The organism is Enterobacter cloacae complex sp. ECL414, from assembly GCF_021869685.1.
In the GTDB taxonomy this organism is placed as follows: domain Bacteria; phylum Pseudomonadota; class Gammaproteobacteria; order Enterobacterales; family Enterobacteriaceae; genus Enterobacter; species Enterobacter kobei.
The window spans coordinates 1,956,205-2,013,875 of the sequence record NZ_CP091481.1 but is presented as its reverse complement, the minus strand read 5'-3'; the positions used below and the strand labels follow the sequence as shown (position 1 = coordinate 2,013,875).

Here is a 57,671-nt window from a genome sequence, read left to right as displayed (position 1 = left end):
TTGGTCTGCTGGCGACCAGCAGCGAAGCGGCCTATTTTGCTGAGATCATTGAAGCGGTAGAGAAAAACTGCTTCCAGAAAGGCTATACCCTGATTCTGGGCAACGCGTGGAATAGCATTGAAAAACAGCGAGCCTATCTCTCCATGATGGCGCAGAAGCGCGTGGATGGCCTGCTGGTGATGTGTTCCGAGTACCCGGAATCCGTACTGTCGATGCTTGAAGAGTATCGGCATATCCCGATGGTGGTGATGGACTGGGGTGAAGCCCGTGCGGATTTCACGGATTCCGTTATCGACAACGCTTTTGAAGGCGGCTATATGGCGGGCCGTTATTTGATCGAACGCGGTCATCGTGAGATTGGCGTGATCCCGGGTCCGCTTGAGCGTAACACCGGCGCAGGTCGTCTGGCTGGCTTTATGAAAGCGATGGAAGAAGCGCTGATCACCGTGCCAGAAAACTGGATCGTACAGGGTGACTTTGAGCCGGAATCAGGCTACCGCGCGATGCAGCAGATTGTCTCCCAGCAACATCGTCCTACCGCCGTTTTCTGCGGGGGCGACATCATGGCGATGGGCGCGCTCTGTGCGGCCGATGAGCTGGGTCTGCGCGTCCCGCAGGACATTTCCGTGATCGGCTATGACAACGTGCGCAACGCGCGCTTCTTTACCCCTGCGCTGACCACCATCCACCAGCCGAAAGATTCGCTGGGTGAAACGGCCTTCAACATGCTGCTCGACAGGATCGTCAACAAACGTGAAGAGTCGCAGTCCATTGAAGTCCACCCGCGCCTCATCGAACGCCGTTCCGTTGCGGATGGTCCGTTCCGCGACTACCGTCGTTAATCGCTTCACGGAGCCAGTCACACTGGCTCCCGTAACCATTCCCGGTTAAGCGTTTCGCTGTCCCCCAGATAATCCAGCAGCCAGGCCATAGCAGGTGAAACATCATTTTGTTGCCAGGTCAGGCAGCAAGCCGCATCCGGGAACGGATTCTCCAGCGTCAGTTCAACCCACTCGCCGGTGTCGATTCGCGGGCGCGCAAAATGAACGGGCACCATCGCGACGCACAGCCCTGCACTGAGGCAGGTCGCCGACGAGTCCCAGTCCGGGGCGACCACGCGACGCTGGTTATCCAGCAGCCAGGTGATACGCTTGGGCAGCGAGCGGGAGGTGTCCTCCAGCACCAGCGACGGCCAGTTACGCAGGGTATCGTCGCTTAACGGCCCCTCCATGGCCGCCAGGGGATGATCGCGTGCCACTACGCATTTCCAGCTCAGCATCCCCATATCGCGAAAGGCGTAGCGTCCCCCAACCGGAATCGCCTGCGTCGCCCCAATCGCCATTTCTACCCTGCCGTCCGACAGCGCGTCCCACACGCCGTTGAACACTTCCTGCGAAACACGCAACTCAACGTCAGAAAAATGACGATAGAAATCGACGATCATTTGCCGGGTGCGCTCCGGCTTCACGATATTATCGACCGCGATGGAAAGATGCCCCCGCCAGCCGTTAGCGATCTGCTGACACTGTTCGCGGGTGATCTGCATTTTTTTGATAACAGAACGCCCTTCTTTCAAAAACCACGCCCCGGCAGGCGTTAATTCCACATCACGATGTCGCCGTTCAAACAGCTGAACGGCCAGCCACTCTTCTAGCTGACGCACCGTATAGCTGATTGCCGACGGGACGCGGTGCAGCTCCTGCGCTGCACCGCTAAAGCTGCCGTTACGCGCGACAGCATCGACCACTTCAAGAGAATAATCTGACCACATTTTCTGCCTGCAAAAAATTTGAATGCACCCGCCAAATATTAGCGTTTCACAAGCCGCTTTGCACTCCCTACACTCTGCGCCAATGTACACCTGCCTCCTCAGGAGAAGAAAATAATGCAACCCAGGAAAGGTTTTTTAGTCTGGCTCGGCGGCTTAAGCGTGCTGGGCTTTTTAGCCACCGATATGTACCTGCCGGCTTTCGCCGCCATGCAGGAAGATCTGCAAACCCCTGCCGCCGCGATCAGCGCCAGCCTGAGTTTGTTCCTCGCCGGTTTTGCCTTCGCGCAGCTGCTGTGGGGACCGCTCTCGGATCGCTTTGGCCGCAAGCCGGTATTGTTGCTCGGTCTGGCCATTTTTGCCGTGGGCTGTCTGGGGATGCTATGGGTTCGCGACGCCACCTGGCTGCTGGTATTGCGGTTTATTCAGGCAGTCGGCGTCTGCGCCGCAGCCGTCACCTGGCAGGCGCTGGTCACCGACTACTATCCGGCGAACCGTACAAACCGAATTTTCGCGACCATTATGCCGCTGGTGGGGCTTTCCCCTGCCCTCGCCCCGCTGCTGGGTAGCTGGATCCTCGCGCATTTCGACTGGCAGGCCATCTTTGCCACGCTGTTTGCCATCACGCTGATCCTGATGCTGCCGGCGTTCGCCCTCAAGCCCGCGCATAAAAAAGAGGCGCATGCCGACGCCAGCCCAATTACCTTTGCCTCCCTGCTGAGCGCCAAAGCGTATCGCGGTAATGTGCTGATTTATGCTGCCTGCTCGGCGAGCTTCTTCGCATGGCTGACCGGTTCACCCTTTATTCTGCACGATATGGGCTATAGCCCGGCGGCCATCGGTCTGAGCTATGTTCCGCAGACCATCGCGTTCCTGGTTGGCGGGTACGGCTGTCGCGCGGCGCTGCAAAAATGGGAAGGCCAGCAGATGCTGCCGTGGTTGCTGGTGCTGTATGCGTTGAGCGTTATCGGGACCTGGGCCGTCGGCTTTATTCCCGGCGTCGGTCTGGCTGAAATTTTGATTCCATTCTGCGTAATGGCCATCGCGAACGGCGCGATATACCCTATCGTTGTGGCGCAGGCGCTTCGTCCCTTCCCGCAGGCGACAGGCCGTGCGGCCGCACTTCAGAATACGCTGCAACTAGGGCTGTGCTTCCTGGCCAGTCTGGTGGTCTCGGCGCTGATTGCCACGCCGCTCCTGACCACCACCAGCGTGATGCTGGTTACCGTTGCGCTGGCCGGCATGGGCTATCGTATGCAGGCAACCGCGCAGCGTGCGCAGGATAACCGCGCGCAGGCAGAAACGTCACATGCGTAATTACTGCAAAAATTATGTAACTTTTCGGTGATTAGGTTGCTAACAATTTTCTATTGAATCACCAAATTTTGCGGCCTATACTAAATTTGGTTCGATTAAATACGATAAATATTAAGTGTTAACGGGAGCCGGAGTGCTCCCGTTTTACCATGGAAGGCATTTCGGCAAGGGTTATCTCCCTTCCTCTGTTCTACGTCGGATACTAGCCTCGCGGTATATACCGTGAGATTTCTCACAAACCAAAAAAAGCGTCTACGCTGTTTGAAGGTTCTGATCACAGTAGGGTGATGGAGAAGCTATGAGTTCATCGTGTATAGAAGAAGTCAGCGTTCCGGACGATAACTGGTCCCGGATCGTCAGTGAACTGTTAGGTCGAGCAGGCATCACGATTAATGGATCATCGCCATCCGATCCTCAGGTTAAACATCCCGACTTTTTTAAACGCGTGTTACGAGAGGGATCGTTAGGCCTGGGAGAAAGTTATATGGATGGCTGGTGGGAATGCGAACGGCTGGATATATTTTTCACCCGCGTTTTGCGTGCTGGTCTGGAAAATCAACTCCCTCGCCATCTGAAAGACACCCTGCGCGTCGCCTCAGCCCGCCTGTTTAACCTGCAAAGTAAAAAACGCGCCTGGATCGTCGGCAAAGAGCACTACGACCTTGGCAACGACCTGTTCAGCCGTATGCTGGACCCCTTCATGCAATATTCCTGCGCCTACTGGAAAGAGGCATCGACGCTTGAAGAGGCGCAACAGGCCAAGCTGCGTCTGATTAGCGAGAAACTGCAGCTTGAGCCCGGAATGCGTGTGCTGGATATCGGCTGCGGCTGGGGTGGGCTGGCGTATTTTATGGCGAAGCACTACGGCGTCAGCGTCGTCGGCGTCACGATTTCAGCAGAACAGCAAAAGCTGGCGCGAGAACGCTGCCAGGGTCTTGATGTTGACATCCGGCTGCAGGATTACCGTGACCTGAACGAACAGTTTGATCGTATTGTCTCCGTGGGTATGTTCGAACATGTTGGCCCGAAAAACTACGACACCTATTTTGAGGTTGTGGATCGCAATTTGAAACCAGACGGCATTTTCCTGCTGCACACCATCGGGTCTAAGCGCACCGACAACAACGTCGACCCGTGGATCAACAAATACATCTTCCCGAATGGCTGTTTACCGTCCGTGCGCCAGATTGCCAACGCCAGCGAGTCCCATTTCGTGATGGAAGACTGGCATAACTTTGGCGCGGATTACGACACCACATTGATGGCATGGCATGCACGTTTTCAGGAAGCCTGGCCGGAGATTGCGGACAACTACTCTGAACGATTCAAGCGGATGTTTAGCTATTATCTGAATGCCTGCGCGGGGGCGTTTCGCGCGCGGGATATTCAGCTCTGGCAGGTTGTTTTCAGCCGAGGGATTGAGCACGGCTTGCGGGTCGCCCGCTAAAAAAAATAACCCCGGTTACCCGGGGTTATTTTTTATTCGTCTTCTGTGCTCGTTATTATTGCCGCTTCTTTTGCCGCCAGCACGCGCTCAACCGTATCCACTACCGCCTGGGTTTGCGGATCGATTTCGATATTCACGCGATGCCCGAGTTTTTTCGAACCCAGCGTGGTGCGTTGCAGCGTTTCAGGAATTAAATGCACGCAAAAACGCGTTGCCGTCACTTCTCCAACCGTCAGGCTAATCCCATCAATGCCAATAAATCCTTTATAGAGGATGTATTTCATTAATGACGGATCCTGCATTTTGAACCAGATTTGACGGTTATTTTCCGATGTCACGATTTTCGCCACTTCAGCCGTGGTCATGATGTGCCCCGACATCAGATGGCCGCCAATCTCATCACTGAACTTCGCCGCACGCTCAACGTTGACGGTATCACCTACAGCCAGCTCGCCCAGATTAGTAATACGCAGGGTCTCTTTCATTAAATCAAAGCTGATCTTGTTGCCATTAATTTCGGTGACGGTCAGACAGCAGCCGTTATGGGCAATCGAGGCGCCGGTTTCGATGCCATCAAGCATATATTCCGGCAGCTCTACAACATGCGTACGAAAATTAGGTTTTTCATCAATGGACACCACTTTGGCAGTGCCCTGCACAATACCAGTAAACATGCTTACAACTCCTGTTTTCTCCGGACGGTGGTTACACCGTTTAATCCCACCACAATAACAGTTGGAAAAAGAGGTTGCCAGCGGAGCGCATTTTCTGGCGATTTTTTCACTAGATAAATAGCTAAAGCCCGCTACAATAGCTGGCACCCCCCGCATTTTCTTCTTGCTGCCCGTTACGGCGGCTTTTTTAGTCTCTCTTATAACTACAAAATAAAGGTGTTCACGTGCAGAAGTACATGAATGAAGCGCGGCAGTTATTGGCACTGGCGATACCAGTGATCATCGCGCAAGTGGCCCAGACCGCAATGGGATTTGTGGATACCGTCATGGCAGGTGGCTATAGCGCCACTGATATGGCGGCCGTCGCCATCGGTACATCAATCTGGCTTCCGGCCATCCTGTTCGGCCATGGTCTGCTGCTCGCGCTGACGCCGGTTATTGCTCAACTTAATGGTTCGGGACGTCGCGAACGCATTGCCCATCAGGTCCGCCAGGGGTTCTGGCTGGCCGGATTTGTCTCCGTGCTGATTATGGTCGTGCTCTGGAACGCCGGTCATATCATTCGCGCGATGGATAACATTGACCCGGCACTGGCTGACAAAGCCGTGGGCTATCTGCGTGCCCTGCTCTGGGGGGCACCGGGCTACCTCTTCTTCCAGGTGGCGCGTAACCAGTGCGAAGGCCTGGCGAAAACCAAGCCCGGGATGGTGATGGGCTTTATCGGCCTGCTGGTGAATATTCCGGTGAACTATATCTTTATTTACGGTCATTTCGGGATGCCAGAGCTGGGCGGCGTCGGCTGCGGCGTGGCAACCGCCGCGGTTTATTGGGTGATGTTCTTCTGTATGCTTACCTTTGTGAAACACGCCCGCTCTATGCGCGATATTCGTAATGAGATAAGATTCAGTACGCCGGACTGGAGCATCATGACGCGCCTGATGCAGTTAGGCTTGCCGATTGCGCTGGCCCTGTTTTTTGAAGTGACGCTCTTTGCCGTCGTCGCCCTGCTGGTCTCCCCCCTGGGGATCGTTAACGTGGCCGGGCACCAGATTGCGCTCAACTTCAGCTCCCTGATGTTCGTTCTGCCGATGTCGCTGGCGGCGGCGGTGACGATTCGCGTCGGCTTCCGTCTGGGCCAGGGCTCGACGCTGGATGCGCAAACGGCCGCACGGACCGGGCTAGGCGTCGGTGTCTGCATGGCGGTCTGTACGGCGCTCTTTACCGTTGCATTACGCGAGCAAATTGCCCTGCTCTATAACGACAACCCGGAAGTGGTGGCACTTGCCTCGCATCTGATGCTGCTCGCCGCGGTGTACCAGATTTCAGACTCTATCCAGGTGATTGGCAGCGGCGTGCTTCGCGGATACAAAGATACGCGCTCCATCTTCTTTATCACCTTCATCGCCTACTGGGTACTGGGACTGCCGTGCGGCTACATCCTGGCCCTGACCGATCTGGTGGTTGACCGCATGGGACCCGCCGGGTTCTGGATGGGCTTTATCATTGGTCTGACGTCAGCCGCGATCATGATGATGATGCGCATGCGCTTCCTGCAGCGCCAGCCATCAACCGTAATTTTGCAACGCGCTGCGCGTTAAATACGCAGTAGCCGCCTGCTGGCGGCTACTTTCTCTTCACTTTGCGCGGTAATGAAGCAATCGCGTGAAATCAGAGAGAAAAATGCATTTTCCCTCTTGCCACCTTGGTGCTGTGCCGCTAATATTCGTCCCCGTTGTCACCGACAACACGTTGCGTTCATAGCTCAGTTGGTTAGAGCACCACCTTGACATGGTGGGGGTCGTTGGTTCGAGTCCAATTGAACGCACCATTCTGCGTCCGTAGCTCAGTTGGTTAGAGCACCACCTTGACATGGTGGGGGTCGGTGGTTCGAGTCCACTCGGACGCACCATTTCAGTCCTGAAATGGTGCAAATTCTCTTCAGATACCCTGATTTTTCTTAATCCCTTATTTTCATCATTATTCTCCTGCTACGCTTTTCTTATGGAAAAAATACAGGAAGCGCGTTGATGAAGAGTATCGCCATTATCGGCTCCGGCCCCACAGGGATTTACACCTTTTATCATCTGCTTAAAAACAGCACCCCGCTCTCAGTTTCTGTCTTTGAACAGGCCGATGACGCTGGCGTGGGCATGCCTTATAACGACGACGATAATTCTCGCCTGATGCTGGCGAACATTGCGAGCATTGAAATCCCGCCCATTTTTATGACCTACCTCGACTGGCTGAAGGGACAGAGCGAAGCGCACCTGGCGCGTTTTAAGGTAGATAAAACCACGCTCCACGATCGGCAGTTCCTGCCCCGGATCCTGCTGGGTGAATATTTTCGCGACAGCTTTCGAACCATCGTCAAAGAAGCTAAAAAGCAGGGGTTCGAGGTTAACATCCATGAATCCGCCGCCGTTACCGACGTCATTCCCTCCTCAACCGGCGTCACGCTTTCCGTCAATGGCAACATCTTTCCTGAACGCTTTGACCTTGCGGTTATCGCCACCGGTCACGTCTGGCCAGACGAGGACGAAGCCACGCGCACATTCTTCCCAAGCCCGTGGTCCGGTCTGATGGACGCCCGCATTCCCCCTTGCCGCGTTGGCATTATGGGAACATCGTTAAGCGGTCTGGATGCGGCGATGGCGGTGGTGATGCAGCACGGTGAGTTTCGTGACGGTAAATTCATCCTGGATAAAGGCAGTGAAGCGTTAAACATTACGCTGATGTCGCGGACAGGCATTCTGCCGGAAGCCGATTTTTACTGCCCTATCCCTTACGAACCGCTGTCCGTTTTAACCGCATCCGTGGTTGAAGGCGAGATAGCCAAAGGATCGGATGGCCTGCTTGACCGCATTTTTGCCCTGATGGTGAAAGAGCTTCAACGTGCCGACCCGGCATGGTGCGAGAAAATTTCTCTGCAACGCCACAACGCCGACAGCCTGCGTGACGCCTGGTTTGAGGATCGTCAACAGCACGGTCCGTTTAGCTGGGCGGAAGAGAACCTCAATGAAGTTGAACGGAACAAACGCGAACGGCGCACCGTCGCCTGGCGCTATACCGTCCTTCGGCTGCATGAGGTCGTTCAGGAGATTGTTCCCCATCTTAGCGATCAGGACAGAGAGCGCTTCAAAAACGGGCTGGCCCGCGTGTTTATCGACAACTATGCGGCGATCCCTCCGCAGTCTATCCGCAGACTGCTTGCGCTTCGCGAGGCTGGCATCATCAGCGTGGCGGCCCTGGGCGACGACTATACGCTGGATGTTGGCAGCGACCGCACGGTGGTGTCCACAAAAGAGACCGTTTACCGCTTTGACGTTTTCATCGATGCACGCGGGCAAAAGCCGCTCAAAACCAAAGATCTGCCTTTCCCCTCACTGCGCAGAGCGCTGGAAACGACCGGCGATGAGATACCCGATGTCGGTGAAGATTACACGCTAAATGCACCTGAAACGGTTCGCGGGCGCATCGCGTTTGGCGCGATACCGTGGCTGATGCACGATCATCCCTTTGTTCAGGGGCTGGCGGAGTGCGCAGAGATTGCAGAGGCGATGGCCAGGGCGGCTGAAAAACCGGCCACAGGTTTACGGCGTCGATTACCGTACGTAGAGAACTGACAGGGCTTCCATGCCCTGCAACGCGATATTACTCGAAGAAGACGTCCGGGTTTTCAGACAGCGAGACAAAGGTTTTCGTCGCTTTATCCAGGGCACGAATTTCGCCGCTTTCAATGTCATAGACCCAGCCGTGCAGGCGAAGGGAGTTGTTACGCAGCCCCACCGCGACGGACGGGTGAGTCTTAATGTTGCTCAGTTGCGCAAACACGTTCTCCTGCACCATCGCATTCACTTTATCGAGCGGCTTATCCCAGGTTTTCTTCTCAACCACGGCTTTGGCCGCATCGGAATAGCGCAGCCAATGTGAAACAGCAGGCATCGGCTCCAGGTTCGCGTTATCGGCAATCGCCTTCATCGCGCCACAGTTAGAGTGGCCGCAGATGACGATATCCGTCACGCCCAGCGCCACAACCGCGTATTCGATAGTGGCGGAGACACCGCCAGGCTCAGGCCCGAACGGCGGCACAATATTACCAGCATTACGAATGACAAAGAGTTGTCCCGGCTCTTGCTGAGTAACCAGTTCCGGGACCAGACGGCTGTCGGAGCATGAGATGAACAGCGCTTTGGGATTCTGGCTGGACGCTAAACTGCGAAAGAGCTCTTTACGTTGCGGGAAAATCTCTTTTTGAAAGCTGAGAAAACCTTCAATGATATGTTGCATAGCAATTTCTCTTTTATCTGTTTTAGTTTAGGTATGATCGCGATCACACTCGTAAAGTTTACCCATCGCGCTTCACTTCAGACAAGCAATATATTTCTGGCCCGACCGCTGTACGATAGCGTCGGCATTCGCCGGAATGTTCTGCCCTTCGAACGCGCCGTAAAGACGGGCGAAAGATTTGCCCACCAGGCGCCGGGTGACCTCCTCAACCTTGCGGGCAGGCAACGGAAGCATATTCGGGTAGCTCCACATAAACGACACCGCATCCTTCCCGGGGGTGACCTGCAGAATATCCCCCGCCAGCAAAACGCCCTCGCCTTCCTGCCAGTGCAGCACAGTGCCGCCTGCGAAATGGCCGCCGAGACGCAGCAAAGTAACCGATGGCACGATCTCCAGCGCATCGCCCTCCCAGTAAACAATCGCCGGACTGGCGCGCATCACCCACTCGCGATCGCTGGCGTGCAGATAGACCGGCGCATCAAACGCCGCGGCCCACTCCTGCATGGTGGTGTAATAGTGCGGATGGGAAATCGCAATGGCGCGGAGGCCGCCGAGCGCGGTGATGATAGCGTGGGTGGCCGGGTCAAGGTTGGCGATGCAGTCCCACAAAATATTGCCGTGTGGGGTACGCAGCAGCAACGCGCGCTGGTTAATCGCAAAAGACGGTACCGTTTTGATGCTGTACAACTGCGGCTCCAGCTGCTGCCATTTATTCGCGTGCGTGGCCGTTACCGTCTCATACTCGATCCACGCCTGGCCGCTGGCCGGGACATACTGACGTTCATCCTCGCAAATCGGGCATCTTTCCGGCTGTGCATCGTAGGAGGTACCGCAGGTTTTACAGAGTGTAATCATGAGCGCTCCTCAGTGATAAAGCACTGAGTATGGCAGGGATTATCCTTATGTGCTGCGTGGTACATTGCTGGCTTTTTTTGCCCTATACTGTGCCCGTATCAATAACTGAACATAGCAGGTGCAACATGGAAATTGATCTCGATAACCTGGTTTTTAACGGACTGGATGAAGCGGAAGAACGCAACGCGGAACGTCTGGATGACGCGGACAAAAAAGCCCAGGCGATTGTCGCCGACGACGACTGCGGTGATGCCTGCAAGATCTGATAAAAAGCACCGGTCAGCCGGTGCTTTTTTTGGCACTCAACGGAGAGCTACAGTTCAGGCGTCTTTTTAAACCCCGTCAGCATCAGTACAAGGCTTTGCGCCGACGAAGCCGGTTCAAACTGGTAATGGTTTCCCTGGCGGTCGCCGCCGATATACCACGAGATTTCGGTTTTCCCTTCCGCCAGCGCCTTGCGCACGGCTTTGTCGACATCCACCATTCTGTACTCGCGCGAGTGGTTGAGATACAGCACAGCATCGGATCGATAGCTGCAGGCCGGGCGGTCAGCCCAGCTCACCGTCGCAGGATCCCAGTCGTTGCTGGCCGGATAGAAGAAGATCTGATCGGCGCCGTCAGTTTCTACCTTACCGCCGTATATGCGAACGCGATATTTAAACAGAGAAGGATCCTGTCCCGCTGGCAGCGTCGGGATCGTAAACTTCACCAGTGAGAGGGTTTCACTGTTTTGCGTTCGGCCTCCGTTCTGCCAGTTATCCTGCACCAGCAAAGCCTGCGGCTGAGGCTGGGAGAGCCCCGGCTCAAGGCTGCTTAGCCAGACGTTTGCCTGCGCTTTTGAATAGGCATATGGCACGGTCGTGCCACAGTCCAGCCCGCGATTCATACACAGTTCGGTCATAAAGCGCGCCCCCTCTTCCGTCCAGCCATTCATGAAATCAGCATGCGCAGTGTAGAGACTTCCCCAGCGTTCTTCGCGTTCGTTACCATGCATAATGGGGTCAAGAGAAAGCTGTGCTTTGCTGGTATCAAGGGATGAAATTGTCGGAAGCACATACGCGATGTTCATGTTCACGGTGGGAATTTTCACCGGAAACGCGGTAGGGCATTGCCCTTTCGTATCGTATGTCGCATTAGCAACGCCGTGAGCGGGCTTGAGGTTCACGCCATCCCAGCAGTTGGGAAACTGAATACCGATATTAAACTGCACGGCGTCTCCCGCCTTGCGTAGCCCGCACACTTCGCCTGTTTTTGTCGTGTAACCTTTGCCGTTAGCACATAAGAACGTGATATGCGGATTAGGCTCTGAACCATGGTGATCCCCCGCCAGCAGTGACAGCCCCGCCGGGAAAGGCTGCAGCGGCCAGGTCTCCACATTCGAGGCCTGATAATAGGTTTTTTGATACGCGGGTTTTACGATAGTGCCATCAGGCAGCCGCAGCGAAGGTGCCCAGTATGCCGAGCTATCCGCTTTGTTATCGCAGGTTGTTTCTTCCAGCGTGCGCAGGGTTTCCCTGGTCGAGCTGGCATCGGTGTGCGTGTTGCCGAAGAAGTCATGCAGCATGGCCTCGTTGGGCCTGCCAAACATCATAATGGCATCATCGCCAAGGGTATGGGAGTAGCCGCAGACAACATGAGCCTGTGGCGCAGCGTGTGCCGCATGCATGGCGAGAAGTAGCGCAGGGGCTGAAAGAGCCGTGGTTAACGTGGTCCGTTTCATCATTATCTCCATTAATGAAAGGACCTATAGGTAACAAACAACGGGTTAATTAACCGAATGATTCACCGCGTACTTTTCTCCTCATTGTGGCTTTACACCCGTAACGCACAGCTCATTCCAGTACATTTCGCGCGTGCGGCGCAGTTCAGCGTGACGTTTTATCATGGAACCACTCCGGGTCTATGTTAGCAACGTCCACGCCGTACAGGCTGGCGGCAGGCAGTATTGACTCAAGAACACGTTGCGCGCTGTTCTCCGCATTCACAGGTCGGGTGGCAAAAAACCGCCGTAACGTGCTGATCCATTTTTTCATCGTCTTGCCCCTCTTGCTTCACCTGCGTTCAGTAAAACACCCATTAACAATGGAGGGGAAATAACAATAACGACTGTTGATATGCGGGATCTGAGAAACGCGCGAAACGCGGGCGCATCACCCGGCCAGCGCTTTAACCACCGTCTCCATCGCTTCGGTTGTCAATTCGCTGCGCTTGATGCGCTGGTTCGCCAGCGCCGTGCGCAGCACACCCGCAATGACAATATGCTTCGGCTCCTGCCCTAAATCACGCATCTCAAGCACCACCTTACCGACCACCCGGCACATCTCCTGGTACAGCGCTTCATCTTTGGTCACGTTACCCATCGTCATCACTCCGTTGCCTTTTAAACGTTGAGCTTAAATGATTCTCCTGCCGGATACAAAAAAGAAGCCCGGCGAGGATCTCGCCGGGCTTCATCTGTAAAATCAGCTAATTAGTTATTAACCGGAATCACAGCCCCTTTGTATTTGGTGCGGATCCAGTCCTGAATCTCTTTGGAGTGCAGCACGTTCACCAGTGCGACGATGTCCTTCTTCTTCTCGTCACCGCGATGCACGGTAATGATGTTGGCGTACGGGTTATTTTCACCGCTCTCTACCGCAATCGGGTCGTGCACTGGGTCCAGACCAGCGTCAATCGCATAGTTGGCGTTAATCACTACCGCAGCGCCTTCATCGTTGTTGTACATCTGCGGCAGCAGAGAGGCTTCGACGTTAGGCGTGAACTGCAGCTTCTTCGGGTTCTCAACGATGTCGCTGATACGCGCCGTCACTTTATCGATGCCGGGCTTCAGCTTGATCACGCCCTCTTTTTCAAAGATGGAGAGAATACGGCCTTCTTCGGAAACGGCATCACGCATAATGATCTTACCGCCTTCCGGCAGGTCCTTCAGCGACTTGTACTTTTTGGAGTAGATACCGATTGGCTCAATGTGGATAGCACCCGCACTGACAAAATCGTAATCCTTATCGCCCGCGTGATCTTTCAGCACGCTGTTCAGGTAAGGAATATGCTGGAAATAGTTGGCGTCAATGTCATGACCCGCCAGCGCGGTGTTGGGCAGAATGTAGTCCTGGAACGGTTTAATCTCCAGGTCAATCCCCTGCTTAGCCAGAATCGGCTTTGCCTGCTCCAGAATTTCGGCGTGCGGGGTGTTGGATGCGCCCACAGTCAGCGTATCCGCCCAGGAGGCGAAGCTCAGGGCGCTCAGGGTGGCTGCGGCGATCAGTGTCAGTGTTTTTTTCATGATGTGGTTCCTGTGTGTATTTATTAGCGTTTATCTAACAGAGAAGTCATAGCGTCGCCGCAGAACTGGATAATGAAAACGATGATTAGAATGGTCACCGTTGCCACCAGCGTGACGTCACCATGGTTGCGCTGGAATCCTTCCAGATAAGCCAGATTTCCCAAACCGCCGGCGCCAATCACCCCCGCCATGGCGCTGTAACTCACCAGCGCAATCATCGTTACCGTTATCCCTGATACCAGTGCAGGTGATGATTCCGGCAGTAAAACCCGAAACACGAGCGTGCTCAGTCGTGCGCCCATTGAGCGCGTTGCTTCGATTACCCCTTTGTCCACTTCGCGCAGGGCAATCTCCACCAGGCGTGCGTAGAACGGCGCGGCCCCCACAATCAGGGCCGGCAGCGCCGCGTTGGCACCAAGAATGGTACCGACGATGGTCTTGGTGAACGGGATCAACAGGACGATCAGAATGATGAACGGTATTGAGCGAAACACGTTCACCACAATCGAAATCACGCTGTAGACCGTGCGGTTTTGAAACAGCCCGCCGCGCGCGGTTAAGAACAGCGCCAGGCCCAGCACGATCCCCAGCACAAAGGTCGCCACCCCGGAAAGCGCGGTCATGTACAGCGTCTCCTGCGTCGCCGCCCAGAGCTGATCCCATTTGAGGTGCGGGAAGAGATTCTCAGCCATGTTTAATGACCTCGCCTTCAATATCGCTTTGCTTCAGGTCGGCGAGGATATTGTTCAGTTGTTCATCAGATGCCACGACGTGGACCCAAAGCTGGCCGAAAACGCCGTGGGCGGTTTGCGTCATTTTCCCGTGCAGGATATTAAACGGCAGACCGTAGCGTAGGGTCAGCTCACCCACGACCGGCTTGTGCGTGCTGTGGCCGGTAAAGGTCAGACGGATGACCGTGCCCTCCAGATCGTTTGCCAGTTCGGTATTGAAGGTTTCTTCCTCGGCGTACTGACTTACCTGGCGGACAAACTGCTGCGTAATCGGCTGCTGCGGATGGGTGAATACACTCAGCACATCCCCCTCTTCCACCACCTTACCGTTTTCCATCACCGCCACGCGGTCGCAGATCTTGCGCACCACATGCATTTCGTGGGTGATCAGCACGATGGTCAGCTTGAAACGACGGTTGATATCCAGCAGCAGATCGAGGATCTGATCGGTGGTCTGCGGGTCGAGTGCGGACGTGGCTTCATCACACAGCAAAACGTCCGGGTTATTGGCCAGCGCGCGCGCAATCCCCACGCGCTGTTTTTGTCCGCCGCTTAGCTGTGACGGGTAGGCATTCTCACGCCCTTTCAGCCCCACCAGCGCCACCAGTTCCTCCACGCGAGCCTTGATTCTGGCTTTTGGCACACCGGCGATCTGCATGGAGAACGCGATATTCTCACTTACCGTGCGCGACCACAGCAGGTTGAAGTGCTGGAACACCATACTGATTTTCAGGCGGGCCTGACGCAGGGCTTCACCTTTTGCGGCGGAGATGTCCTGCCCGTTAATCGTGACGCTGCCAGCGCTGGGTTTCTCCAGACCGTTCAGCAGACGAATCAGCGTGCTTTTCCCGGCGCCGCTGTAGCCGATAATGCCGTAAACCTGTCCCTGCTCAATCGTCAAATTGACGTTATCAACGGCTGTGAGCGCCGCCTTACCGTTGTCAAAAACCTTCGAAATATTTCTGAGTACAATCATTCTAATTCATTATCCGATCCGCCAATGGCGGTTTAGAAGTATGGATGTCCAAACGATAGTAAACAGGCGTTATCAGTTTTTGAATGAACAAAAAAGCATGTGTTATAACTTTCAGTAATAAATAACGACGCTACACGGCGGGAAGTATTTAGATTGATTTCAGCAATGATTATCTGCCAGACGCATAACGCTTGACTGATATGCTAAAAAAACGGTCATTATTGCAGCATTTTATGCCGAGATAGCCATCCTCACTTCCAGACAACTTTACGTCTTGCTGTCCTGACATCCAAAAACAGCACTGATATTCCCGTCTGTTATAAAAAGCAGTGAAGTGTTCTTTATTGCGAAAATTTCACCGCCCTATCATCCCGTCATGACACCCAGAAAGGAAAACATCATGACGATTTACCACTCCGTCACCGAACTGATTGGCCGGACACCGCTGATCCAGCTGCATAAGCTTGATACCGGTCCCTGCTCGCTGTTTCTGAAGCTGGAGAACCAAAACCCCGGCGGCTCCATTAAAGATCGCGTGGCGTTGTCGATGATTAACGACGCGGAGCGTACCGGCCAGCTACGGCCGGGTGGCACGATTATTGAAGCAACGGCGGGGAATACCGGCCTCGGGCTGGCGCTGATCGCCGCCCAGAAAGGCTATACGCTTATCCTGGTGGTGCCGGACAAAATGAGCCGCGAGAAGATTTTCCACCTGCGCGCGCTGGGTGCCCAGGTGATACTGACCCGTTCCGACGTCAACAAGGGGCATCCGGCCTATTACCAGGATTACGCCCAGCGCCTGGCCGATGAGCTGCCCGGCGCGTTTTATATCGACCAGTTCAATAACGACGCTAACCCGCTGGCACATCGCACTACCACGGCACCGGAACTGTATGAGCAGCTTGACGGCAGAATTGACGCCATCGTGGTCGGCGTCGGCTCAGGCGGGACGCTGGGCGGCCTGCAGGCGTGGTTTGCCGAGCATTCTCCACATACGGAGTTTGTGCTGGCCGACCCGGCCGGGTCTGTGCTCGCCGATCAGGTCGAGACCGGTCGCTACCACGATGCAGGCGCCTGGCTGGTTGAGGGCATTGGCGAAGACTTTATTCCGCCGCTGGCCCACATTGAAGGCGTAAACCGCGCCTGGCGCATTACCGACCGCGAAGCGTTTGCCACCGCGCGTGAACTGCTGAAAACGGAAGGCATTCTGGCGGGCTCCTCCAGCGGCACTCTGCTGGCGGCGGCGCTGAAATATTGCCAGGCGCAAACCACGCCGAAACGCGTGGTGACCTTCGCCTGCGACAGCGGCAATAAATATCTCTCGAAGATGTTCAACGACGACTGGATGCGCCAGCAGGGGCTCATCACGCGCCCTCAGGCAGGCGATCTCTCTGACTACATTGCCCTGCGCCACGATGAAGGCGCTACCGTCACCGCCGCCCCGGATGACACGCTCTCCACCGTTCTGGCACGCATGCGCCTGTACGACATCTCCCAACTGCCGGTACTGGAAAACGGTCAGGTCGTCGGCATTATCGACGAGTGGGATCTGTTGCGGCATATCGGCGGTGAAGCTGACCGCTTCGCCCTTCCCGTGACAGAGGCCATGACGCGTCAGGTGGAATTTCTCGATAAACGCGCCCCGGAAAGCGCCCTGCACGCCATCTTCGACCGCGGTCTGGTGGCCGTCATTAATGACAACGACCGTTTTCTCGGTTTGATTACGCGCAGCGACGTGCTGACCGCGTGGCGCAACCGTCTTCAGCCATAAGGAACAGATGATGAAAAACCTGGCAACCCTGAGCGTCCACAGCGGCGCGTTCAATGATCAGCATGGCGCCGTTATGCCGCCGATTTACGCCACCTCGACGTTTGCGCAACCCTCTCCCGGGGAGCATACCGGCTATGAGTATTCCCGCAGCGGCAACCCGACGCGCCATGCGCTCGAAACCGCCATCGCCGAACTGGAAGGCGGAACGCGCGGCTACGCCTTTGCATCCGGCCTCGCCGCCATCTCCACCGTGCTTGAACTGCTGGATAAAGACAGCCATATTGTCGCCATTGATGACGTCTACGGCGGCACATATCGCCTGATTGAAAATGTCCGCAAACGCAGCACCGGTCTGCAGGTCAGCTGGGTTAAGCCGGACGATTTAGCCGGGCTTGAGGCGGCTATTCGCCCGGACACCCGCATGATCTGGGTTGAAACACCCACCAACCCGCTGCTGAAGCTGGCGGATTTAGCGGCTATCGCTGACATCGCCCGTCGTCATAACGTTATCAGCGTGGCGGATAACACCTTCGCATCGCCGGTCATTCACCGTCCGCTGGCGTCGGGTTTCGACATCGTGGTGCACTCAGCAACCAAATACCTTAACGGCCACTCTGACGTGGTGGCCGGGCTGGCGGTGGTGGGTGATAATCCGGCGCTGGCGGACGGGCTTGGCTACCTGCAGAACGCGGTTGGCGGCGTACTGGACCCGTTTAGCAGCTTCCTGACCCTGCGCGGTATTCGTACCCTTTCGCTGCGCATAGAGAAACACAGCAGCAACGCGCTGGCGATTGCGCAATGGCTGGAACAGCATCCGCTGGTTGAACGGGTCTTTTATCCCGGACTGGAGTCGCACCCGCAATATCAGCTTGCACGCACGCAGATGGCGCTGCCCGGCGGGATGATTTCTGTCGTGGTGAAAGGTGATGCGCAACGCGCCACAGAGGTGATTCGCAACCTGACGTTGTTCACCCTTGCGGAAAGCCTGGGCGGCGTGGAGAGTCTGGTGAGCCAGCCTTACAGCATGACGCACGCCTCGATTCCGCTGGCGCAACGGCTGGCAAACGGTATTGTGCCACAGCTGATTCGCCTGTCGGTGGGGATTGAAGATCCTAAAGACCTCATCGCCGACCTCAGTGAGGCGCTGCAAAAATAAGCAAAATGCGGCAGGTCAATCACCTGCCGCGATAAGTTGTCATCATGGCTTAACGCGTTGATAACAATATTATGTAAAACGGCATTGATTATTTCTGAAACACCGTTTCCATTTTCCTTTTATCTTAAAATCAGCGTATAATGCGCGCCAAATCCCTGGTGAATGGTTTCAGCGCTTGGAATACAAAAAACAACGTACAACTTCTCCTCTCCTTCGTTGGGCTGTCACTCAGGCACACTTTCTTCTGCACGCTCATTTGATGTCTCCTATCCTTAGTGCGTGTCATATACTCTTTTGCAACACAGGTTTGACTCTGCGGCGGTGCGCCCCCGGAGCGAGATTTCCATATCCTTCCCAACTTAAAGACTAAGACTGTCATGAAAAAGACGAAAATTGTTTGTACTATCGGCCCGAAAACCGAATCCGAAGAGATGCTGAGCAAAATGCTGGACGCCGGCATGAACGTGATGCGTCTGAACTTCTCTCACGGTGACTATGCAGAACACGGTCAGCGTATCCAGAACTTGCGCAACGTGATGAGCAAAACCGGTAAAAAAGCGGCTATCCTGCTCGACACCAAAGGTCCGGAAATCCGTACCATCAAACTGGAAGGCGGCAACGACGTCTCTCTGAAAGCAGGCCAGACGTTCACCTTCACCACGGACAAATCCGTTGTGGGTAACAGCGAAATCGTTGCGGTCACCTATGAAGGCTTCACCAGCGATCTGTCCGTCGGTAACACCGTCCTGGTCGACGATGGTCTGATCGGTATGGAAGTGACCGCGATTGAAGGTAACAAGGTTATCTGTAAAGTGCTGAACAACGGCGACCTGGGCGAAAACAAAGGCGTTAACCTGCCGGGCGTTTCTATCGCGCTGCCAGCACTGGCTGAAAAAGACAAGCAAGACCTGATCTTCGGCTGCGAACAAGGCGTTGACTTCGTTGCAGCGTCCTTCATCCGTAAGCGTTCTGACGTGGTCGAAATTCGCGAGCACCTGAAAGCGCACGGCGGCGAGAAGATCCAGATCATCTCCAAAATCGAAAACCAGGAAGGCCTGAACAACTTCGACGAAATCCTCGAAGCGTCTGACGGCATCATGGTTGCACGTGGCGACCTGGGCGTTGAAATCCCGGTTGAAGAAGTGATCTTCGCGCAGAAGATGATGATCGAAAAATGTGTTCGCGCGCGTAAAGTGGTTATTACCGCGACGCAGATGCTGGACTCTATGATCAAAAACCCACGCCCAACCCGCGCTGAAGCAGGCGACGTGGCTAACGCCATCCTCGACGGTACCGATGCTGTTATGCTGTCCGGCGAATCCGCAAAAGGGAAATATCCTCTGGAAGCGGTTGGCATTATGGCGACCATCTGTGAACGTACTGACCGCGTGATGACCAGCCGTCTGGACTTCAATAACGACAGCCGCAAGCTGCGCATCACCGAAGCCGTTTGCCGCGGTGCGGTAGAAACTGCTGAGAAACTGGAAGCGCCACTGATTGTGGTTGCGACCCAGGGCGGTAAATCTGCGCGTGCAGTGCGTAAATACTTCCCGGATGCCACTATCCTGGCCCTGACCACCAACGAAACCACCGCGCGTCAGCTGGTGCTGAGCAAAGGCGTCGTTGCACATCTGGTTAAAGAGATTGCCTCTACTGACGATTTCTACATTCAGGGTAAAGCCATGGCTCTGGAAAGCGGTCTGGCACAGAAAGGCGACGTTGTGGTTATGGTTTCTGGTGCGCTGGTACCAAGCGGAACGACCAATACTGCATCCGTTCACGTGCTGTAATAATTCACGAACGAATTAATTTTGATAAAAAGCGCCCAATGGGCGCTTTTTTTATTCCAGTCATTAGCCAAACTCATTCAAAAAGCAAATCGGGTTTTTCTATTTAATTGCGAATTATCTAAGATGAATCCGATGAAAAATGCCTTTTTTTACATAGCTTTTTACTCAAAAAGGGCCGATTCGATGCTTCTTTGAGCGAACGATCAAAAATAGGCGTATTCCCATCAAAAAAATATTCTCAACCCAAAAAACTTTGTGTAATACTTGTAACGCTACATGGAGATTAACTCAATCTAGAGGGTATTAATAATGAATCGTACTAAACTGGTACTGGGCGCGGTAATCCTGGGTTCTACTCTGCTGGCTGGTTGCTCCAGCAACGCTAAAATCGATCAGCTGTCTTCTGACGTTCAGACTCTGAACGCTAAAGTTGACCAGCTGAGCAACGACGTGAACGCAATGCGTTCCGACGTTCAGGCTGCTAAAGACGACGCAGCTCGCGCTAACCAGCGTCTGGACAACCAGGCTACTAAATACCGTAAGTAATAGTACCTGTTAATAAAATGGCGCACATTGTGCGCCATTTTTTTTGCCTGCGTCAAACGGCTCTACTGCGTCATCTTCTCCCCTGCCTCTTCCGCTACCGCCGCGGACACACGACTGTTCTGCACTGACAATACGCTGTTACTGGCCGACGGGCCGCTTCCCGCAGAAACCACAACCGGGATCCCCGCACGGCGCGCCAGGGCTTTATCGATCAGCGCCTTATCGCTTCCGGACTGTGAAACAAAGGTCGCAAAGTCGGCGGAGTGCGTAATGGGCGAAATCTGTGGGTTTTCACCTTCCACCTGCGCCAGCGGACGATGGACCTCAATATAGCGTTTACCATCCGGCTCGACCGCGAATTTCACTGGCTCATTGATGATTTGTACCCGGGTACCAACCCGTACCTGTTCGAACAGGGCTTTAATATCCGGGGCGTTCATTCGCATACAGCCGGAACTGACGCGCAAGCCAACGCTGTCTGGCGCACTGGTTCCGTGGATAAGATATTCCCCATTACCAATACCCAAACGCAGGGCATAGCGTCCCAGCGGGTTATTTGGCCCTGCGGGAACCACAGGAGGCAGTTTAATTCCCTGCGCAAGTGAACGGGCTCTGATACCGGCCGTCGGCGTCCAGGTTGGGTTCGAGATTTTTTGACTGACGCGGGTCGTGCTCACCGGTGTTTCCAGCCCCAGTTGCCCGATGCCAAGTGGGAAAACCTGGACAATGTTCTCTCCCGGCGGGAAATAGTAAAGCCGCAGCTCAGCGAGGTTCACAACAATGCCCTCGCGCGGCGTGTCGGGTAGCAGCATCTGCGACGGGATTGTGATAACGGTTCCCGGTGCAGGGTTTACCGGCGCAATCGTATTGTTCGTTTCGAGGATCACCTGTGCCGCGGTATTAAACCGGCGGGCGATGGTCTGCAGCTTATTATCCCCTTCCTGTATGGTGTAGGTTTGATTTTGCCCAATCAGGCGACTGCCTGCGGGCGGCAACGGATAGTCCATCGCGCGGGCCGAATTAAGTGCACCGAGCGAACTGAGGAGTAATAGAGTTATGAGAGACGCGCGCTTCATGCTGAGATTCCTTATTCACTGGCAGAATGCCAGAAAGCTGAAAAACCAGCGAGGCGGGAACCACCTCGCGAAACAGAATGAATGCTGTTCTGTAAGTCTAGCTAAGGATTGCCGCTTTGGCGCGAATGGCGCGAATCATCGCTTCCAGTCCCTGGGAACGAGACGGGGTGAGGTGTTGGGTGAGGGCCATTTTTTCAAACCACGGGCGGACGTCGAAGGCGACAATATCCTGCGCTGACATCTGGTGATAAAGAATAAAGACCACCGCAATCAGCCCTTTTACGATTGCCGCATCGCTGTCACCCTGCAGGGTTATCGTGCCATCGTCAGACTGCGCCATCACAATCCACACCTGGCTTTGACAGCCCTGAATACTGTTCTCCGGGGTATGCGCCTCTTCGCTAAGCGGCGGCAGACGCTGCCCCAGCTCAATAATGTAGAGGTATTTCTCTTCCCAGTTTGCGCAACGCCCAAAGTTGCGCAGCAATTTCTCTTTATCCGGCAGTTCTGCCATCGTTCGCCTCTTTGTCAGCCCAGCAACTGGTGAATGCGTTTTAGCCCCGCCACCAGCCTGTCGACCTCTTCCATTGTGTTATACATCACCAGCGATGCGCGGCACATTGCCGGAACCTGGTAAAAGGCCATGAGCGGCATGGCGCAGTGGTGCCCGGTGCGCACGGCCACGCCGTAATTGTCGAGGAAGCTGCCCACGTCATAGGCGTGGTGTTGTCCCAGATTAAAGGCAATCACACCCTGTCGGTCAGCCGGCCCGTACAAGGTCAGGTCCGGCACGCTGGCCAGCTCCTGCAGCGCGTAATGCATCAGCAGCTGTTCGTACTCGTGAATGGCATCAAGACCAATTCCGGAAACGTAAGACACCGCCGCCCCCAGCCCGATGATCCCACCGGTGTTGGGCGTGCCCGCCTCAAAACGCCACGGCGCACGGGCGTAGGTGGTCCCTTCCGAGAGGCTAACGGTAGCGATCATTGACCCGCCCCCCTCCCACGGCGGCATCGCCTGCAGGATGTCCTCTTTCACATATAGCACGCCGATACCGGTTGGGCCATAAAGCTTGTGTCCAGAGAACACGTAGAAGTCGCAGTCCAGCGCCTGGACATCCACCGCGTGGTGCATTACCGCCTGTGCACCGTCAATCAGCACTTTCGCCCCAGCCTGATGGGCCTTATCGACAATCTCCGCAACCGGGTTTTCAGTACCCAGAACGTTAGAGACCTGGGTGACCGCCACGAGCCGCGTTTTATCGTCCAGCAAGGCGTCAAGCTGCTCAAGCTGTAACGTTCCGTCCAGGTTCAACGGGATGACGCGTAATTGCGCGCCAACGCGCTCACACAGCATTTGCCACGGTACGATATTGGCGTGGTGCTCCATCTGGGTAATGATGATGTTATCCCCGGCATGCACCTGAGCGTTACCCCAACTGTTGGCGACGAGGTTAATCCCCTCGGTGGTGCCTCGCACAAACACCAGCTCTTCCGGCGATCGCGCATTGAGGAAGGCAGCCACCTGCGTGCGCACGTTCTCCATGCGCTGGGTGGCTTCCGCGCTCAGGGTATGGATCCCCCGATGTACAGCTGCATAACCGTGGCGGTAGAACTCGGCTTCCGCATCCACCACCTGATTCGGTTTCTGCGCGCTGGCCGCGCTGTCGAGATAAGCCAGCGGCAGACCGTTCACTTCACGGGTCAGAACCGGGAAATCTGCCCGTACTTTCTCTACGGGAAAACTCATGCTTCGCCTCCGGGCAGACGCTGACCAATACGGGCCAACACCTGCTGCTTCAGTACGCCATCATGCAGCGCTTCCGTAAGCTCCGCCGCAAAGGCATAGATAATCATTTTCTGCGCCGCCTGCTGGTCGATACCGCGGGAACGCAGGTAGAACATCTGTTCGTCGTCGATCCGCCCGACCGTGGCGCCGTGGCTGCATTTTACGTCGTCGGCGTAAATCTCCAGCTGCGGCTTCGTGTCGACCTCCGCCAGGCGTCCCAGCAGGAGATTGTTGTTGGTCATCTGCCCGTCAGTCTTGATGGCGTGTTGCGCGACGTTAATCAGACCATTAAATACCGCGCGTCCTTTATCGCTGACGATGGTTTTGTGCAGCTGGCGGCTGTTGCAGTAACCTTTGTTGTGCTCAAGCCACGTGCGCGTATCGCACACTTCTGATTTGACCGGCATCGCCAGGCTGTTGATACGCAGCGTGGTATTTTCACCGTTAAGCTGGGTACTGGTGTTATGGCGCAGCACCGCACCGCCGAGCAGGAAGCTATGGCTGTACGCCGCGGCATCCGGTCCCAGCAGGATATCGTTATGCGCGAAGTGGTGGCTATGGGGGTTCTCAAACGCCAGCTTAATGTGGTGGAGCTGCGCATTGGCGGCAACGTTCATCGTCAGACGCGACCCGGTAAAGTGGCGGGCGTCATTGAGACTCACGTAATGCTCAATCACCGTCGCGTCGGCCCCTTCGGCCAGTTCAAGATGGTGGCGATAGTGGGCGGTGTTGATTTCATCGCCCTCTACGCCCTGGGTGATATGCATCAGAAGCAACGGCCTGGCCGGACGCTGGTTACGCTTAACCTGGATATGCGTCACGCTGCGGGCGAGGCTCTCGGTCAAATGCAGGAATACCTCCGGCTGAACCGGGGCGCCCAGACTCTGGCGTTCGTCGTTAATCACAATCCTGTAACCGCTCTCCCGGGTGTCATCGCTCAGTTCAGGGTGATAAACGCCGTCGACAAAGACCAGCCGTACCGCATCCACGGTCAGCGCCAGGGCATCTCGTCGCTCCGGACCGATCGCCGCCGGACGCGCCACAAACTCGCCGCTCAGCAGGCCATCGAGCGGGGTATATTTCCAGTTTTCATGTTTACGCGTCGGCAGGCCGAGGCGCAGCATCTGCTGCAGGTGCTGCTGCGCCAGCTCAGAGCGATTCCCCTGCGCCTCAAACAGCCGGTGCCACTGCTGGAGAGCATTAATGCTGTTCGGTAAGCCAGCCATAACCCTGCTCCTCCAGTTGTTTAACCAGCGTGAAATCACCGGATTTCACAATGCGTCCCTGGTAAAGCACGTGGACGTAATCCGGCTTGATGTAGTCGAGAATACGCTGGTAGTGAGTGACGATGATGAACGAACGCTTGCCGTCACGCAGGGCGTTCACCCCGTCAGCGACAATCTTTAGGGCGTCGATATCCAGACCGGAGTCGGTCTCATCCAGAATGCACAGCTGTGGCTCCAGCACCGCCATCTGCAGAATATCGTTACGCTTTTTCTCGCCACCGGAAAAACCAACGTTGACCGAACGGGTCAGCAGGTCTTCCGGCATTTTCAGCAGTTTGATCTTCTCTTCCATCAGATCCTGGAAGTCGAAGCGATCCAGGGCCTCCAGTCCGCGGTACTTGCGCACCGCATTCAGCGCCGTCTGAAGGAAGAACTGGTTGCTGACGCCCGGAATTTCGACCGGATACTGGAAGGCCATGAAGATACCTTCACCCGCGCGATCTTCCGGCGACATCTCCAGCAGATCTTTGCCGTTAAATTCGACCGAGCCGTGCGTCACTTCGTAATCTTCACGTCCCGCCAGCGTCGCTGAAAGCGTACTTTTCCCGGAGCCGTTAGGCCCCATGATGGCGTGAACTTCACCCGGCTTGACGTCAAAATTGAGGCCACGCAGGATCGCTTTATCTTCCACGCTAACCTGTAACTCTTTAATACGTAACATGTGCTTTCCCTTAACCGACGCTGTGTTCAAGACTGATGGCGAGGAGTTTTTGTGCTTCAACGGCGAATTCCAGCGGCAGTTCAGAGAACACGTCCTTACAGAAGCCGTTCACAATCATCGAAATGGCATCTTCTTCACTGATTCCGCGCTGCAGGCAGTAGAAGAGCTGATCTTCCCCAATACGCGACGTCGTCGCCTCATGTTCCAGCTGTGCTGAATTATTACGGCACTCGACGTACGGGAAGGTATGCGCTCCGCAGTCGGCCCCGATAAGCATCGAGTCACACTGGGTGAAGTTACGGGCGTTGGTCGCCGTTGGCATGATTTTCACCAGCCCGCGATAGCTGTTCTGGCTGTGCCCGGCGGAGATCCCTTTCGAGATGATGGTTGATTTGGTGTTTTTACCGATGTGGATCATCTTGGTGCCGGTATCGGCCTGCTGATGACCGCTGGTCAGCGCCACAGAATAAAACTCACCGATGGAGTTATCCCCGCGCAGAATACAGCTCGGGTACTTCCAGGTAATGGCTGAGCCGGTTTCCGACTGCGTCCAGGACATTTTGCTGTTTTCACCTTCACACAGCGCACGCTTGGTGACGAAGTTCAGGATCCCACCGGTATTGCCGTCGCCGGGGAACCAGTTCTGCACCGTTGAGTATTTGACCTCAGCGTCTTTGTGAATAATGACTTCAACGACCGCCGCGTGCAGCTGATAGCTGTCGCGCACCGGGGCGGAGCACCCTTCGATATAGCTGACGTAGCTGCCTTCATCCGCCACCAGAATAGTGCGTTCGAACTGGCCGGTTTTTTCGGCGTTAATGCGGAAATAGGTGGAGAGCTCCATCGGACAGCGCACGCCTTTCGGCACGTAGATAAAGGTCCCGTCCGACGCCACCGCCGCGTTGAGCGCGGCGAAGAAATTATCGTTACTCGGTACCACGGTGCCGATGTACTTTTTCACCAGCTCGGGATGATCATGAATCGCTTCGCCAAAGGAGCAGAAAATAATCCCCTGCTCCGCCAGCTTTTCACGATAGGTGGTCGCCACCGAAACGGAGTCAAAAATAGCGTCTACGGCGACCTCTTTCCCCTCGCGCACGGGGACGCCGAGCTGATTGAACGCCTCTTCCACCTCTTTACTGAGGAAGCTGTTCTCCGCACCGGTCTGCTGTACTGCACCGGGCTGCGAAGCACACGTATCATCGCAGCTGCCGCAGGATGGCGCAGAGTAGTAGCTGTAATCCTGATAATTCAGCTTGTCATAATGGGCTTTCAGCCAGTGCGGTTCTTCCATCTCCAGCCAGGCACGGTAAGCGCTCAGGCGGAATTCCAGCATCCACTCGGGTTCGTTGCGTTTGGCCGAGATGGCGCGCACGACATCTTCGTTGATGCCTTTCGCCAGCTCATCGGTCTGCAGCTGCGTGAAGAACCCTTCTTTATAATTAAGGTGCCCGCCGCTCCAGGTATTTACATCACTCGTTGCTTCAGTATTACGAGACATAGTACCGCCTATACCCCAAAGCTTTCGCCGCAGCCGCATTCGTTCTGGGCTTTCGGGTTATGAAATTTGAATAACTGGTTTAAACCTTCCCGTACATAATCCACTTCCGTGCCGTCGATAAACGGCATGGCCTGCAGCGCGACGTACAGCTTCGCACCGTCGGTTTCAAAGACCAGATCATCTTTTTCGGGTTCGGTGACAGTATCCAGCACGTAGCCAAAGCCCGCGCAGCCGGTCTGCTTAACGCCTAAACGTACGCCGAGGATCTCGGGCTTTTTCGCCACCAGTTCGTGGATATGCGCTGCCGCCGCAGGCGTGAGCGTCAAACCACGCCAGGCAAAATCGGCAGGATTGAAGGTTTCTGAATGCAGTTCCATAGGTCCACCTCATCTGATTAGCCATCAGGGCATAACACCATGTTAGTGATAACGATTATCACTTCAACCCTCTGTCAGCAGGGGCATTCGGCTAAACCGCCCTTTTTGTCTACTTTTATTAAGCATAGACCCTGTCTGAAGATGCGGGCGGGATGGATGTAATTGTTCAATACTTTGAAAAATAATGGCTTATTTAATCAGCGAGAAAGCGCAAAACGAGGACGTAAAATATGCATCGGAAATGCCTATTTTTAAGATAGCTTTTGCTCTGGAAAGGAGAAAAAACAAAAAAAAAGGCCGCAAGGCCTCAGATAATCAGTGGTGAAATGAAACGCTAAATCCCTGCTCACGCCAGTGATCGAGCTGTTCCTGTTGACGGGGCGTTGGCGATGTTCCCGTCCAGACGAAGATTTTTTGCCCGGGGAACAGTTCAGGACGCGGCGAATCAATGGGTTCCGCCAGCACGTCAATATGCCAGCCTTTCTGGGCTAAACGCGCGGCTTCAAGCCAAAGATGTGTACGGTCATCGCATTCCCAGCCAATCAGCAGTGCGTCTTTACCCGCTTTCTTGCGCGATTCCGCGAGGCTTGCAATCGCAAATTCAATCAGGACACCGTCAAACAGACTCGCCATATGGCGTACGGTGTTTTGATCCTGATTCATTCGCTGACGGACGGGTGAAATGATGTTATCGATCAGCGCATCCATCGCGTGATCGCGGCGGAATTCACCGATTTTGGCGCGCAGCTTTGCCGGGCTGGCGTAACGCAGAACGGTCATCATCTCTTCCTGGAAAGAAGCCCAGTTACCCTGAGTCATCACTTCCTTATTTTCCAGCAAGGATTTTACTTTTCCGACCGAAACGCCGCTTTTCATCAGGCGCTTGATCTCTTCGATACGCAGGATATCTTCGTCGTCAAACTGACGATGACCCCCTTCGCTGCGCTGCGGCTTCAACAATCCATAACGGCGCTGCCAGGCACGCAGCGTAACGGGGTTGATACCGCATCGTTCGGCCACTTCGCCGATACTGTAATAGGCCATTAACTCCCTCACGCTCAGAACTTCCATACCTAACTACACCAACCTTATCAGATTGTACAACCCATTTGTAGAATTCAGACCTCATTTTGCACGGGTGAATGGCCTGCAAGGCCATCCAGCTGTTAATACATTGTTGTACAAATCTTGCCTGCCGTACAGTCAAGTCTGCAGGTTTTTGTACAGCTTCGTCAGAAATCGTATTTTTTCTCTGGCCATGCGATAGCCGGGATACCGCCGTGTCGGGGGCTGGCAAAAAGATGCCCCTGGAACTGAGAAATGCCCGCAGACTCCAGCCACATCCACTCTTCCGCCTTCTCCACGCCCACCGCGCAAAATTGTATTTCCAGTGAGGCACAGCATTTGATTATCGCCTGAATAATGGCCTGCCGTGGGCCACTTTTATGCACGTTCGCGACCAGATCGCGATTAATCTTAATTCTGTCCGGCTGGAATTGCGCCAGGAGCTGCAACCCGGCAAAACCGGCACCGAAGTGATCGATGGTTACGCTGATACCCGCACTTTTTAGCTGTCTGACCGAATGCGTAAACTCATCGAAACGGGAAATGGCTTCACTTTCGGTAAACTCCACCACAATTTGCTCCGGCACAAAGCCATTTGCATCAATAGCGGTGAGCAGAAAGTCCACGGCATTGGGCACGTTGACCAGCGTCATAGGCAGCAGGTTGATGGATAAAGTCTGATCCTGTAACCCCAGCGCGCTGGCCATGGAGAGAGCCACCTGTTTGCTTTGCAAATCAGAAGCATGCACTTCTTCACGCGTGCGATTGGCGAAATACGCTCCCGGTGAGTCACCGGATGGAGTGCGCAGAAGCGCTTCCCAGGAGACAACCTGCTGCATGAAAGGATCGACGATAGGCTGAAACGCAAAGCTACAGTCCGCCCCTTTTGCCACGACTTCAGGCTGCGCAGATAAGCGCGTTTCTTCCGGGACGAAATCCCAGGAATCCGCAGGCGGCAGCTCAAAATAGTTGGCTTTCTCTGTGGCCTCGACAAAGGTGCGGAAAAACTGCAGCGCACGGTCGTTGTAGGTCAGCTGGTAGCGGGTTGTGCCTTTATCAAGCACCTGCTGGAGCACCTCTTCCCTGTCGTACTGGCGCAAATCAAAGAGTTCCATACCCGCTTTACCGAAACGCCGTGAAGGCCCGTGATCGCGCATCAGCTCGACCACATTATGGTGGCGCGTATCAGAGCAGATCTGTTCGTAGATGGACGTTACGTTTTCCGCAGGCCCTTCAAGCAATTGAAAAAAATGTGTGCCGTTGAACAGCAAGATCCCCGTGACGCTGGATTGCCGGTTTTTACTATTTGCAGCAGCGACCATATTTTCCAGCGCTTTCACTGGCACGTCCTCGCAGAGGTGACTGCGGTAAATGATGGTTGTAAGCATGCGAGTCCTGGGGGGTTAAGGTTTGACCACAAAAACATGTGGGGAGACTTCTTTTTATAGCACATTAATTGCCTGACAAATAATTTACATCTCAATCATTTACGGCCGTTAATGGTGCATTTATGGGGCGCTGTACAACTTAACAGTGGCTCGTCAATTTGTACAATATATTCTGTAACATTACCGTTTCATGAACAACACACAACGAATTGAAAAATAAAGAATTTATAAAATATATCCTGATTTTATTAAAAATCTGTACATTTTTTATGTACAGATTTGGAAATTGTGTATACCTTAAATGTAACGTTACTGATTACAAAATTTTACAGGAGCGAAACATGCAGCAGAAAGGTTACGTCGCAGATTCCGCAGCAGCGATCGCACAGTACTTCGAAAAAGCCGCGCTTCCCACTCAACAGGAAACGCTGGGACAAGTTGTGGTTGAAATCCTGAGCGACGGGCGAAACCTTAATCGCAAATCGCTCTGTACCAAGCTGTTAAGCCGCCTCGAAAAAGCCGATGGCCCTGAAGAGGAAGAGCACTATCACATGCTGCTTGGTCTGCTCTTCGAACGGTAAGGTTATGAATAGCAGTGACGCAGATAAGCTGACTGACCAGTTGATTGGGGAAGCCGTTCTTTCTCTGTTGAAAGAGCACGGCCCGATCACCACTGAGGCTCTTGTACAGCGTCTGCGGGATATGAAAGTACATGAAAAGGATCCCCGGCGGCGGGAGACACTGGCGAAGGTGATTGCCGAAATCGGCTCAAACAGCTTCCCATTAAAACGTCGCAGAACCGCGCAAGGACGAATAACAAGAGAGGGACCTCTCAATGATAACCGAGACAATGTAGTGCCGTTATTTGGAAATGGAAAACCGTCCGATCCCAAAAAAATACATTGACTGCAATTTAACAGCTACGGTGAGAACAAATGAGACAAAATATTCAGCTTCAACCCGAATACCATTCTGCTTTTTTAGAAAGCGCGCTGTCGGAGTATTTCCGTCACGCAGGCGATCGTTTTGCTGAAGAGTCCGCTGTTTTTTCTACTGCAGTACGCTGTGTTCTGGCTTCCGAAGGCCATCTGTCAAATAAAGCCATCATTCTGTGGCTCATCCAGACGCTGGAAGCCACCCATGATGTTGTTCAGGCGGATGTTATTCGTAAGACGCTTGAAATCGTCGTGGGTTACACCATGGACGACCTTTAATTCCCAGCCGCTGCTCTCGTGTCATCGTCAAAACTGACGAACATTTGGCGATGACACGTCCCCGCCCTCATAACACCCTGTAAAACAAGCACTTTAAATATGGCATGGTTTCTGCTTAATCCCTTTTACGGGACTGGGCTTACCAGTCATTTTGCTTCATTTCTTAACAGGTCTGTTATTGATGAAAAAAATCGCCAGCGTCTGCCCTTACTGTGGTGCAGGCTGCAAATTAAACCTTGTTGTTGAAAATAACCGTATCCTCCGCGCCGAAGCGGCAGAGGGGGTCACAAACCAGGGGACCTTGTGCCTGAAAGGATTTTACGGCTGGGACTTCCTCAACGACACCCGTCTGCTCACTCCCCGCCTGACCCAACCGATGATCCGTTATCGTAAGGGAGAGGCATTCACCCCCGTGACCTGGGAAGAGGCTATCCGCTACACCGCCCACAAGCTCAGCAGTATCAAAGCGCAATTCGGTCCGCGCGCGATCATGACCACCGGTTCATCACGCGGCACCGGTAATGAAACCAACTACGTGATGCAAAAATTTGCCCGTGCGGTGTTGAACACGAACAACGTAGACTGCTGCGCGCGCGTTTGTCACGGCCCTTCCGTGGCCGGTTTACAGGAGACACTTGGCAACGGCGCAATGAGTAATTCAATCAACGATATTGAAAACTCAAAATGTCTGCTGGTATTTGGCTACAACTGCGCAGACTCCCACCCTATCGTCGCCCGTCGCGTGCTGAAAGCCCGGGAAAACGGTGCAAAAATCATCGTCTGCGATCCGCGCCGCATCGAAACGGCGCGCATTGCCGACCAGCATCTGCAGTTGAAAAACGGCAGTAACATGGCGCTGGTCAACGCTTTTGGCTATGTGCTGCTGGAAGAGGAGCTGTACGACAAAAACTACGTCGCACGCTTTACTGAAGGGCTTGAAGCCTATCGGCAGACGGTCAAAGAGTATGCCCCAGAGCGGGTTGAACACCTCACCGGCATTCCCGCCAGTGACGTTCGTCAGGCAATGCGTACGTTCGCGGCGGCCCCTTCCGCCACCGTGATGTGGGGAATGGGCGTGACCCAGTTTGGTCAGGCTGTGGATGTGGTTAAAGGACTTTCCAGCCTGGCGTTGCTGACCGGCAACCTCGGCCGTCCTGCCGTCGGCGTCGGTCCCGTGCGTGGACAAAACAATGTTCAGGGTGCCTGTGACATGGGCGTGCTGCCGAATATGTTCCCCGGCTATCAGGATGTGACCGATCCCGCCGTCAGACAGAAGTTCGCCGATGCCTGGGGAATTGACGTCAACAAGATGGACGATCGCGTCGGGACGCGCATTACCGAAGTGCCTCACCTGGCGCTGGAAGGCAAGGTCAAAGCCTATTACATCATGGGGGAAGATCCGCTCCAGACGGAAGCCGATCTCGGCCTGGTCCGCAGCGGTTTTGACGCTCTCGATTTTGTCGTGGTTCAGGACATCTTTATGACCAAAACGGCGGAAGTGGCTGACGTGCTGCTCCCTGCCACCTCCTGGGGGGAACACGGCGGCGTCTTTACCTGTGCCGACAGGGGGTTCCAGCGTTTTGGCCAGGCCATTCAGGCCAGCGGCAACGTTAAGCGTGACTGGGAGATCATCAGCCTGCTCGCCACCGAAATGGGCTATCCGATGCACTACGACGATAACCAGCAGATCTGGGACGAGATGCGCGCGTTGTGCCCTCTTTTCTATGGCGTGACCTATGAAAAAATGGGCGAAATGGGCCACGTGCAGTGGCCGTGCCCGACGCTGGATCATCCGGGAACGCCATACCTGTACAAAGACAATCAGTTCGACACCCCAACCGGCAAGGGGCAGCTCTTTGCTGCACCGTGGCGCGCACCGGCAGAAACCCCTGATGATGACTACCCTCTTGTGCTCTGCACGGTGCGTGAAGTGGGACATTATTCCTGCCGATCAATGACCGGGAACTGCGCCGCGCTGCAAAGCCTGGCCGACGAACCTGGCCGGGTACAGATGCATCCAGCCGATGCGGATAAGCTGGGCATCCGTGACGGCCAACTGGTGTGGGTTCGTTCACGCAGGGGCAAGGTCATCACCCGCGCCAGCATCAGTGAGCGTATCAACGCCGGTGCGGTCTATATGACCTACCAGTGGTGGATTGGCGCCTGCAACGAGTTAACGCAGGACAACCTTGACCCTGTCTCTAAAACGCCGGAAACCAAGTACTGCGCGGTAACGCTGGAAGCCATTGAGGACCAGCGCTGGGCGGAGGATTTTGCGGCATCGTCTTACCAGACGATGAAAACGCGGTTGATCAATGCCGTGAACGTGTAAGGAAAAGAGGCTTAACGGTTTTGTAATTCGCAGAAACAGGGGCGCGATCATGAATGACACTATTGCGCCCCTGGTATGATATTGGGAATACTGGTTAACCATGATGGTGAGTCAGATAGTCTCGCAACCGGTTTCCAGGGGTATTCTTCTCCACCATCCTGTGAATCAAGGCCACCAGCTCAAAATCACTGCGCAGGTTGAATTTTTGCATCAGCAAATATTTATGGGTAAAAATAGTTTTATCACTTGTTTTAAGCTTATTCGCGATCTGCCCTACCGATAATCCTCTGTAAAAATTCACCATAACGCGAATTTGCTGTGGCGATAATATTTTATGCTGGCATTCGCTGCAGCTTCTCTTCCTCCAGTGAAAGCTTGAGAGCTGTGTGCGGTACCATGCGATAAACAGCGCCTCGGTGATCCTGTCCAGCGAAGCGCGGCGGGAGATAAAAATCATATCCTGAAAACAGGACGGATATGTCGAGAAACGGTGTTCATCATCCACCAGCCCAACCACAATTCCTTTTTTCCGCGCCTGTAATTCAGGATAACAGGTCAGGGTTTCCCCCTGACATAAAGAGAGAAAAATAATATCGGCGGCACTGACATTTTCATGAGAAAGTTCGCCGTCAAAGTGAAGCAGATGTTTGAAATTATGAAAGAAGAAGTCCACAAGAAAACACTGCAACCCCGCTCTGAAAAATGCGTCGGTCTCTTTAATCACAATATTCAGCATATCAGTTGTACTGCATCGTCATGACCACGACGGCACTGATGCTCCCCGGCGTCGCACCGCCGGTGAAGGATCTGACCGATGCCAGCATGGCTATCGTTGCCGTTCTGTCTGCTGAAACAGGTTGAGTGAGGCTTGCACCCGTTCCTTTCAGCACGCCTGTCGCGGCCTCACTCATCGCAATCGCAACGTGCGTGGCCGAACCGCTGTTCATGTAATAATCCGCTCCCGCATCCGGATCGGGAGTGCCGGTAAAGGAGACCGTCACGCTGCGCGTCCCCGTCGGGCACTGGGTAAATAACAGGTTAAAGGGCACAGGATCGGATGAAGATCCCGGCGTAGCCATATTTGATGCCTGTATATTGCCAAGATTAATATTCAGACTGGCATTCCCTCCATTGAATATACACGGAGCGGCAATAATATTGCCGGTAACGCTGACATTAACGCTGTCCGCCGCAAAGATATTGCTGCTTATTACTGTGGCGGCGAGCGCGGCCGTGCGCAAAATATTCATCGCTTTATCCATCACTGATACGTCAAATTTAAGGTCGCAGAGGCATTGGCCGTGCCGGGCTCAACCGTCGTTTTTGTCTGGTAATAACGCGCCGTTAACGGAAATGTCTGCTGACCGCCCGCGGCAACGGTTAACGGCAGGCGCGTATTTAACGCCAGCGGCGTGCCGTTATAGAGCAACTGAACGCCAACCCCTTTCGCCGTGCCGGTATTCCCTTGCCCCGTAAGTGCCAGCACGCTCGTCGTCGCAACGTCCGGGTTCTGAATACCGCTGATCGAAACATTCACGTTGGCGCCAGGATCGCAGTTAAGTCCAAGATTTTGCGTATTCCGGGCGCCCGCCGGTGTGGTGCCCACCGTCGAGCCAAACGTCGCCGCAGAAATATCGCCGATAGGGAACGTCAGCTGCGGGGTGGTGATGCTGCAGGCCAGCACGTTAACCGTTCCCCCCAGCAGCGTGGTCGTCAGAGCATCACGGTAAATGCCATCGCTCCCCTGCAGCATCACCACGCCCAGTACTCCCGGCGTGAGTGAACCTGACGCGACCGGTCCGGTCACGATAAGTTCTATTTTACCGCCCCACCATTCGACATAGCTGGCCTGCGCGGTATAGGAAAAGGTATTGGTCGGATTTTCAAAATATCCCCCAGATGAAAAACGAATACCAATTCCACTCACGTTTGTGTCATAGACGTGATTTCCGAAAGCGCTCTGGGTTGCATTCAGATATCGCATGCTAAATCCCAGCATTACCGGACTCGTGCATCCCGTTAAATAGGCGCTGGTGATTGACGCATTACGCGAAAATAAAACGGTACCAACGGCCACATCGCGCTGCACCGTAATGGTGCCGATGGACAACGTAGATTCCTGGGGCGTAATCGTCGTGCAGGTGCCTGCATGGGCACTGCTCCAGCCTGCTGCGATACACAGCAGACATATCATCGTAATTAAGCGCATTTTAAAAAACCCTAAAGACAATTGACGTTGAGTTCGGTAATTCCGCCTGCCGATGATGGCGGAGGGAGGACGAACGGTGCGCGGCATTGCCGGTCGCTTTCCGTCCCCCAGGTAACAACGACCGTTCCCCGTGCATCCAGACCGGTGAGATAGACCTGTCCTTTATCGCCAACAATAACGCTGCTGTTATCCACACCGTTCAGGCTCGCCATTGCCCCGAAGGGAACAAATTGGCCGTTATGCGTTAAATTAAACAACACACGGCGCCCCACCTTCGCCTGATAATCAGCCACCACGATCGCGCCACGCGTCGGGGTCACTGTGCGGGTATTAATCTCCAGCTCAACATCATCCGGCATACTTTCCGGAGCAAGGGCGATCTCATTTTTACGGTAAACGGAGAGATTACTGACCACCGTATAGCCCCGGTAATCCGTTTTGACTCCCGCCTGATTGCGGATATCAACATCGTGCGCACCCGGGGCGCTAACCAGCACATTGGTCTCACCGAGAGGCTGTGAGAAGGTGATCCCTTCCCGGTGAGCGAGAACGCCTCCCTGCAGGCCATAGTTAAGGCGCTCGCTGTTTTTGTCATAGCTGTAGCCCGCCGTCAGTTCAGCGTAGGTTCCTTTATAATCACCATTCAGGTTGCCCGTGTAGCCCACGCCATCCGACCCGTACCCCTGCTGCACGTTCCAGTTCAGCGCATGGTTTTCCAGCGCCACCCCGTTCAGACCGATGTTGTGTGTGATGCCGTTATGCTGACTGGCGCTCACGCCATAGTTAGCCCAGGTTTGCGGCAAAAATTTCTCAAGGGGAATACTGACGTTGAAAGCCAGGAGCCGATCACTGTCGTATCGTTTATTACCATCATAAGAACCCGCACTGCCGTTTTTACTGTAAGTCCAGGTCAGTCCGTAACTGATGTTGTGCCAGTAGTTGTTGTAACCCAGGCTGTATGACGCCATCGTTTTACCCGAATTCCAGTAGTCTTCACGGGCCGCGCTCAGGGTCAGCGAACCCAGATTGTTGCCTAACGTCTGGCTCATCGTCAGTTCGGCCCGGTTGCGACGCCGGTCCTGAAGCGCAGTGCTGTCACCCCAGGAATCGAGGATCTCCTGCATGCCGTAGTAACCGCGGGTCGAGTAGCGGTAGCCTGCAATCGAAAACTGGGTTCCGGTCCCCACAAAGTTCTTGCTGTAACGCGCGCGCCAGGATTGCCCGTTGGATTTTTTGCCGTCCTGCGGGGTGGACCAGGCCTGGGTCACGTCCGCAGAAATCGCACCCAAATCGCCCATGTTTTTCCCGAGCCCGGCTGCGACAGACTGGTATTTGCTCGACGCCTGCAACCCACCGTAGAGCGTGACGCCTCGCGAAAGACCATAGATCCCGGTGATTTGCCCAAACGGCGTCTTATCAACGTTATGGTTATAAGAGCGGTACTGGCCCCCGGTCACCGCATATTTCAGGCGCCCCTCGCGCTGCAATACCGGCAAGGAGGCATACGGTAGAGTGAAATGTTGCTCACTGCCGTCAGCTTCCTTGATGGTGACATCCAGATCGCCCGCGCCGCCCGTGGGGTACATATCCGTAATTTCAAATGCACCAGGCGCAACATAGGTCTGATAAATATGATAGCCATTTTGCCGCACCACCACCTGGGCATTGGTCCGCGCGATACCGCGAACTACGGGTGCATAGCCATTCAGCGAATCCGGCAGCATGTCGTCGTCGGAAGCCAGTTGTCCGCCGCGAAACGGCATACTGTCGAACACGTCTGCGGGCGCGGCGCTATCGCCCAGGGTGAGCTGTGCGTTGAGCGGGATAATGGCCCGCTGTGCGTAGGTGTAGACGGTATCCCACGTGTCCTGGCCCGTCTCATCCCGCGACCAGGTGGTGTAGTTGCGCAGCCGCCACGGCCCAACGTTAATGCCCGGGCGTAAGTTGGCATATTGACTGTTACTGTTCTTAATGCCGGCCTGTTTTGCCCGGCTGTTCGCCCCGCTCAGGCTGTAGTTGAGCATCGCGGCGGTGATCCCTTCATCCCATTGTTCCGGGGAAACATACCCTCGTGCAGGCAGATCGATCGCGGCCTGAGGAATACTGATGACCAGCCGCTGCGCGCCGAACTGAAAATCGGTACTGGCATGCGGGATTGCCTGCAGGTTGACACAGGATGTCGTTTCGCTCGTCAGGCCGGGGAACAGTGCGGTTTTGACGCCCCAGCTTTTTAGCTGTGCAATACTCAGACAAGGCAGCAGGCTGTCATTTCCCTTCTCATCGTTTACTGCAATAAAATCAATATCGCCCGTCTCAATAAGCTGGTCGTCAAGAATGATATCAACATGGTATTTCCCTGGTGCCTGCGAACCGGATTCAAACGCAGATAAATCGGCTTTTGCCATCCCGGGATTATCCAGCTCCACCAGCTCGGCGTTAAAGGTTTCCCGGGCATGCGCCACAGATACAGCATGCGTCAGCGCGAAGGTGATATAAACAGCCAGACGCGCGGGTTGCATTTTTATATTTTTCGTTGCCATCATCATAAACCTGACCCACTAATGAGAGCGCCCGTTTTTCAACTATTAAAAACTGGCCTGGTGTCTTATTCCCGGGCTGCCATAATCGTTAATCACGCTGAACTGGATCTGATTGCCAGAAATGCCGGGCGGTAAGCTAAATGCAGCCACTGCGCCCGGTGCCACCCAGGAGGCCTCCTCCAGTTTTTTACCCCCGACGTTTATGTCATTAAAGTTAATGACATAGGGTGTAGGATTAGAGACCTGGATTTTATTTCCGCTGCGGGACCAGGTTAATTTATTTACCTGATCCTCCGGCGTTGACGCCTTCAGCTTTTCCGGACGATAAATAAGCTTGATGCGTGTCTTCACGGCAATCTGCAATGAATTAACCTGTTTCGTGGCTGACGGTATCGCTTTAATGTTCAGCCAGAACAGACTTTCCTTATCTTGCGGCAACGAGCCGGTGATCAAAATACGTTCAATATTCTGCTGACCACCGTTAAGCCTGTAGAGCGGTGGGGTGATGATAAAAGGCGCTTTATTAGCATTACCTTCTGGCATCTCAATCCAGGACTGGATTAAGTAAGGGGCTTCATCCGCATTATTGATGCTGATGGAGGCTTCTTTTTTTCCACCATCAAAAATAACGCGGGTACCGCCAATAATAACCCCGGCAGAAGTCTGTGACAGCGACGCCATAATAACAGCCGCGCTCAGCAGGGCTTTGCTAATAACATTCATTTTGAACCTCTTGATACAAGGGGGCAATGACTGCCCCCACACAACACCTTGCGGAGCGGACTTTTTGCTGCTGAGTAATTAGTTATAAACAACAGAGAAGTTAGCGACGGAGTTTGCAGGACCGGATGTTACCGCTGCCGCCGTTGAAATATACTGCGCATAGAAATCCAACGTATTGTCAGCACTGCTGCTTAACGAATAGTTGTAGCTATTGCTGCTATGCAGCGGCAGGTCAGCTTTATCAGCAGTCATCAAATTGATGGCAACCCCGGTTGCGGCACCGGCGACGGACGTATCAATCGCCAGCAGATCCGTATTGGTCATATCGGGCGTGCCGTCAAAACGGACTTTGGCACTGGTCACGGTTACCGGACAATTCTTCAGAATAATATTGAATTTCGTTGCCGCCGTTCTTGAACCGGTGGTTGGAAATTCTGTTTTATAATAATCACCTAATACCACCACCTGGTTTTGAGAGGCCACCGCAACATCGCAGGCTGAATCCAGGATGTTGCCATTAAAGTTTACGGTGCCCGCAGCCGCAAAGGCATTGCCCATCATTAAGGCGGAACCTGCCGCTACCATTGCTAAAATAATATTCTTTTTCATAATCATCATGTTCCTGTTTACTGGATAACTTTATTTATTATTGAAATTCACGTAGCAGAAAGCCGATAAAAGAACCAGTTAACATTCTTTTATTTCCCAATCGATGGCATAAGGTCTTTCTGACTGACTGGATAAAATTTATATAATCATTTTCCTGAAAACAACTTTTTGATGGTCTAGCTGTAGACTGTGATTTAACGAAAAAACAACATTTATCACAGCAGAAAATTATCGAATAGTGAGCGAGTCTAATTGTAGACCCGACACACTTTCTCCTGTGATTCAGAACGTTAGACGCCTGAGATCCCCCGGTCTACTTTTAGACCTCCGGGGAATATTCCCTGAGTTCTTCATTTTTAAGATAATTCCCTTCGCAGATCAAAAATTGATCATACAAAGCGTCGCTGTGAGGTATCTTATGAATACGCGTTTAACCACCCAACTGAATAATCACCAGTCCTCAGTTCTGGATTTAAAACCGTTCGCCCATATAGACACGCTGATTAAACATGTTTTGCCTGTGGCCAACAGAATGATCATCGGCCGTGGCGAAACGGTACATTATTATAAAGATGATATTCGGCAATGCTTTTTGCTTCTCCAGGGGAGCGTGGCGCTTCATCGGCGCGGCGACGGCATTGTTTTAAACTCTGAATCTACCCCTTTTATTCTCGGTGTCAGCAGTCAGTTTTCCTCTGAGCACCTGTATGTCCGGGCGCTGGAGACCGCAGAGATCGCCCGCGTGCCGCTGGAGAGCTTCAATCAAATTGTGTCGCAACATAATTTATGGGAGCACTTTTCTAAGCTGCTTATTTATACCGCCTCGCGGGTCTACGAACATTGCGCGCAAATATCGCAAATGTCGGCCTACGATATTATCCGCTTCCAGCTTGTAGAACTGATGCAGGAACCCGACGCAATCCGGTTAAATACGACGGCGGCAGCCTACATCAAAAGCCGGACCTATCTTTCGCGCAGCGGAATTATGCGTATCCTCTCGGAACTGCGCACCGGGAAGTACATCACCATGGAGCGTGGCGTGTTGCTCGACATTCATCATCTGCCACGAAAATATTGACCGCCGCCGTGCCGCCAGAGACGATAGACGCTATACTTAGCCAGGTTTATTTAAAGGTTAGCAGCGACCATGTCCCTTCCAGAAACGCCTCAACGTGGCTCACCCTACGCGCAAGAGCTTATTTCTCACTTACTGCCTGACTGTACGACACGACAAACCGCTCGCGGCGAGCTACTTGACCTTCAGATCGATGGTCAGGGAATGTGCTATTTAATTCTTGAGGGGACGGTCGCTATCTACAGAAGAAGCGACGATATGATGCTCTCCACGGCCCGCAGCCCCGCCCTCTTCGGCCTCGCTAATCTGACCGACATTTATTTTAATGACTACCTCAAGACCGTAAGCCCTTGCCTGATAGGCACGCTAACCGCCGAGCGGGTTAATGACATCATCAAAGAAAAGTCCTTGTGGGGGCTGCTTTCAAAACAGCTCATGTTTGTTTATAGCCGTCTTTATAACAACGTGATGCCTCAGGGGGCACCGACGGCGTATGAGATGATTCGCCAGCAGCTCATAAAGCTGATGGAGGAAGATGAGAGCTATCGCGGCAGCGTGACGGCGGAAAGATATATCAGGGAGAAAACCCAGCTCTCCCGAAGCGGGGTCATGCGCATTCTGGCCGATTTAAAAACCGGCGGGTTTATCGAAATGGAAGAAGGTCGTCTCCTTAAAATCAACAAACTTCCTGCCAGATACTGAATGTCAGGCACAAAAAAGGCCGCAATTGCGGCCTTTTCAACACCACTCACTCAATGGACGTGAACGCCCAACCGCCAGGCAAAGTAGATCTCTTCTTTCAGTTCATTCGAAGAGAGCGCCAGCAAATCTGTAAATTCCAGCTCAAGCTGTTTCAGCTTTTTCAGGTACTGCGCCGGAGACAGGTTGCTCTTATCGCGACGTAAATATTCAATTGCCAGCTGTGTTGGGGTTATTTCAGTATCCATGATGTCCTCGCTTATGTACAAATCCTGACCAGTATATCACAACCTGCTGGCTAGTTTTTGACCAAAGGCAATTCATCTGAAAACTTTACACGACCGCCGTCGTCAGACGCGACGAGCAGCAGAGGCGATCCTGCTCATCGAGGATATCAATCTGCCACACCTGGTGACGGCTGCCGGCATGGAGCGCGCGGCAAATACCCCGTACGCGTCCGCTGCGCACTGAGCGAATGTGGTTGGCATTCACCTCAAGCCCGACCACCTTCTGCTCACCTTCGGTGCAGAGATACCCTGCAACCGAGCCCAGCGTTTCGGCCAGCACGACGGACGCACCGCCGTGCAATAAACCAAACGGCTGATGAGTCCGATGATCGACAGGCATTGTGGCCTCAATATCATCGTCGCCAATGCGGATAAACTGGATATCCAGCAGCCCCACCATATTCCCCTCGCCCATGGCATTCAGCGCCTGCAGCGTGACGGCACGTTTCCAGATCATCCAATTATCTCCAGTAAAGCCTGTAATGGGTGGCGTACGCCGTTACCTTCTACCCGTTTCACCTGGCTGCGGCAGGAGTAGCCCGTCGCCAGACAGCGGTTTCGCGGCAAACGCTGCATGGCCTGGTGCCAGGACAGCTCATAGATGCCGAGCGAGTTGGCGTGGTTTTTCACTTCATGACCGTAAGTACCGGCCATCCCACAGCAGCCCACGTTAACGCTCTCCAGCTTCGCCCCGAACCGGGCAAAAATGGATGCCCATTGCGCCGGGGCGCCGGGCAGCGCCGTCACTTCCGTGCAGTGACCGAACAGATACCACGGTTCACCGCTGACATCCTGAACCGCGCGCGCTTCCAGGGCTGACGGCAGCCACTCATGCACCAGCATGACGTGGAATTCGCCGCGCTTATCACCCAGCGTCTGTTTATATTCATCGCGATAGCAAAGCACCAGCGCCGGATCGACGCCGACCATGGGTATACCCAGTTGCGCCACGCGGTTTAAGAAGTCAGCGGTTTTCCGCGCGGTCTTCGCAAAACGCGTCAGGAAGCCTTTAATGTGCTGCGCCTTGCCGTTGGGCGAGAACGGCAGAACCACGGGCTGATACCCCAGTTTTTCGGTCAGGCGGATGAAGTCCGCGACCACTTGGGCGTCGTAGTAGCTGGTGAACGGATCCTGCACCACCAGCACGACATTCGCTTTTTGCTCGGGGGTGAGCGCCTCAAGCTGTTCCAGGGTCATGTTTGCCGAGCGATGCCCGACAAGCTGGCGCTGCAGAGACGGCACCGACAGCAGCGGCAGATCGACCATACCGATATGCTTTTCGGAGAGCTTGCGCACCAGCGGCTGGTTGATAAAGAAGTTAAAGGTCTTAGGCGCGCGCGCCATCAGCGGTGCGTAACTTTCCACGGTTGCCACCAGATGGTCTCTCACCGGGCGCAGATAGCGCGTGTGGTAGAGTTGCAGGAAGCGCGAGCGGAACTCGGGCACATCGATCTTAATCGGGCATTGCGTCGAGCAGGCTTTACAGGCCAGACAGCCGGACATCGCCTCTTTCACCTCATGGGAGAAATCATACTCGCCCTTACTGGCATGCCAGCTATTGCGGGTGCGCTCAATCAGCGAGCGCAGGCTGGCCCGTTTTTCCGGTATCTGCTGCTCCAGCCTGAGCGGATCAACGCCGCGATCGGCCAGCAGGCGCAGCCATTCGCGCACCAGGGTCGCCCGCCCTTTCGGAGAATGGATACGGTTGCTGGTGATTTTCATCGACGGACACATCGGGCTTTTCACATCGAAGTTAAAGCACAGGCCATTGCCGTTGCACTCCAACGCGCCGCGCCAGGAGGCTCGTACCGCAATTGGGATCTGCCTGTCGTAAGTCCCGCGCTTGACGGCATCAACCTGGCACATTGGCGCATCCACGCCTTCAGGCGGGCAGATCTTTCCGGGATTGAGGCGGTTATGCGGGTCGAAGGCCGCTTTGACTTTGCGTAATTCCGCATAGAGCTGTTCGCCGAAGAAGGCCGGGCTGTATTCCGCGCGGAACCCTTTCCCGTGCTCCCCCCACAGCAGACCGCCATATTTGGCGGTCAAGGCCACCACATCGTCAGAGATCTGCTTCATCAGGATCTCCTGCTGCGGGTCGCACATGTCCAGCGCCGGGCGCACGTGCAGCACCCCGGCATCGACGTGGCCGAACATGCCGTAGCTCAGGCCGTGGCTGTCCAGCAACGCGCGAAACTCAACGATATAATCCGCCAGATGCTCAGGCGGCACGCAGGTGTCTTCGGCAAACGGAATCGGCTTCGCTGCGCCTTTTGCATTACCGAGCAGGCCCACGGCTTTTTTGCGCATCGCATAGATACGCTCAATACCGGCCAGATCGTTACAGAGCTGCCAGCCAATCACGCCGCCTTCACCCTGCGCAATGAGATCATCCAGACGCTGGCAGAGCGTCGTCACCTGGCTTTCAATCAGTTCCGCGTCATCGCCAGCAAACTCCACGATATTGAGACCCAGCATCTCTTTATCCGGCACGTCGGTAATCAGCTCCCGCACGGAGTGCCAGACAATGTCCTCCCGCGCCAGATTCAGCACTTTAGAGTCGACGGTTTCTACCGACAGCGCCTGCGCCTCAACCATAAACGGTGCATTACGCAGCGCGGAGTCGAAGGAGTCATATTTGACGTTCACCAGACGACGCACCTTCGGTAAACGGGTGATATCCAGCCGTGCCTCAGTGATAAACGCCAGCGTGCCTTCAGAGCCGGTCAACACCCGGGTTAAATCGAACTGCGTCAGATCGTCGTTAAAGACGTGACGCAAGTCGTAGCCTGTTAAGAAGCGGTTCAGTTTGGGGAATTTATCGAGGATCAGCTGGCGGTTGTCACGACAGCGCTCCAGCACCGTGCGATAAACACGCCCGATGGTGGTGTTGTCTTTACCCAGCGTTTCCGCCAGTTCGACCGGCATCGGCTGGGTATCAAGAATATCGCCACCCAGCAGAACCGCACGCACGCCCAGCACGTGATCGGAGGTTTTTCCGTAGACCAGCGACCCCTGACCGGACGCATCGGTATTGATCATGCCCCCAAGGGTCGCACGGTTACTGGTGGAGAGTTCCGGCGCGAAGAAGTAACCGTAAGGCTTGAGATACTGATTTAGCTGATCTTTGATGACGCCCGCTTCAACCCGCACCCATCCCTCTTCAGGATTGATCTCAATGATGCGGTTCATATAGCGCGACATGTCAATAATAATGCCCTGGTTCAGCGCCTGACCATTGGTCCCGGTGCCGCCGCCACGCGGCGTAAAGACCAGAGAGGCGAACCGCTCTTGCGTGGCCAGCCGGGCAATCAGCGCTACGTCGGCGGTTGAACGAGGGAAAACGACGGCATCGGGAAGAAGCTGGTAGATACTGTTATCGGTGGCCATCGTCAGCCTGTCGGCATAGTTCGTGGCGGTATCACCTGTAAAACCCTGTTGCTCCAGTGCCTGCAAAAAATTAAGCACCAGTTGAACGACGCCAGGTGCCTGAGAAATCTGTGGGATCATTACTGTCGACCCTAATTAGAGTAATGTGAAATCGTTTGCGTTGTGTCTGGAAAGTTTTATCACATTTTTTTCTTATGTGCTTCGTAGAATTACGGGCAAAATCCGCCTGTCAAAAACCGCTGAGATCATTAATGATTAGAGAGACGCGGTTTTCCGTTCCCGCCAGCCATACTGGCGTTCTTTTAAGGAAAGTTTTATTTATGGTCAATGTTCGCCAGCCCAGGGATGTTGCGCAAATTTTGCTGTCGGTGCTGTTCCTGGCCCTCATGATTATTGCCTGCTTGTGGATCGTTCAACCCTTTATTCTCGGCTTCGCCTGGGCCGGAACCGTTGTGGTGGCTACCTGGCCTTTGCTGCTGCGTTTGCAGAAACTGCTGTTCGGCCGTCGCGGTCTCGCCGTACTGGTGATGACGCTACTGTTGTTCCTGCTGTTTATTATTCCGATTGCCTTGCTGGTTAATAGCCTGGTGGACTCCAGTGGTCCGGTGATTCGTGCCGTTACCAGTGGCGATTTGACGCTGCCGGATCTCGCCTGGCTGAACAGCATCCCTGTTGTGGGTGCCAAACTCTATAGCGGCTGGCACAGCCTGCTGGAGATGGGCGGCAGCGCGCTGATGGCGAAAGTGCGTCCGTATATTGGCACCACCACCACCTGGTTTGTGGGTCAGGCGGCCCATATTGGTCGCTTTATGATGCACTGTACTCTGATGCTGCTGTTCAGCGCCCTGCTCTACTGGCGCGGTGAGCAGGTGGCGTTAGGCGTACGTCACTTTGCCACCCGACTGGCGGGCAAACGCGGCGATGCCGCCGTGCTGCTGGCGGCACAGGCCGTGCGCGCCGTGGCGCTTGGCGTGGTGGTAACGGCCCTGGTGCAGGCGGTGCTGGGCGGTATCGGCCTGGCGATTTCCGGCGTCCCGTACGCGACCGTCTTTACCGTTGTCATGCTGATGACCTGTCTTGCGCAACTGGGCCCCTTACTGGTGCTGGTTCCCAGCATTATCTGGCTTTACTGGACAGGTGACACCACGTGGGGAACGGTTCTGCTGGTGTGGAGTTGCGTGGTCGGCACCATGGATAACGTGATTCGTCCCATCCTCATCCGCATGGGCGCAGACCTGCCGCTGATTCTGATCCTCTCCGGGGTGATCGGTGGGTTGATTGCCTTCGGAATGATTGGCCTGTTTATTGGCCCGGTACTGCTCGCCGTGACCTGGCGTCTGTTCTCCGCCTGGGTGCATGAAATTCCACCGCCGGAAACTGACCCGGACGTGATTCTGGGCGAACTGGAAGAGCTGGAAGAGAAGAACACGCATTAAGTTTTGTTGCCGGGTGGCGCTAACGCTTACCCGGCCTACATTCTTCCCCATAATACTTAAACGCTGCTAAAGTATTTATTCGTTGTACACTGGTCAGACCCGCCCTTTCAACAGTAAGTCTGCTATAAACCTCAAGAAATCTTTACTTCTCTTTAACTATTGAGACGAATCTGATCGACGCTAAAAGCGCACATGCCTACTATTAGCTCACGGTTATAGATCAACACCTTGATTTATAAGCATGGAAATCCCCTGAGTGAAACAACGAATTGCTGTGTGTAGTCTTTGCCCATCTCCCACGATGGGCTTTTTTTTATCCTGCCTACGCGCGTGTCACTTCACAGGTACTGATCATCCGCCATTCAGCAGGTACAACCCGCGTCTCCCCGGTGACGTTGACCGACACGATCTCACGGATGTCCGCCGACGATGCGCCAATCTGCAGTTCAAACTCACCCGGCTCAACAATGCGCTTGCCATCACGACGGGTGAAATTAAACATCTCCACCGGCAACGTAAAGTTCAGCGTGGCGGTCTCCCCCGGCGAGAGCGTGACGCGCTGGAAGGCCTTCAGCTCCTGGAGCGGTCGTACCTGCGTGGCGACCTTATCCCTGACGTAAACCTGCACCACTTCGCTGCCGCTGCGTTCGCCGTTATTGGTGACATCCAGACTGATGACCACCTCGCCGTCGACTGGCACGCTCGCTGCTGCTACCTTCGCGGCTCCCCAGCTAAATTGCGTCCAGCCGAGACCGAAACCAAACGGATAACGTGCACCGAAGTGGAACGCGAACGGCGTCCCGCCGCTTTTCAGCTTGTGATTGTAGTAATACGGCATCGCGCCGGCGCTTTTCGGCACGCTCACCACCAGGCGCCCCTGCGGCTCGGCGCGACCGGTTAGCACGTCCGCAATCGCCCAGCCACCTTCCTGCCCTGGCGCCCATGCCATCATCAACGCCGCGACCTTATCCTCCAGCCCCTGCAGGTTGTAGGGACGCCCGCCGGTCATGACAACGATGACCGGTTTTCCGGTTGCCACCAGCGCGTCCAGTAGCTGTTGCTGCACGCCGGGCAGGTTTAGCGAGTCGGTATCGGAGCCTTCCCCTACCGTGCCGCTCTGGAACAGCCCAGCGAGGTCGCCGACGCAGGCCACCACCACATCACTCTGCTGCGCAGCGTTTACCGCCTCGGGGATCAAGGCGGTGCTCTGCGACACCGGTGACTGCTGCATCGGTTTACCGCCGCTGTCGCCAGGGAAGACAGGTGCACCCGCCATGCGTTTTTCGATAATGTGACACCCTTTGGCGTAGCGCACGTTCGCTGCGCCCAGGTAATGTTCCAGCGCCGCGCGCGGAGTCGTCACCTGCGAAGTCTCCTCCACCATATCGCTGATAATCAGGTGAACCGGGAAACTGTAGCCGCTGAGCAGGGCCAGCGGATCGTCTGCGGTCGGGCCCACCAGCGCCACGCGCGGTTTTCCACCGAGGGGCAAAATGCCGTTGTTTTCCAGAAGCGTGACAGATTGCGTCGCCACGTCCCGCGCGACCTGGCGGGTTGCTTCGTTTTGCAGATCGATCCCGTTTTCGTCGGCATACGGGTGTTCAAACAGCCCCAGCCGGAATTTTTCGGTCAGCACGCGCCCCACGATTTCATCGACTTTGGCCATGGAAATCAGCCCACGCTCAACGGCCTCTGCGAGGTGTCGTGCGCAGTCATCTTTCGGCAGTTCAACATCAAGCCCGGCGTTAAATGCCAGTGCGGCCGATTCCGCCGCATCGTGGGAAATGCCATGGTGCTGGTGCAGCAGGCTGACGCCGCCATAATCCGCGACAATGATGCCGTCGAAACCCCAGTGCTCACGCAACACGGTGGTCAACAGGAAGCTGTCACTGTGTCCCGGCTGATTATCAATGTCATGATAGGCGGGCATCACCGAACCGGCATTGGCCAGCTTGACCGCCATTTCAAACGGCAGCAGGAAGGTGTCGTTCAGCTCGCTAAAGCCCAGGTGGACCGGAGCATGGTTGCGCGCCCCTTCGCTGAACGAGTGACCCACGTAATGCTTAAGCGTCGCCAGCAGATCGCGCTTGTCGCTCTGCAACCCTTTGACGTATGCTGTCGCCATCACCCCCACCAGCCACGGATCTTCCCCGAAGGTCTCTTCGGTGCGCCCCCAGCGCACGTCGCGGGAAACGTCCAGTACCGGGGCCAGCCCCTGCTGGCAGCCCACAGAGCGCGCCTCTTTGCCAATCTGCTCTGCTGCACGCTGCACAAGTTCAGGGTTCCAGGTGGAACCGTAATTCAGCGAGGACGGGAACAGCGTTGCGTCTTTGCACAGCAGTCCTACCAGACACTCCTCGTGGAACAGCGCAGGAATGCCGAGACGGGTCTCTTCCATCATCATACGTTGCAGGCGGTTCGCCGCGCGCACGCCGGTTTTTGCGTCAACAATATGGGTGCCCAGCGGGCGGGTGATCTGCCCGACGCCCAGTTTTAGCCGTTCCCCGAGCGACGCCTGCTCGCTCACACCGGCGAATTCGTCGCTCAGATCGCTTCGCTCGCGGTGGTTACCGTTTTCGTCGAGGATCAGCCAGTAGGCATGCATCTGGGCGAACTTCTCTTCCGGGGTCATACGCGCCAGTAAATCGGCGACGCGCTCGTGCACGGGACGTCCCGCGTCCTTATAGATAGCTGTCATGTTTTACTCCTGTAGTGCGGAAGGGGTTGCCGGGCTGAGCTGCCCCGCTTCGGGTCTGACCTCACGCTTGCTGGCCAGCTCACGGGCGATGGAATCCACCAGCCGGCTGTTAAGCTTGTAGATGGAAAGTAGCGCCACCATGCAGAGGAAGAGCGCGCATGGGATAAGGGTGAAAAGCGCGTTAATGGTCGACAGCACGTGCGGCGTCTGGGCTGCCTGGCCCGGCGCATAATCCACCATGCCCAGTACCCAGCCCACCACCGCCCCGCCGAGCGCCAGGCCAAATTTGATGGCAAACAGCGCGGTGGAGAAGACCAGCCCGTCCAGGCGACGGCCGCTGCGATGCTCTTCGTAGTCGACCACATCGGAGAACATGGTCCACTGGAGCGGCGTGGTGAGGTTTTGAATAAAGCTAAAGACAATGTTAAGGCCGAAGATCAGCCAGACCTGCGAAGGCGGCAGGAAGAAAATCAGCGCGCCGAAAATGACGAAGGAAATAATCGTCCACTGGTAAGCACGAACGCGGTCAAATTTACCCAGCAGCCGTTCAGATAATAATGCGCCGCTTAAGGAGGCCACCATTCCGGAAACAATAAAGGCAAATACCAGATCCGGGCGCAACAGCACATAGTTCACGTAATACATCGTGGCGGAGCCGCGCGTTACCACCGCGGTCAGCAGCAAAATATTAAACAGGAACACAATACGCCACTGGCTGTTGCGGCCCAGCAGTTTTAAATCGGTGAGCATGGAGCCGGAGGTATCATTGCGCGGAGAATACCGCTCGCGGGTCATCAGGAAGCAGCAGAAGAACAGCACAATGCCCAGCAGCCCCATCAGGCTCATGGCATAGAAATAGCCTTTCTGCACGTTGCCCTGGCCCAGCAGTGAGACCAGCGGCAAGGCGATAACCGTCACAATCAACCCGCCAATAAATGACAGACCAAAGCGCCATGACTGCAGGGAGTGACGCTCGCGCGGGTCCAGCGTGAGTGCGCCCGGCATGGCGCAGTAAGGCACGTTAATCGCTGAGTAAATCAGGCTCAGGATAGCGTAGGTCAGGCAGGCATAAACGATTTTAGCCGTCGGCCCGACGTCCGGTACATAGAAGGTGATAAGGCAGCTCACGCCAAAAGGAATGGCAAACCACAGCAGCCATGGACGGAAACGACCATGACGCGTCTGGGTGCGGTCAACCAGTGCGCCAATGCACGGGTCTACAAACGCATCAACCACGCGCACCACTAAAAACATGGTCCCCATAATGGCCGCGGGTAAACCAAAAACATCCGTATAGAAGTAAGCAAGAAATAACGTTGCCGTTTGCCAGACCAGCGCGCTGGCCATATCACCTAAGCCATAACCTATTTTATCTTTGGTACGCAATACAGAGGAAAGTGTCATTGTTATTTGCCTTTTTATCAGGTTAAAACGTATTTCAACCAGTTGCGCATCTTCTGAAGAGAAATGCGCAGTAAGGCTCAAGTATTAGCAACGCTTTGCGCGCTAACAATTGTCTAAATTAACAGACAAATTATGATATTTGGTTTTTTACTTTATTTGTGATGGGGAGCAAATATGAAATGAAATAAAAAAGGCGAGGAATAATATCCTCGCCTTTTCGGGTCATGCTGGCGTTACTTGTTCAGTTCCGCCAGGCTCAGCCAGGTTTGCACCACGGTGTCCGGGTTCAGGGACAGGCTATCAATCCCCTCCTCCATCAGCCAGGCGGCAAAGTCTTCATGGTCAGAAGGACCCTGACCACAAATCCCGACGTATTTACCCTGTTTCTTCGCCGCACGGATGGACATGGAGAGCAGCGCTTTCACCGCCTCGTTACGCTCATCGAACAGCTCAGAGACCACGCCGGAGTCGCGGTCCAGGCCCAGCGTCAGCTGCGTCATGTCGTTCGAGCCGATAGAGAAGCCGTCAAAGTGTTCGAGGAACTGCTCGGCCAGCAGGGCGTTGGACGGGATCTCACACATCATGATGATCTTCAGTCCGTTTTCACCGCGCTTGAGCCCCTGACGCGCCAGCTCGTCCACTACCGCTTTCGCCTGATCCACCGTACGCACGAACGGGATCATGATTTCGACGTTGGTCAGCCCCATGTCGTTGCGCACGCGTTTCACCGCTTCACACTCCAGCGCGAAGCAGTCGCGGAAGCTGTCGGACACGTAGCGTCCGGCGCCGCGGAAGCCCAGCATTGGGTTCTCTTCTTCCGGCTCGTAGCGCTCACCGCCGACCAGGTTGGCGTATTCGTTTGACTTAAAGTCAGACAGACGCACGATCACGCGTTTCGGGTAGAACGCCGCGCCCAGCGTGGCGATCCCTTCGGTCAGACGGCCAACGTAGAACTCTTTCGGCGAGTCGTAGCCTTTCATCATCTCGCGGATTTCGTTCTGCAGTTTCGCGTCCTGGTCGTCAAACTCCAGCAGCGCACGCGGGTGCACGCCGATCATGCGGTTGATGATAAATTCCAGACGCGCCAGGCCAACGCCTTCGTTCGGCAGGCAGGCGAAGTCAAACGCACGGTCCGGGTTACCGACGTTCATCATAATTTTCAGCGGCAGATCCGGCATGGTATCCACGCTGGAGCTCTTCACGCTGAAGTCGAGGATATCGGCATACACGTAGCCCGTATCGCCTTCGGCACAGGAGACGGTTACGTTCTGTCCGTCCTTCATGCGTTCGGTTGCGTCACCGCAGCCGACAACCGCAGGAATACCCAGTTCGCGGGCAATGATCGCCGCATGGCAGGTACGGCCGCCTCGGTTGGTGACGATGGCCGCCGCTTTTTTCATGATCGGTTCCCAGTCCGGGTCGGTCATGTCGGTCACCAGTACATCGCCTGGCTCAATACGGTTCATCTCGCTGATGTCGTGGATCACTTTCACCGGACCGGCACCGATGCGGTGACCAATCGCGCGACCTTCCGCCACAATTTTGCCCTGGGCGTGCAGCGTATAACGCTCCATCACCTGACCGCGAGAACGGACGGTCTCCGGACGCGCCTGGACGATAAACAGCTTGCCGGTGTTCCCGTCTTTCGCCCATTCGATATCCATCGGACGGCCGTAGTGTTTTTCAATCTGCACCGCCTGCTTCGCCAGTTCCTGCACTTCGGCGTCGGTCAGGGAGAAGCGGTCGCGCTGCTCCTGCGGCACATCTTCAATCTTAACCTGCTTGCCATGCTCCTGGGTTGGGGCATAGATCATGCGGATTTTTTTCGAGCCCATGGTGCGGCGCACCACCGCCGGGCGACCCGCGGCCAGCGTCGGCTTGTGTACATAAAATTCGTCAGGATTCACCGCGCCCTGCACCACCATCTCACCCAGACCCCATGCAGAGGTGATGAACACCACCTGGTCGAAACCCGATTCGGTATCGATGGAGAACATCACGCCGGATGAGCCTACGTCTGAACGCACCATGCGCTGGACGCCAGCGGAGAGCGCGACGCCGCGATGGTCGTAGCCCTGGTGCACGCGATAGGAGATGGCGCGGTCGTTGAACAGGGAAGCAAATACGTGCTTCACGGCCACCAGCACCGCATCATAGCCCTGAACGTTCAGGAAGGTTTCCTGCTGCCCGGCGAACGACGCGTCCGGCATGTCTTCTGCGGTTGCGGAAGAACGCACGGCAAAGGAGGCCTGCGCATCGTCAGCGGAGAGCTGGTTGTAAGCATCGTGAATGGCTTTTTCCAGTTCCGGCTGGAAAGGTGTGTCGATGATCCACTGGCGGATCTGCGCCCCGGCTTTGGCAAGCTCGGTCACATCATCAATATCCGTTTTATCCAGCAGGTCGTAAATGCGCTGGTTTACACCGCTCTGGTCTAAAAACAGGTTAAACGCATCGGCGGTTGTGGCAAACCCGTTTGGTACGGAAACACCCATACCGGACAGATTTGTAATCATTTCACCCAGGGAGGCATTTTTGCCCCCAACTCTGTCTACATCATTCATGCCGAGTTGGTTATACCAAAGCACCAGCGGTGACGAGCCATTGTTGGACATCGAAACAATCCTTTTGTGATATTTGATCGGAGTAAGTAACACCTGACTACGTATTTATACTGGCATATTTATTTGCGCTAAAAAAACGGTGAATCGTGTAAGCAATTTAAATTTTCAACTTTTCGGATAGTTTCCCACCAACGATTAACCCGATGATTCCTCTATATTCAGCCGTTAACCACAAAAATAAAGTCGCCATTTGAAAAATGAAATCCACTTTTCAGGAAAATCAAAAACAGTGTTTCATTCATAATTAGGATAAGTTCTTTGCTGTGTAAATTACTTTTTTAATTTATGCTTTCAGACAATTACGTATGATATTCAGGGTGGGTAAAATGGATAATGCTGTCGATCGTCACGTTTTTTATATTTCTGATGGTACGGCGATCACCGCCGAGGTGCTGGGCCACGCGGTCATGTCGCAGTTCCCCGTATCGATTAACAGCATCACGCTGCCGTTCGTGGAAAATGAGAGCCGCGCCAAAGCGGTGAAGGATCAGATCGACGCCATCTACCAGCAGACCGGCGTCCGTCCGCTGGTGTTCTACTCCATCGTTATCCCCGAAATTCGCCACATCATTTTGCAAAGCGAGGGCTTCTGCCAGGATATCGTCCAGGCGCTGGTGGCCCCGCTCCAGAGCGAGCTGAAGCTTGACCCGACGCCTATCGCCCACCGTACCCATGGGCTGAACCCTGGCAACCTGACCAAATACGATGCGCGTATTGCCGCCATCGACTACACCCTGGCGCATGACGATGGTATTTCTCTGCGCAATCTCGACCAGGCACAGGTGATTTTACTTGGCGTGTCGCGTTGCGGTAAAACGCCGACCAGCCTCTATCTGGCGATGCAGTTCGGCATTCGCGCCGCCAACTACCCCTTTATTGCCGACGACATGGATAACCTGGTGCTGCCCGCTGCGCTCAAACCGCTGCAGCACAAGCTGTTCGGACTAACGATTAACCCGGAGCGTCTGGCCGCGATCCGCGAAGAGCGCCGCGAGAACAGCCGCTACGCCTCCATGCGCCAGTGCCGCATGGAGGTCTCCGAAGTGGAAGCGCTGTACCGCAAAAACCAGATCCCGTGGCTGAACAGCACTAACTATTCGGTAGAAGAGATCGCCACCAAAATTCTCGACATCATGGGACTTAATCGTCGCATGTACTAATATGCTAGTACATTAACTCAGATTCGGGTATCATCCTCTGCAACAACGGGGCGGTATCGCCCCGAACTTGAAATCAGCAGGGATTGGTTTAATGTGATGCCCATCACTTCCCGGTAGTCTGCCGATGAAGCAAAAATTTTCTGAGACAAATCATGAATAAAACCGACGAACTCCGCACGGCGCGCATTGACAGCCTGGTCACACCGGCTGAACTGGCTCAGCGGCACCCCGTTTCCGCCGCGGTTGCGGAACATGTTACGGCCTCCCGCCGACGTATTGAAAAAATCCTCAATGGTGAAGATAAGCGTCTTCTGGTGGTGATTGGCCCTTGCTCTATCCACGATCTGGATGCAGCACTGGATTATGCCAAACGCCTTCAGGGGCTGCGGGATAAGTATCAGCATCGCCTTGAAATTGTGATGCGTACCTACTTTGAAAAACCGCGTACCGTGGTGGGCTGGAAAGGGCTGATTTCCGATCCCGATCTCAACGGCAGCTATCGTGTAAATCACGGTATCGAACTGGCGCGCAAGCTGCTGCTCCAGGTCAACGAGCTGGGCGTCCCAACGGCGACTGAATTTCTCGATATGGTGACCGGGCAATTTATTGCCGATTTGATCAGCTGGGGCGCGATTGGCGCACGCACCACTGAAAGCCAGATCCACCGCGAGATGGCCTCCGCCCTCTCCTGTCCGGTCGGCTTTAAAAACGGGACCGATGGCAACACCCGTATCGCCGTTGACGCAATCCGCGCCTCGCGTGCCAGCCACATGTTCCTGTCGCCGGATAAAAGTGGTCATATGACTATCTACCAGACCAGCGGTAACCCTTACGGGCACATCATTATGCGTGGCGGGAAGAAACCCAATTACCATGCCGACGATATCGCCGCCGCCTGCGAAACACTGGCCGAATTCGATCTGCCGGAACATCTGGTGGTGGACTTTAGCCACGGTAACTGCCAGAAGCAACACCGCCGCCAGCTGGACGTTTGCGATGAAATTTGCCAGCAGATCCGCAGCGGTTCAACCGCCATCGCGGGTATTATGGCCGAAAGCTTTATCAAGGAAGGCACGCAGAAAATCGTTGCCGGACAGCAGATGGTGTACGGCCAGTCAATCACCGATCCGTGCCTGAGCTGGGAAGACAGCGAACTGCTGCTGGAAAAGCTGGCGTCTGCGATAGATACGCGCTTCTGACCCCCGCCGGGTGGCGCTGCGCTTACCCGGCCTACGGTTCGTGCCCTTCTCCCTCTCCCTGTGGGAGAGGGTCGGGGTGAGGGCATCAGACCGCACCTTCCCCCAAAATTTGATCCCGTCACATTATTTTCACAAAAACGCTTGCCGTGAAATTGCAGTTTATTGATAATGATTATCATTGTTACATTGATTGTTATTTATAAACATTATGTCACCTACGGATAACCGCGCGGCAACGCCAGCAAACAAACACACAGCGCCCGCCCCTGCCCCTGCCTCCACCGATCGTCGCATCGACAGCAAAAGCCTGCTGGGTGATGAGGGCCGGGTGATTATCGAGCATGACGGCCAGCACTACCTGCTGCGCCAGACGAATGCCGGAAAATTGATCCTCACAAAATAAACCAAAACATTCGCCAGCCACCCAGGTGACCCCCAGGCAGCCAGCGCTTTCGATTCTTTATGGAGAGTTGCTATGCCACACCTGCATACCGCATGTTTACGCCCGTCACTTCTGGCGCTGGCGATTGTCAGTACCCTGCCGGGCGTCGCGTTTGCTGCCGCAGATGAAATAACCGTCACCGCGACCGGCAACGCCCGTAGCGCCTTCGAAGCCCCGATGATGGTGAGCGTGATTGACGCCGCTGCCCCGGAAAAACAGACCGCCAGCTCTGCCGCCGACCTGCTGCGTAACGTGCCAGGCCTGACGCTGGACGGCACCGGCCGCACCAATGGTCAGGACGTTAATCTGCGCGGTTATGACCGACGCGGCGTGCTGGTGCTGGTTGACGGCGTGCGTCAGGGTACCGACACCGGACACCTCAACAGCACGTTCCTCGACCCGGCGCTGATCAAACGTATCGAAGTTGTGCGCGGTCCGTCGGCGCTGCTCTACGGCAGCGGTGCGCTGGGTGGCGTGATTTCCTATGACACCGTTGACGCCAGCGATCTCCTGGAACCGGGCAAAAACAGCGGTTACCGCGTGTTTGGTACCGGTGCAACAGGCGATCATAGCCTCGGGATGGGGGCCAGCGCCTATGGCCGCACCGATACGCTTGACGGTCTGGTGTCATGGTCCAGCCGTGACCGCGGCGATATCCGCCAGAGCGACGGCAAGCGTGCCCCAAACGACGAATCCATTAATAACATGCTGGCGAAAGGCAGCTGGAAAATCGACCCGGCTCAGACGTTAAGCGGCTCCCTGCGCTACTACAACAACGCCGCGCAGGAGCCGAAAAACCCGCAAACCCCCGATGCCACCAGCAGCAACCCCATCACCGACCGCTCCACCATCCAACGTGATGCACAGCTGGGTTACCGTCTGGCGCCCGAAGGGAACGACTGGCTGAACGCCGATGCAAAAGTTTACTGGTCAGAGGCGCGCATAAATGCCCAGAACATCGACAGCATCGGTGAGTTCCGCAAGCAGACTACCAAAGGCGGCAAAGTAGAAAACCGTACCCGCCTGTTCGGCGACACCTTTGCCTCTCACCTTTTGACCTACGGCGGGGAATATTATCGTCAGGAACAACGTCCGGGTGGCACCACCACCGGCTTCCCGGAGGCGAAAATCGACTTTAGCTCCGGCTGGCTGCAGGATGAAATCACCCTGCGCGATCTGCCCGTTACCCTGCTGGGCGGCACGCGCTATGACAACTATCGGGGTAGCAGCGAGGGCTACGACGACGTGGATGCCGACAAGTGGTCCTCCCGCGCCGGGTTAACCGTCAGCCCTACCGACTGGCTGATGCTGTTTGGCTCTTACGCTCAGGCCTTCCGCGCCCCGACCATGGGCGAGATGTATAACGACGCCAAACACTTCTCCATCGGCAGTTTCTACACTAACTACTGGGTGCCTAACCCGAACCTGCGCCCGGAAACCAACGAAACGCAGGAGTTTGGTTTTGGCCTGCGCTTTGACGACCTGATGCTCGCCAACGACGGGCTGGAGTTCAAGGCCAGCTATTTCGATACCAAAGCCAAAGATTACATCTCCACCACCGTCAATTTTGCCGCGGCGACCACCATGTCGTACAACGTTCCGAACGCCAAAATCTGGGGCTGGGACGTGATGGCAAAATACTCGGCTGACCTGTTTAACCTCGATCTGGCCTATAACCGCACGCGCGGAAAAGATACCGATACCGGCGAGTACATCTCCAGCATCAACCCGGACACCGTCACCAGCAGGCTGGATATTCCGGTGGCGCAAAGCGGCTTCTCCGTGGGCTGGATCGGCACCTTTGTCGATCGTTCAACCCATGTCAGCAGCAGTTACAGCAAACAGCCGGGCTATGCGGTCAACGACATCTACATCAGCTATAAGGGCCAG

At 54.8% G+C, this 57,671-nt stretch carries 53 protein-coding genes, 2 tRNA genes and 1 other RNA gene (2 of these 56 only partly in view); 25 read left to right on the top strand and 31 right to left on the bottom strand.

Going from position 1 to position 57,671, the window contains the following annotated elements; translation table 11 throughout:
* On the top strand, positions 1–842 hold the 3' portion of the coding sequence (gene purR, locus L3068_RS09495) for an HTH-type transcriptional repressor PurR (RefSeq protein WP_014883552.1). It extends 184 nt beyond the left edge of the window; only the last 842 of its 1,026 coding nucleotides appear in the window; the start codon falls outside the window, past its left edge; the stop codon is at positions 840–842.
* A gap of 17 nt (positions 843–859) precedes the next feature.
* Here purR and punR read toward each other — a convergent pair whose 3' ends face one another.
* Positions 860–1,771, bottom strand: a complete 912-nt coding sequence (punR, locus tag L3068_RS09490) for a DNA-binding transcriptional activator PunR (protein WP_117581516.1) — start codon at positions 1,769–1,771, stop codon at positions 860–862.
* Between the two features lie 114 nt (positions 1,772–1,885).
* Here punR and punC point away from each other — a divergent pair, with 114 nt between their 5' ends.
* Positions 1,886–3,085, top strand: a complete 1,200-nt coding sequence (gene punC / locus L3068_RS09485) for a purine nucleoside transporter PunC (RefSeq protein WP_117581518.1) — start codon at positions 1,886–1,888, stop codon at positions 3,083–3,085.
* A 298-nt stretch (positions 3,086–3,383) separates the two neighbouring features.
* Positions 3,384–4,532: a cyclopropane fatty acyl phospholipid synthase gene (gene cfa, locus L3068_RS09480; RefSeq protein ID WP_032636821.1), complete on the top strand. Its 1,149-nt coding sequence runs from the start codon at positions 3,384–3,386 to the stop codon at positions 4,530–4,532.
* 32 nt (positions 4,533–4,564) lie between these two features.
* Here cfa and L3068_RS09475 read toward each other — a convergent pair whose 3' ends face one another.
* A complete protein-coding gene (locus L3068_RS09475) occupies positions 4,565–5,206 on the bottom strand; it encodes a riboflavin synthase (protein ID WP_014883548.1) in 642 nt (213 codons plus the stop codon).
* A 224-nt stretch (positions 5,207–5,430) separates the two neighbouring features.
* On the opposite strand from L3068_RS09475, the gene mdtK reads away from it, so the two are divergent.
* The 4 genes from mdtK to L3068_RS09455 all read left to right on the top strand — a co-directional run bounded on the left by mdtK (position 5,431) and on the right by L3068_RS09455 (position 8,829).
* Positions 5,431–6,804 (top strand): MdtK family multidrug efflux MATE transporter, encoded by a 1,374-nt coding sequence (gene mdtK / locus L3068_RS09470; RefSeq protein ID WP_117581520.1) that lies wholly within the window; start codon positions 5,431–5,433, stop codon positions 6,802–6,804.
* A gap of 153 nt (positions 6,805–6,957) precedes the next feature.
* A tRNA-Val gene (locus tag L3068_RS09465) sits at positions 6,958–7,034 on the top strand.
* A gap of 4 nt (positions 7,035–7,038) precedes the next feature.
* A tRNA-Val gene (locus L3068_RS09460) sits at positions 7,039–7,115 on the top strand.
* A gap of 118 nt (positions 7,116–7,233) precedes the next feature.
* Complete coding sequence (locus tag L3068_RS09455) at positions 7,234–8,829, top strand: FAD-NAD(P)-binding protein (RefSeq protein WP_023332806.1); 1,596 nt, start codon at positions 7,234–7,236, stop codon at positions 8,827–8,829.
* Between the two features lie 28 nt (positions 8,830–8,857).
* Here the strand turns inward: L3068_RS09455 and L3068_RS09450 are convergent, their stop codons facing one another.
* Both L3068_RS09450 and L3068_RS09445 read right to left on the bottom strand, forming a co-directional pair.
* Positions 8,858–9,493 (bottom strand): carbonic anhydrase, encoded by a 636-nt coding sequence (locus L3068_RS09450; RefSeq protein WP_014883545.1) that lies wholly within the window; start codon positions 9,491–9,493, stop codon positions 8,858–8,860.
* A 72-nt stretch (positions 9,494–9,565) separates the two neighbouring features.
* The gene (locus tag L3068_RS09445; RefSeq protein ID WP_045269476.1) at positions 9,566–10,348 is read right to left on the bottom strand and encodes an MBL fold metallo-hydrolase; all 783 of its coding nucleotides are present in this window, start codon (positions 10,346–10,348) and stop codon (positions 9,566–9,568) included.
* Positions 10,349–10,473: 125 nt separating this feature from the next.
* Between L3068_RS09445 and L3068_RS09440 the strand changes: the two genes are divergently transcribed.
* Positions 10,474–10,614 carry a hypothetical protein gene (locus tag L3068_RS09440; RefSeq protein ID WP_003857665.1) on the top strand — a complete coding sequence of 47 codons (141 nt, stop codon included), beginning with the start codon at positions 10,474–10,476 and terminating at the stop codon, positions 10,612–10,614.
* Between the two features lie 47 nt (positions 10,615–10,661).
* Here the strand turns inward: L3068_RS09440 and L3068_RS09435 are convergent, their stop codons facing one another.
* The 6 genes from L3068_RS09435 to L3068_RS09410 all read right to left on the bottom strand — a co-directional run bounded on the left by L3068_RS09435 (position 10,662) and on the right by L3068_RS09410 (position 15,338).
* Positions 10,662–12,068: a DUF1996 domain-containing protein gene (locus L3068_RS09435; RefSeq protein ID WP_117581522.1), complete on the bottom strand. Its 1,407-nt coding sequence runs from the start codon at positions 12,066–12,068 to the stop codon at positions 10,662–10,664.
* A gap of 145 nt (positions 12,069–12,213) precedes the next feature.
* Positions 12,214–12,381: a hypothetical protein gene (locus tag L3068_RS09430; RefSeq protein WP_014883542.1), complete on the bottom strand. Its 168-nt coding sequence runs from the start codon at positions 12,379–12,381 to the stop codon at positions 12,214–12,216.
* Between the two features lie 117 nt (positions 12,382–12,498).
* Positions 12,499–12,708, bottom strand: coding sequence for a fumarate hydratase FumD (gene fumD, locus L3068_RS09425; protein ID WP_014883541.1), 210 nt, complete (start codon positions 12,706–12,708; stop codon positions 12,499–12,501).
* A 110-nt stretch (positions 12,709–12,818) separates the two neighbouring features.
* Positions 12,819–13,631, bottom strand: a complete 813-nt coding sequence (locus L3068_RS09420; protein WP_003857677.1) for a MetQ/NlpA family ABC transporter substrate-binding protein — start codon at positions 13,629–13,631, stop codon at positions 12,819–12,821.
* A 23-nt stretch (positions 13,632–13,654) separates the two neighbouring features.
* Positions 13,655–14,323, bottom strand: a complete 669-nt coding sequence (locus tag L3068_RS09415) for a methionine ABC transporter permease (RefSeq protein WP_117581524.1) — start codon at positions 14,321–14,323, stop codon at positions 13,655–13,657.
* On the bottom strand, positions 14,316–15,338 hold the full coding sequence (locus L3068_RS09410) for a methionine ABC transporter ATP-binding protein (RefSeq protein WP_117581526.1): 1,023 nt from the start codon (positions 15,336–15,338) through the stop codon (positions 14,316–14,318). Before L3068_RS09410 ends, L3068_RS09415 begins: the two co-directional genes overlap by 8 nt.
* 400 nt (positions 15,339–15,738) lie before the next feature.
* Between L3068_RS09410 and L3068_RS09405 the strand changes: the two genes are divergently transcribed.
* The 5 genes from L3068_RS09405 to lpp all read left to right on the top strand — a co-directional run bounded on the left by L3068_RS09405 (position 15,739) and on the right by lpp (position 20,601).
* Positions 15,739–17,109, top strand: coding sequence for a pyridoxal-phosphate dependent enzyme (locus tag L3068_RS09405; RefSeq protein WP_047344131.1), 1,371 nt, complete (start codon positions 15,739–15,741; stop codon positions 17,107–17,109).
* A gap of 10 nt (positions 17,110–17,119) precedes the next feature.
* Complete coding sequence (locus tag L3068_RS09400) at positions 17,120–18,265, top strand: trans-sulfuration enzyme family protein (RefSeq protein ID WP_214602798.1); 1,146 nt, start codon at positions 17,120–17,122, stop codon at positions 18,263–18,265.
* Between the two features lie 175 nt (positions 18,266–18,440).
* Positions 18,441–18,635, top strand: coding sequence for a protein YnhH (gene ynhH / locus L3068_RS25390; RefSeq protein WP_418251742.1), 195 nt, complete (start codon positions 18,441–18,443; stop codon positions 18,633–18,635).
* Between the two features lie 7 nt (positions 18,636–18,642).
* On the top strand, positions 18,643–20,055 hold the full coding sequence (gene pykF, locus L3068_RS09395) for a pyruvate kinase PykF (RefSeq protein WP_014883536.1): 1,413 nt from the start codon (positions 18,643–18,645) through the stop codon (positions 20,053–20,055).
* Positions 20,056–20,364: 309 nt separating this feature from the next.
* The gene (gene lpp, locus L3068_RS09390) at positions 20,365–20,601 is read left to right on the top strand and encodes a murein lipoprotein Lpp (protein WP_001082307.1); all 237 of its coding nucleotides are present in this window, start codon (positions 20,365–20,367) and stop codon (positions 20,599–20,601) included.
* Positions 20,602–20,663: 62 nt separating this feature from the next.
* Here lpp and ldtE read toward each other — a convergent pair whose 3' ends face one another.
* The 9 genes from ldtE to L3068_RS09345 form a co-directional block, all read right to left on the bottom strand.
* Entirely contained in the window at positions 20,664–21,677 is a 1,014-nt protein-coding gene (ldtE, locus tag L3068_RS09385; RefSeq protein ID WP_117581528.1) for a L,D-transpeptidase LdtE, read from the bottom strand.
* 97 nt (positions 21,678–21,774) lie between these two features.
* On the bottom strand, positions 21,775–22,191 hold the full coding sequence (gene sufE / locus L3068_RS09380) for a cysteine desulfuration protein SufE (protein WP_014883534.1): 417 nt from the start codon (positions 22,189–22,191) through the stop codon (positions 21,775–21,777).
* A gap of 14 nt (positions 22,192–22,205) precedes the next feature.
* Positions 22,206–23,426, bottom strand: coding sequence for a cysteine desulfurase SufS (gene sufS, locus L3068_RS09375; protein ID WP_045135082.1), 1,221 nt, complete (start codon positions 23,424–23,426; stop codon positions 22,206–22,208).
* Positions 23,423–24,691, bottom strand: coding sequence for a Fe-S cluster assembly protein SufD (sufD, locus tag L3068_RS09370; protein WP_117581532.1), 1,269 nt, complete (start codon positions 24,689–24,691; stop codon positions 23,423–23,425). Before sufD ends, sufS begins: the two co-directional genes overlap by 4 nt.
* On the bottom strand, positions 24,666–25,412 hold the full coding sequence (sufC, locus tag L3068_RS09365) for a Fe-S cluster assembly ATPase SufC (protein ID WP_117581535.1): 747 nt from the start codon (positions 25,410–25,412) through the stop codon (positions 24,666–24,668). The genes sufD and sufC overlap by 26 nt, the downstream gene beginning before the upstream one ends.
* Positions 25,413–25,422: 10 nt before the next feature.
* The gene (gene sufB / locus L3068_RS09360) at positions 25,423–26,913 is read right to left on the bottom strand and encodes a Fe-S cluster assembly protein SufB (protein ID WP_014883530.1); all 1,491 of its coding nucleotides are present in this window, start codon (positions 26,911–26,913) and stop codon (positions 25,423–25,425) included.
* An 8-nt stretch (positions 26,914–26,921) separates the two neighbouring features.
* The gene (sufA, locus tag L3068_RS09355) at positions 26,922–27,290 is read right to left on the bottom strand and encodes a Fe-S cluster assembly scaffold SufA (protein ID WP_008500631.1); all 369 of its coding nucleotides are present in this window, start codon (positions 27,288–27,290) and stop codon (positions 26,922–26,924) included.
* Between the two features lie 315 nt (positions 27,291–27,605).
* On the bottom strand, positions 27,606–28,334 hold the full coding sequence (locus L3068_RS09350; RefSeq protein ID WP_014883529.1) for a MerR family transcriptional regulator: 729 nt from the start codon (positions 28,332–28,334) through the stop codon (positions 27,606–27,608).
* Between the two features lie 188 nt (positions 28,335–28,522).
* Positions 28,523–29,743, bottom strand: a complete 1,221-nt coding sequence (locus tag L3068_RS09345; protein WP_214602796.1) for a diguanylate phosphodiesterase — start codon at positions 29,741–29,743, stop codon at positions 28,523–28,525.
* Between the two features lie 341 nt (positions 29,744–30,084).
* Between L3068_RS09345 and ycgZ the strand changes: the two genes are divergently transcribed.
* The 4 genes from ycgZ (at position 30,085) to fdhF (ending at position 33,289) form a co-directional block, all read left to right on the top strand.
* Positions 30,085–30,324, top strand: a complete 240-nt coding sequence (ycgZ, locus tag L3068_RS09340; RefSeq protein WP_008500634.1) for a regulatory protein YcgZ — start codon at positions 30,085–30,087, stop codon at positions 30,322–30,324.
* A 4-nt stretch (positions 30,325–30,328) separates the two neighbouring features.
* The gene (locus L3068_RS09335; protein WP_032628871.1) at positions 30,329–30,649 is read left to right on the top strand and encodes a hypothetical protein; all 321 of its coding nucleotides are present in this window, start codon (positions 30,329–30,331) and stop codon (positions 30,647–30,649) included.
* A gap of 29 nt (positions 30,650–30,678) precedes the next feature.
* Positions 30,679–30,957, top strand: coding sequence for a biofilm/acid-resistance regulator YmgB/AriR (locus L3068_RS09330; RefSeq protein ID WP_014883526.1), 279 nt, complete (start codon positions 30,679–30,681; stop codon positions 30,955–30,957).
* A 181-nt stretch (positions 30,958–31,138) separates the two neighbouring features.
* Positions 31,139–33,289 carry a formate dehydrogenase subunit alpha gene (fdhF, locus tag L3068_RS09325; RefSeq protein ID WP_032636849.1) on the top strand — a complete coding sequence of 717 codons (2,151 nt, stop codon included), beginning with the start codon at positions 31,139–31,141 and terminating at the stop codon, positions 33,287–33,289.
* Between the two features lie 94 nt (positions 33,290–33,383).
* On the opposite strand, the gene L3068_RS09320 is transcribed toward fdhF, so the two are convergent.
* The 6 genes from L3068_RS09320 to L3068_RS09295 form a co-directional block, all read right to left on the bottom strand.
* Positions 33,384–34,025, bottom strand: coding sequence for a helix-turn-helix transcriptional regulator (locus L3068_RS09320; RefSeq protein ID WP_023332797.1), 642 nt, complete (start codon positions 34,023–34,025; stop codon positions 33,384–33,386).
* A 1-nt stretch (position 34,026) separates the two neighbouring features.
* Entirely contained in the window at positions 34,027–34,539 is a 513-nt protein-coding gene (locus L3068_RS09315) for a fimbrial protein (RefSeq protein ID WP_023332796.1), read from the bottom strand.
* Between the two features lie 11 nt (positions 34,540–34,550).
* A complete protein-coding gene (locus tag L3068_RS09310) occupies positions 34,551–35,498 on the bottom strand; it encodes a fimbrial protein (protein WP_023332795.1) in 948 nt (315 codons plus the stop codon).
* An 11-nt stretch (positions 35,499–35,509) separates the two neighbouring features.
* Positions 35,510–38,038, bottom strand: coding sequence for a fimbria/pilus outer membrane usher protein (locus tag L3068_RS09305; protein WP_117581541.1), 2,529 nt, complete (start codon positions 38,036–38,038; stop codon positions 35,510–35,512).
* 45 nt (positions 38,039–38,083) lie between these two features.
* A complete protein-coding gene (locus L3068_RS09300) occupies positions 38,084–38,761 on the bottom strand; it encodes a fimbrial biogenesis chaperone (RefSeq protein WP_117581543.1) in 678 nt (225 codons plus the stop codon).
* A gap of 78 nt (positions 38,762–38,839) precedes the next feature.
* The gene (locus L3068_RS09295) at positions 38,840–39,370 is read right to left on the bottom strand and encodes a fimbrial protein (RefSeq protein WP_032645360.1); all 531 of its coding nucleotides are present in this window, start codon (positions 39,368–39,370) and stop codon (positions 38,840–38,842) included.
* 418 nt (positions 39,371–39,788) lie between these two features.
* On the opposite strand from L3068_RS09295, the gene L3068_RS09290 reads away from it, so the two are divergent.
* Positions 39,789–40,448, top strand: coding sequence for a helix-turn-helix domain-containing protein (locus L3068_RS09290; protein WP_014883518.1), 660 nt, complete (start codon positions 39,789–39,791; stop codon positions 40,446–40,448).
* Between the two features lie 69 nt (positions 40,449–40,517).
* Positions 40,518–41,147, top strand: coding sequence for a helix-turn-helix domain-containing protein (locus L3068_RS09285; RefSeq protein WP_214602795.1), 630 nt, complete (start codon positions 40,518–40,520; stop codon positions 41,145–41,147).
* A gap of 50 nt (positions 41,148–41,197) precedes the next feature.
* Here the strand turns inward: L3068_RS09285 and L3068_RS09280 are convergent, their stop codons facing one another.
* The 3 genes from L3068_RS09280 to ydiJ form a co-directional block, all read right to left on the bottom strand.
* Complete coding sequence (locus L3068_RS09280; RefSeq protein ID WP_003857766.1) at positions 41,198–41,392, bottom strand: YdiH family protein; 195 nt, start codon at positions 41,390–41,392, stop codon at positions 41,198–41,200.
* A gap of 85 nt (positions 41,393–41,477) precedes the next feature.
* A complete protein-coding gene (gene menI, locus L3068_RS09275; RefSeq protein WP_048996576.1) occupies positions 41,478–41,888 on the bottom strand; it encodes a 1,4-dihydroxy-2-naphthoyl-CoA hydrolase in 411 nt (136 codons plus the stop codon).
* Positions 41,885–44,941: a D-2-hydroxyglutarate dehydrogenase YdiJ gene (gene ydiJ / locus L3068_RS09270; protein ID WP_117581545.1), complete on the bottom strand. Its 3,057-nt coding sequence runs from the start codon at positions 44,939–44,941 to the stop codon at positions 41,885–41,887. Before ydiJ ends, menI begins: the two co-directional genes overlap by 4 nt.
* Before the next feature lie 200 nt (positions 44,942–45,141).
* On the opposite strand from ydiJ, the gene ydiK reads away from it, so the two are divergent.
* Positions 45,142–46,257: an AI-2E family transporter YdiK gene (gene ydiK / locus L3068_RS09265; RefSeq protein ID WP_014883514.1), complete on the top strand. Its 1,116-nt coding sequence runs from the start codon at positions 45,142–45,144 to the stop codon at positions 46,255–46,257.
* A 209-nt stretch (positions 46,258–46,466) separates the two neighbouring features.
* Positions 46,467–46,574: antisense sRNA RprA (gene rprA / locus L3068_RS09260), an RNA gene on the top strand.
* 5 nt (positions 46,575–46,579) lie between these two features.
* On the opposite strand, the gene L3068_RS09255 is transcribed toward rprA, so the two are convergent.
* The 3 genes from L3068_RS09255 to ppsA all read right to left on the bottom strand — a co-directional run bounded on the left by L3068_RS09255 (position 46,580) and on the right by ppsA (position 52,971).
* On the bottom strand, positions 46,580–48,955 hold the full coding sequence (locus tag L3068_RS09255; RefSeq protein WP_117581547.1) for a glycoside hydrolase family 3 N-terminal domain-containing protein: 2,376 nt from the start codon (positions 48,953–48,955) through the stop codon (positions 46,580–46,582).
* Between the two features lie 3 nt (positions 48,956–48,958).
* Positions 48,959–50,359, bottom strand: coding sequence for an MFS transporter (locus L3068_RS09250; RefSeq protein ID WP_014883512.1), 1,401 nt, complete (start codon positions 50,357–50,359; stop codon positions 48,959–48,961).
* Positions 50,360–50,592: 233 nt separating this feature from the next.
* The gene (gene ppsA, locus L3068_RS09245; protein WP_014883511.1) at positions 50,593–52,971 is read right to left on the bottom strand and encodes a phosphoenolpyruvate synthase; all 2,379 of its coding nucleotides are present in this window, start codon (positions 52,969–52,971) and stop codon (positions 50,593–50,595) included.
* A gap of 335 nt (positions 52,972–53,306) precedes the next feature.
* On the opposite strand from ppsA, the gene ppsR reads away from it, so the two are divergent.
* The 4 genes from ppsR to L3068_RS09225 form a co-directional block, all read left to right on the top strand.
* Positions 53,307–54,140, top strand: coding sequence for a posphoenolpyruvate synthetase regulatory kinase/phosphorylase PpsR (gene ppsR, locus L3068_RS09240; protein ID WP_014883510.1), 834 nt, complete (start codon positions 53,307–53,309; stop codon positions 54,138–54,140).
* Positions 54,141–54,292: 152 nt separating this feature from the next.
* Positions 54,293–55,339 (top strand): 3-deoxy-7-phosphoheptulonate synthase AroH, encoded by a 1,047-nt coding sequence (gene aroH, locus L3068_RS09235; protein WP_014883509.1) that lies wholly within the window; start codon positions 54,293–54,295, stop codon positions 55,337–55,339.
* Between the two features lie 208 nt (positions 55,340–55,547).
* Entirely contained in the window at positions 55,548–55,742 is a 195-nt protein-coding gene (hemP, locus tag L3068_RS09230) for a hemin uptake protein HemP (RefSeq protein WP_087529213.1), read from the top strand.
* Between the two features lie 72 nt (positions 55,743–55,814).
* A protein-coding gene (locus L3068_RS09225) for a TonB-dependent hemoglobin/transferrin/lactoferrin family receptor (protein ID WP_117581549.1) crosses the window boundary here: on the top strand, positions 55,815–57,671 show its 5' portion. 126 nt of this gene lie beyond the right edge of the window; only the first 1,857 of its 1,983 coding nucleotides appear in the window; its start codon is at positions 55,815–55,817; its stop codon lies beyond the right edge, outside the window.

Bases quoted from the DNA above. Each gene is read 5' to 3' on its own strand.
- L3068_RS09305 (WP_117581541.1), bottom strand. From the start codon at position 38,038: ATGGCAACGAAAAATATAAAAATGCAACCCGCGCGTCTGGCTGTTTAT.
- sufD (WP_117581532.1), bottom strand. From the start codon at position 24,691: ATGGCTGGCTTACCGAACAGCATTAATGCTCTCCAGCAGTGGCACCGG.
- ppsR (WP_014883510.1), top strand. From the start codon at position 53,307: ATGGATAATGCTGTCGATCGTCACGTTTTTTATATTTCTGATGGTACG.
- L3068_RS09330 (WP_014883526.1), top strand. From the start codon at position 30,679: ATGAGACAAAATATTCAGCTTCAACCCGAATACCATTCTGCTTTTTTA.
- L3068_RS09405 (WP_047344131.1), top strand. From the start codon at position 15,739: ATGACGATTTACCACTCCGTCACCGAACTGATTGGCCGGACACCGCTG.
- L3068_RS09300 (WP_117581543.1), bottom strand. From the start codon at position 38,761: ATGAATGTTATTAGCAAAGCCCTGCTGAGCGCGGCTGTTATTATGGCG.
- L3068_RS09450 (WP_014883545.1), bottom strand. From the start codon at position 9,493: ATGCAACATATCATTGAAGGTTTTCTCAGCTTTCAAAAAGAGATTTTC.
- L3068_RS09250 (WP_014883512.1), bottom strand. From the start codon at position 50,359: ATGACACTTTCCTCTGTATTGCGTACCAAAGATAAAATAGGTTATGGC.
- L3068_RS09410 (WP_117581526.1), bottom strand. From the start codon at position 15,338: ATGATTGTACTCAGAAATATTTCGAAGGTTTTTGACAACGGTAAGGCG.
- L3068_RS09310 (WP_023332795.1), bottom strand. From the start codon at position 35,498: ATGCGCTTAATTACGATGATATGTCTGCTGTGTATCGCAGCAGGCTGG.
- L3068_RS09315 (WP_023332796.1), bottom strand. From the start codon at position 34,539: ATGAATATTTTGCGCACGGCCGCGCTCGCCGCCACAGTAATAAGCAGC.
- L3068_RS09445 (WP_045269476.1), bottom strand. From the start codon at position 10,348: ATGATTACACTCTGTAAAACCTGCGGTACCTCCTACGATGCACAGCCG.
- ycgZ (WP_008500634.1), top strand. From the start codon at position 30,085: ATGCAGCAGAAAGGTTACGTCGCAGATTCCGCAGCAGCGATCGCACAG.
- L3068_RS09335 (WP_032628871.1), top strand. From the start codon at position 30,329: ATGAATAGCAGTGACGCAGATAAGCTGACTGACCAGTTGATTGGGGAA.
- L3068_RS09440 (WP_003857665.1), top strand. From the start codon at position 10,474: ATGGAAATTGATCTCGATAACCTGGTTTTTAACGGACTGGATGAAGCG.
- L3068_RS09415 (WP_117581524.1), bottom strand. From the start codon at position 14,323: ATGGCTGAGAATCTCTTCCCGCACCTCAAATGGGATCAGCTCTGGGCG.
- L3068_RS09280 (WP_003857766.1), bottom strand. From the start codon at position 41,392: ATGGATACTGAAATAACCCCAACACAGCTGGCAATTGAATATTTACGT.
- L3068_RS09455 (WP_023332806.1), top strand. From the start codon at position 7,234: ATGAAGAGTATCGCCATTATCGGCTCCGGCCCCACAGGGATTTACACC.
- lpp (WP_001082307.1), top strand. From the start codon at position 20,365: ATGAATCGTACTAAACTGGTACTGGGCGCGGTAATCCTGGGTTCTACT.
- fdhF (WP_032636849.1), top strand. From the start codon at position 31,139: ATGAAAAAAATCGCCAGCGTCTGCCCTTACTGTGGTGCAGGCTGCAAA.
- sufS (WP_045135082.1), bottom strand. From the start codon at position 23,426: ATGAGTTTTCCCGTAGAGAAAGTACGGGCAGATTTCCCGGTTCTGACC.
- sufB (WP_014883530.1), bottom strand. From the start codon at position 26,913: ATGTCTCGTAATACTGAAGCAACGAGTGATGTAAATACCTGGAGCGGC.
- cfa (WP_032636821.1), top strand. From the start codon at position 3,384: ATGAGTTCATCGTGTATAGAAGAAGTCAGCGTTCCGGACGATAACTGG.
- hemP (WP_087529213.1), top strand. From the start codon at position 55,548: ATGTCACCTACGGATAACCGCGCGGCAACGCCAGCAAACAAACACACA.
- pykF (WP_014883536.1), top strand. From the start codon at position 18,643: ATGAAAAAGACGAAAATTGTTTGTACTATCGGCCCGAAAACCGAATCC.
- ldtE (WP_117581528.1), bottom strand. From the start codon at position 21,677: ATGAAGCGCGCGTCTCTCATAACTCTATTACTCCTCAGTTCGCTCGGT.
- L3068_RS09400 (WP_214602798.1), top strand. From the start codon at position 17,120: ATGAAAAACCTGGCAACCCTGAGCGTCCACAGCGGCGCGTTCAATGAT.
- L3068_RS09435 (WP_117581522.1), bottom strand. From the start codon at position 12,068: ATGAAACGGACCACGTTAACCACGGCTCTTTCAGCCCCTGCGCTACTT.
- L3068_RS09420 (WP_003857677.1), bottom strand. From the start codon at position 13,631: ATGAAAAAAACACTGACACTGATCGCCGCAGCCACCCTGAGCGCCCTG.
- punC (WP_117581518.1), top strand. From the start codon at position 1,886: ATGCAACCCAGGAAAGGTTTTTTAGTCTGGCTCGGCGGCTTAAGCGTG.
- sufC (WP_117581535.1), bottom strand. From the start codon at position 25,412: ATGTTACGTATTAAAGAGTTACAGGTTAGCGTGGAAGATAAAGCGATC.
- ppsA (WP_014883511.1), bottom strand. From the start codon at position 52,971: ATGTCCAACAATGGCTCGTCACCGCTGGTGCTTTGGTATAACCAACTC.
- L3068_RS09290 (WP_014883518.1), top strand. From the start codon at position 39,789: ATGAATACGCGTTTAACCACCCAACTGAATAATCACCAGTCCTCAGTT.
- ydiJ (WP_117581545.1), bottom strand. From the start codon at position 44,941: ATGATCCCACAGATTTCTCAGGCACCTGGCGTCGTTCAACTGGTGCTT.
- L3068_RS09475 (WP_014883548.1), bottom strand. From the start codon at position 5,206: ATGTTTACTGGTATTGTGCAGGGCACTGCCAAAGTGGTGTCCATTGAT.
- L3068_RS09345 (WP_214602796.1), bottom strand. From the start codon at position 29,743: ATGCTTACAACCATCATTTACCGCAGTCACCTCTGCGAGGACGTGCCA.
- L3068_RS09350 (WP_014883529.1), bottom strand. From the start codon at position 28,334: ATGGCCTATTACAGTATCGGCGAAGTGGCCGAACGATGCGGTATCAAC.
- L3068_RS09430 (WP_014883542.1), bottom strand. From the start codon at position 12,381: ATGAAAAAATGGATCAGCACGTTACGGCGGTTTTTTGCCACCCGACCT.
- ydiK (WP_014883514.1), top strand. From the start codon at position 45,142: ATGGTCAATGTTCGCCAGCCCAGGGATGTTGCGCAAATTTTGCTGTCG.
- L3068_RS09295 (WP_032645360.1), bottom strand. From the start codon at position 39,370: ATGAAAAAGAATATTATTTTAGCAATGGTAGCGGCAGGTTCCGCCTTA.
- aroH (WP_014883509.1), top strand. From the start codon at position 54,293: ATGAATAAAACCGACGAACTCCGCACGGCGCGCATTGACAGCCTGGTC.
- L3068_RS09320 (WP_023332797.1), bottom strand. From the start codon at position 34,025: ATGCTGAATATTGTGATTAAAGAGACCGACGCATTTTTCAGAGCGGGG.
- punR (WP_117581516.1), bottom strand. From the start codon at position 1,771: ATGTGGTCAGATTATTCTCTTGAAGTGGTCGATGCTGTCGCGCGTAAC.
- L3068_RS09285 (WP_214602795.1), top strand. From the start codon at position 40,518: ATGTCCCTTCCAGAAACGCCTCAACGTGGCTCACCCTACGCGCAAGAG.
- sufA (WP_008500631.1), bottom strand. From the start codon at position 27,290: ATGGAACTGCATTCAGAAACCTTCAATCCTGCCGATTTTGCCTGGCGT.
- fumD (WP_014883541.1), bottom strand. From the start codon at position 12,708: ATGGGTAACGTGACCAAAGATGAAGCGCTGTACCAGGAGATGTGCCGG.
- L3068_RS09255 (WP_117581547.1), bottom strand. From the start codon at position 48,955: ATGACAGCTATCTATAAGGACGCGGGACGTCCCGTGCACGAGCGCGTC.
- sufE (WP_014883534.1), bottom strand. From the start codon at position 22,191: ATGGCAGAACTGCCGGATAAAGAGAAATTGCTGCGCAACTTTGGGCGT.
- menI (WP_048996576.1), bottom strand. From the start codon at position 41,888: ATGATCTGGAAACGTGCCGTCACGCTGCAGGCGCTGAATGCCATGGGC.